The sequence below is a fragment of the Hahella sp. CCB-MM4 genome (assembly GCF_002260525.1).
Taxonomy (GTDB): domain Bacteria; phylum Pseudomonadota; class Gammaproteobacteria; order Pseudomonadales; family Oleiphilaceae; genus Hahella.
Map to the genome: position 1 here is coordinate 57,672 of NZ_MRYI01000015.1, position 57,671 is coordinate 115,342.

The window sequence follows — 57,671 nt, forward strand, 5'->3', positions numbered from 1 at the left end:
TAACCTCTTCGCTCAGAACGGTTTCGCCTTCACCTTTTAATATCTTTTCGATCACGCCGTCTGCCGGTGCGACCACTTCCAGTACTACTTTATCCGTTTCGATATCGACCAGCAGCTCATCCCGTGCTACTGCTTCGCCCGGCTGTTTGTGCCAAGTCGCAACAACACCGTCTGCGACAGATTCCGGGAAAGTGGGAGATTTAATTTCGATCGCCATCTTTTATCCTTAGTTTTCAGCGCCTATTCAACTGTGAAGGCATCATTAACGAGTTTAGATTGTTCCTCTGCATGTACATGACCGTATCCAGCAGCGGGAGATGCTGATCCCGGACGGCCGGAATAATGCAGATATACTTTGGGATGAGTCTTACCGATAACAGCTCTCATATGGTGCTGACTACAGTACCAGGCTCCCTGGTTCATTGGCTCTTCCTGACACCAGACGACAGCGTCCAGTTTCTTGTACTGAGACAAAACCTCTTCGAGGTCATCTTCCGGGAACGGATAGAGTTGTTCAATACGGATAATTGCGGTGTCAGTGATGCCATCGGTGCGGCGCTTATCGAGCAGATCATAATAGACCTTGCCGCTACACATGATCACCCGACGTACATTTTTCGGCTCAATCGCATCATCCACTTCCGGTATTACTGTCTGGAAATGTCCGTCTGCCAGTTCCTCAAGCGTAGAAATGGCCTCTTTGTGGCGCAGAAGACTTTTCGGACTCATGCACACCAACGGCTTACGCAAAGGTCTCTTCACCTGACGTCGCAGCATATGGAAAACCTGCGCCGGAGTGGTCGGCACACAGACCTGGATATTGTGCTCAGCCGCCAATTGCAGGAATCTTTCCAGTCGGGCAGATGAATGCTCCGGTCCCTGACCTTCATAGCCGTGAGGCAGAAGAAGAGTCAAGCCACACAGACGGCCCCATTTGTGCTCACCACTGGTGATGAACTGGTCGATAACCACTTGGGCACCGTTGGCAAAATCGCCGAACTGGGCTTCCCAGATAACCAGTGTTTTGGGGTTGGTCGTGGCATAGCCGTACTCAAACGCCAGCACCGCTTCTTCCGACAGGTAGGAATCATAGATGTCGAATACCGGCTGCTCGTCTGCCAGATGCTGCAACGGCACATAAGTAGAACCATCTTTCTGGTTATGCAGCACCGCATGACGGTGAGAAAAGGTACCGCGACCGACATCCTGACCGGTCAGACGGATTTCGTTGCCCTCGTGCAACAGTGTGGCATATGCCATCACTTCCGCGTAGCCCCAGTTAATCGGCATAGCACCCTGGGTCATCTTGTTCCGGTCGTCCATGATCTTCGAGACCTGACGCTGGGGAACAAAGCTTTCCGGGAAAGTATCCATTTTTTTGCCCAGACGCTGCAGGGTCTTCAACGAGATACCCGTCTTGCACTTGGCTGTCCACTTGTGCCCCAGATAAGGCGTCCAGTCGACAAACATTTCCTTGTTTGGCTCTTTGACAAGGCTCTTCACCACGTGTGAGCCGTTATCCAGAAGGTCCCGGTACTCATCTTCGATTTTCTTGGCGTCTTCTTCTGACAACACGCCATCCTCGACCAAACGCTTCGCGTAAAGAGTCTTGGTCGTAGGCAGACTACGGATCACCTGATACATCAGTGGTTGAGTCGCAGATGGCTCATCCGCTTCGTTATGGCCACGACGGCGATAGCACAGCAGATCGATAACCACATCCTTCTTGAAGGTATTGCGGTAATCCATGGCCACCTGAGTGACGAACAACACCGCTTCAGGATCATCACCGTTAACGTGGAAAATGGGTGCCTGTACCATCTTGGCGACGTCGGTACAGTATTCAGTAGAGCGGGCATCTTCGCGGCGGCTGGTGGTGAAACCAACCTGGTTGTTGATGATGATATGCACAGTACCACCAACACCATAGCCACGAGTCTGACTCATCTGGAACGTTTCCATGACAACGCCCTGACCGGCAAAGGCAGCGTCACCATGCATGATAATCGGCACGACCATATCGCCGACATTGTCTTCCCGACGATCCTGCCTGGCTCTGACCGATCCTTCAACCACCGGAGATACGATTTCCAGGTGAGACGGATTAAATGCCAATGCCAGATGCACTTCCCCACCGGCGGTCATGACGTTGGAGGAGAAGCCCTGGTGATACTTCACGTCACCGGAACCGTCATCCAGCAAGCGCTTGCCTTCAAATTCGTCGAAAAGTGCTTTTGGATTTTTGCCGAGGGTGTTAACCAACACGTTCAGACGCCCACGGTGCGCCATCCCGATGACAATTTCCTTGGCTCCGTAACTACCCGCTCTCTGAATCAGTTCATCCACCAGAGGAATCAGGCTCTCCCCTCCCTCAAGACCAAAACGCTTGGTCCCGGGGTAACGCGAGGACAGATATTTTTCCAGCCCTTCCGCAGCAGTCAGTCGTTCTAGCAAGTGAATTCGACGTTCTTTTTCGTATACGGGATGGCTTCTTACAGATTCCAAACGTTGCTGCAACCAACGCTTTTCATCTGTGTTGACGATATGCATGTATTCAGCGCCAACCGTATCGCAGTAGGTGTATTCAAGGCCTTTCTGAATTTCACCCAGGGTCATGGTTTCTACACCAAAGCACAGGGAACCGGTTTGGAACACGGTGTCCACATCTGCTTTGGTCAAGCCATGATAATCAAGCTCAAGATCCGCTACATACTCGCGTTCCATCAACCCCAAAGGATCAAGCTTGGCCTTCTGGTGGCCACGGAACCGGTAAGTGTTAATCAGCTGGAGAACTTTAACCTGTTTACGTTCATGCTCAGTGCTGACCAGCGATGCAGGGCTGGCTTCCACTACTGCAGAACGGCGTTTGGCTAATTTAAGGAATTGTTCGCGGATGACAGAATGAGGAACATCCTGGGAGGGCAAACCCTGATCGATAGGAAGCTTGTCGAAATAGTTCCGCCATTCCTCCGGTATCGCATTCGGATCTGTTAAATAGGTCTCATAGAGTTGCTCAACATAGGCAAAATTCCCTCCCGCCAAATGGGAAGTCTGCCATAGCTGCTCCATCGTGCTTTCGTGCATATCGCTCGCCTTGCTAGAAGTGGGGCGCTGATGGAGAGTGCAGATCTTGAACAGTCAGTCGTTTTTAATGTGCGCAAGAGCCACACCCATCAGGTTTGCGGGTGTTTCCCGAATCCCCATAGGTTTACACCAGTAGGCAGCTTCGCCATACCGCGAACCCACCTGACTACTTTATAGCTGCCACCCGCCTTTTGTGCGGGCGGCAGCATGCAATTAGCTACTTAGTATAGACAGCTAATTCAGCAACGACCGTAACAGAAATATTTATTTTAGTTATAGCTATTTTTTATAGCTTTTTTAGTAATAATTAAGTGGCGCGTTGTAGCAGCATATTCCGAATATGACCGATGGCGCGCGTCGGGTTTAACCCTTTTGGACACACGCTGACACAGTTCATGATTCCTCTGCAGCGGAAGACGCTGAACGGATCATCGAGTCCCGCCAAGCGATCTTCAGTCGCAGTATCACGACTATCAGCCAGGAAGCGGTATGCCTGCAACAAACCTGCTGGTCCAACGAACTTGTCTGGGTTCCACCAGAATGAAGGGCACGAAGTTGAACAGCATGCACAAAGAATACACTCGTACAGACCATCCAGCTTGGCGCGATCTTCAGGCGATTGCAGACGCTCAATTGCCGGAGCAGGTGAACTGTTTTGCAGATACGGTTTGATCTTCTCATATTGCTGATAGAACAGCGACATGTCGACGACCAGATCACGAATTACCGGAAGTCCAGGTAATGGACGCAATACCAGCTTGTTATCCTTGACTACCTGAGACATAGGAGTAATACAAGCCAGACCGTTTTTACCATTCATGTTCATACCATCAGATCCACACACGCCTTCGCGGCATGAACGACGATATGCAAGAGTCGGGTCCTTATCTTTCAACAAAGCCAGAACGTCCAACACCATCAAGTCTTTCCCTACTGGGATCTCCAACTCAACGTCCTGCATGTAGGGCGCTTTGTCGGATTCGGGATTATATCTATAAACACTTACCAACATACTCTTCTCTCCCCTATAACCTTAATAACTACGCGCTTTTGGTGGAAATGCTTCCATGGTTTTGGGAGCAAAGTTGACATCCCGCTTACCAACGCGTTTTTCCAGAGGGAAATAGATGGAGTGCTTCAGCCAGTTTTCATCATCACGCTCAGTAAAGTCATTACGTGCGTGAGCACCACGGCTTTCTTTACGTTCTTCAGCGGCTACAGCGGTGGCATATGCCACTTCATATAGATTTTCCAGTTCAAGAGCTTCAATACGGGCAGTGTTGAATGCCATGCTCTTGTCTTCCAGATGAGTATTCTTAATACGCTCACCCAGCTCGTCCAGAAGCTTCAGACCTTTCTGCATGCTTTCGCCGTCACGGAATACACCGAAATACAGCTGCATCGTATCCTGAAGTGCTTTGCGTACTTCTGAAACAGACTCGCCCTGAGTAGAAGAATCCAGCCTGTTCAGACGGGCAAGAGAATTTTCGATATCAGATTCTGCAGCGTCGTCAGTTCCGTACCCGTCCTTCAGCATTTTCTCAATATGCAATCCAGCCGCACGACCGAACACTACCAGGTCAAGCAGAGAGTTTCCGCCCAGGCGGTTTGCACCGTGTACAGATACACAGGCCGCCTCACCACAGGCAAACAGTCCGTCAATTGCCTGATCCTGACCGTTTGCATCCTGAGTCAGAGCCTGACCACCGATATTCGTCGGTATGCCGCCCATCATATAGTGACAGGTCGGAACCACAGGAATCGGCTCTTTAGCCGGATCCACGTGAGCAAAGGTTTTGGACAACTCCACGATACCCGGCAGACGCAGGTTCAGAGTTTCCTCACCCAGATGATCAAGTTTCAGCAATACATGATCTTTATTGGGGCCAACACCGCGGCCTTCAAGAATTTCCATCACCATGGACCGCGCAACAACATCGCGTCCTGCAAGGTCTTTGGCGTTCGGCGCGTAACGCTCCATAAAGCGCTCGCCTTCGCTATTGATCAGGTAACCACCTTCACCACGGCAACCTTCGGTGACCAATACACCCGCTCCAGCGATACCGGTTGGGTGGAACTGCCACATTTCGATATCCTGCACCGGGAAACCGGCACGCAGCGCCATACCGATACCATCACCGGTATTGATCAGAGCATTGGTCGTAGAGGAGTAGATCCTGCCTGCACCACCGGTCGCCAGAACAGTTGCCTTGGCTTTTACGTATACCACTTCACCGGTTTCGATACAGATTGCAGTGACGCCCACTACCGCGCCCTTCTGGTTTTTCACCAGATCCACGGCATACCATTCATTCAGGAACGTGGTACCGCCACGCAGGTTACCCTGATACAGGGTATGAAGAAGTGCATGACCAGTCCGGTCAGCAGCTGCACAGGTACGGGCAGCCTGACCGCCCTTACCGAAGTCTTTTGACTGTCCGCCGAATGGACGCTGATAAATACGTCCGGTTTCAGTACGGGAAAACGGCAGCCCCATGTGCTCAAGCTCAAACACCGCCTGAGGCCCGACAGAACACATATATTCAATTGCGTCCTGGTCACCGATGTAGTCCGACCCTTTGACAGTGTCGAACATGTGCCAACGCCAATCATCGTTAGGATCTGAACTGGCGATCGCACAAGTGATACCGCCCTGAGCGGAAACTGTGTGAGAACGGGTTGGAAATACTTTGGTGATACAGGCAGTATTTACACCGGATTCTGTCAATTGCAGAGCAGCACGCATTCCCGCTCCGCCGCCACCGATTACGATAGCATCGTATGAAAGAGTTCTAACTTTTGCCATGAATTACAGCCCCCAAAGCGTTTGCACGCCCCAAATCAGATAAATAAACATCACCAAACCACACAGCGCCTGAGACAGAAAACGCATCAGGCCGTCTTTAATATAGTCAGTAGTGATCGTCCAGAGACCAATCCAGGCATGAGCACCGAGAGCTACCAGTGCCAAAAGTGAAAAGATTCTGACCCAGGTTTTGGCAAACAACGCAGACCATACCTCATATGTCAGGTCCGGCGTAAACAGAACCAGACCGACCAAAAATGCGGTATACAGAGCCAGCACGACAGCTGAAACCCGTTGTACCATCCAATCGTAGGCACCGCTACGACCAAAATTAGTTACGCTGGTTACCATACCCATACTCCTGCCAGAACGATCAATACAACAGCTGCGGCGATTACCAGTTTGGCAAACAGTCGCGCGCTTTCGAGATCTTCACCAATACCCGCATCCATTACGAGATGCTTGATTCCGGCCACAAAGTGATATGCGAGTGCGGCCAGAATGCCCCAGAGAATCAGTTTGGCGAAAAAGCCATTCAACACAGCCAGCAAGCTGTTAAAGCTCTGCTCACTCTCAAGAGACATATCCAGTCCCCACAGCAAAAACGCCATGGAAACGAAAATGATCACACCGGAAATTCGATGAAGAATTGAGGTTATAGCAGGTAGAGGGAAATGGAACTTAGTTAAGTCTAGATTGACAGGTCTTTTGCTATTCACAGCCGCTTCACACTCGATTATTTATGCCGCAAGGGTTAAAACACCTCTTCCGGGCGTTATAAGAATGGACCTTCGTGATGGCAAGAACCTGAAGGGTTCAGGCTCCGCTTACGGGTTGCAGATTATAGGTTCACACATGCCAAATTACAAACACAACAAGCCTTTATCTAGCCCTAAGTATAAAGATGCCTGTTTTTTACCCTGCACGAACAAAACACTGTTTTATTTTTGTACAAAACACGAATTATTTTGGTGCAATTCAGCAAATAGCCAACAGGTAAATACGCAATTTTACGCGCGCCAGCCGTCAATTTTTGCCTAAAAAAATGAGTTTTTAATGACAAGGACTTAAAAATTCTGTGTCAGACCTTTATTATGAGGCGGCTTTACAAGGCAGAGACCGAGGAAATAACAAGAAAGAGTGCACCTTCCATCCGGCAGTTGCTCGCATAATGCTAAGGTCCAAATAATCAACAGCGCTTTGCTATGCATTCGCATTAAATCAAGTAGATATAGGAGAGCACCATGGCTGACAAGAAAGCGACGTTATCGGTCAATGGTAAGACAATTGAGCTACCTGTTTACTCGGGCACAGCTGGTCCAGACGTCATTGACGTTCGTGGCTTGGTACAAGAAGGTCTGTTTACTTACGATCCAGGTTTTGTTTCCACAGCAGCCTGCGAATCTCAAATCACTTATATAGATGGATCCAAAGGCATATTGCTGCACCGCGGCTACCCCATCGAACAGCTTGCTGAGAAGTCCGATTACCTCGAAGTCTGCTATTTGCTTATTTATGGTGAGCTGCCAACCGCAGCACAGGCCGAGAAGTTCCGCAACACTGTCAAGAACCACACCATGGTTCATGAGCAGCTGAACCACTTTTTCAACGGTTTCCGTCGTGACGCACACCCCATGGCCATTATGTGTGGTGTTGTTGGGGCACTGTCCGCCTTTTACCATGACACGATGGATTTCAGCGACGAACTGCACCGGGAAATCGCTGCATTCCGCCTGATAGCCAAAATGCCAACCCTGGCCGCCATGTGCTACAAGTACTCCATGGGCCAGCCATTCATGTATCCACGCAATGATCTGGACTATGCGTCAAACTTCCTTTATATGATGTTTGCCACGCCCTGCGAGAATTATCAGGTTAACCCTGTGCTGGCTCGCGCTATGGACAGAATCTTCACCCTGCATGCGGATCACGAGCAAAACGCCTCCACCTCCACCGTTCGCCTGGCCGGCTCTTCCGGCGCCAACCCGTTTGCCTGTATCGCTTCGGGCATTGCTGCTCTCTGGGGACCAGCACACGGCGGCGCAAACGAAGCCGTACTGAACATGCTGATGGAAATTGGCGACGAAGAGCGTATCCCTGAATTCATTGAGCGCGCCAAAGACAAGAACGACCCATTCCGTTTGATGGGCTTCGGACATCGCGTCTACAAAAACTTCGACCCTCGCGCCAAGGTAATGAAAAAGACCTGCGACGAAGTATTGAGCGAACTTGGCTGTGCCGACGATCCACTGTTCAGAATCGCCATGAAACTGGAACAGATCGCTCTGGAAGATCCATACTTCGCGGAGAAAAAGCTGTACCCGAACGTGGATTTCTACAGCGGCATCATTCTGAGAGCTGCTGGCATTCCTGTATCCATGTTTACAGTAATTTTCGCCATGGCAAGAACCATCGGCTGGTTCTCACACTGGCACGAAATGGTCAGCGGCCCTTATCGCATTGGCCGCCCAAGACAGCTTTACACCGGGCACACTTCAAGGGAATATCCTCAGAAGTAACCCCCTGAACCGGAGCCATGAGCTCCGGTTTTTTCTTCCCAATCACGATGAAGGCTTTCCTCGCCCCACATCGAGCACTATCCTTCCTCTACCGAACCAGTAATTTCAAGAAACAAATATTTCAGGTGACCCAATGGATACGGCACAACCCTCACCTTCTCAACGCATCTGCTTCATTGGCATGGGCGTCATGGGCTTTCCCATGGCCGGACATCTTGCCAAAAATGGCCACCAGGTAACGGTCTATAACCGATCACCGGAAAAGTCAGAGCGCTGGTTTAAACAACATAACGGCAAATTCATCAGGAAGCTCAGGGACGCAGCACAATCTGATGTTGTTATCTCATGCATAGGCAATGACGAAGACCTTCGTAAAACCTATCTGGGAGACGATGGCCTGATCCGCCTGCTTCCCAAAGGCGCACTCATCGTTGACCACACCACAGCTTCCGCAGGCGTGGCCCGAGAAATCAGCGAAGCAGCCGACGAAAAAGGCATCGATTTTCTTGATGCTCCGGTATCAGGAGGACAGCAAGGTGCAGAAAACGGATCTCTGACCATTATGTGCGGAGGAACAGAGAACGGATTCAACAGAGCCAAACCCATACTCGATGTTTACAGTAAAGCCTGCGCCCTCATGGGACCCGCCGGGAGCGGCCAGCTAACTAAAATGGTCAATCAGATAGCGATTGCCGGATTGGTGCAAGGCTTGTCTGAAGCACTTAACTTTGCCCAGATCTCCGGCCTGGACTGCCAACGGGTGATTGAAGTGATTTCAAAAGGTGCAGCCCAATCCTGGCAGATGGAAAACCGACACAAAACCATGCTGGAAGACCACTATGATCATGGATTTGCCGTAGACCACATGCGGAAGGATCTTGGCATCTGCCTGCATGAAGCCAATGAAAGAGGCGCAAGGCTACCAGTGACCGCCCTGGTTGATCAGTTCTATGGCGAAATTCAGGATATGGGCGGCGGTCGCTGGGATACCTCAAGCCTGCTGAAACGACTTCAATCCTTTAAGAAGCCCATAGAGCAAGACCCCCAAGCATCTTCCTGACCTCACACAAAAAAGGCTGACAGTAATTGTCAGCCTTTCATTTCCGCCTATCTAAAACTTGTGCGGAGAGCTATTTCGCTTTCTCTTCCCACTTCCCATCTTTATAGAAAGCAGACCATCCTGTGGGCTTACCTTCCTTTTCAGACATCACATATTGCTGCTTTGTCTTCCGACTGAAGCGAATAACTGATGGGTTACCCTCGGGATCTCTCACCGGAGCGGACAGCAAATAATGGTATTTGCTATCAATCTCTTTCTTGTGAGGAATCAATTCCTCCACCAAAGGCGCTCGGGTTTCTCGGTTACGAGGGAATTTACTGGCAGCCAGAAATAGACCTGACGCACCATCACGAAGAACAAAAGTGTCTTCCACATTAGCACAGGCAAGCTCAGGCATGGACACCGGATCCATTTTAGGAGGTGCCGGCTCGCCACTCTTCAAAAGCTTACGCGTATTCTTACAGGTTTCATTGGTGCACCCGAAGTATTTACCAAAACGGCCATTCTTCAGCTGCATTTCCGAGCCACATTTGTCGCATTCCAGCACCGGCCCGTCATACCCTTTCAGCTTGAACTGCCCCTTCTCTATCTCGAAGCCGCCACAGTCGGGGTTATTTCCGCACACATGGAGTTTGCGAGAGTCGTCGATCAGATAGCTATCCATCGCCGTACCACATTTGGAGCAACGATGTTTCACCCGAAGCGCATTGGCTTCAGCTTCATCATCATCCGCCCGAATCACTTCATCTCCAGGCACCAGATTAATGGTGGTTTTACAGCGCTCCTTAGGAGGCAAGGAATAACCTGAGCACCCTAAAAACACACCGGTACTGGCAGTTCGAATCTGCATTGGTCGACTACAGGTCGGGCATTCGATATCAGTCTCAACAGCCTGATTCGCTCTCATGCCATTGTCTGCGCCCTCTGCACGCTCAAGCCTGGAGCTGAAATCATGGTAAAACTCGTTTAGTACGCGTTTCCAATCCTCATCACCGCTGGCAATCTCATCCAGCTCCTCTTCCATTCTCGCAGTGAAGCCATAATCCATCAGATCGGAGAATGACTCATTCAGACGATCCGTCACGATATCGCCCATTTTTTCTGCGTAAAAACGGCGGTTAGCCAGTTTCACGTAACCGCGATCCTGAATGGTCGAAATAATCGCAGCATAGGTTGACGGGCGCCCGATTCCTCGCTTCTCCAGCTCTTTAACCAGCGTCGCTTCAGTGTAACGGGGTGCAGGCTTGGTGAAGTGCTGCGAAGGATCCAATTTGATCAAATCCAGCAGATCCTTCACTTCAAACGGAGGCAACTCGATCTCATCATCTTTTTTCGCCTGAGCAGGCAATACTTTTAGAAAACCGTCGAATTGAATCAAACGTCCCCTGGTTCTCAGCTCGAAATCACCTGCCTCAACAGTCACACTGGTGCTGATGAATCGGGCATTTTCCATCTGACAGGCTACAAACTGGCGCCAAATAAGGTCATAGAGTTTTTCAGCATCTTTCTCCAGACCGGAAATCTGGGAGGCATTGACTCCAATGTCAGACGGACGAATCGCTTCGTGCGCCTCCTGAGCCCGCTCCTTGCTGGTGTAAACCTTCGGCGAATCAGGCAGGTAGCTTTCCCCATACCGGTCCTTGATGAAGTCCCGGCAAGCATTGACGGCATCAGCCGAAAGGTTTGTGGAGTCAGTTCTCATGTAGGTGATATAGCCGGCTTCATACAAGCGCTGAGCCAGCATCATGGTCTTTTTAACACTAAAGCCCAGACGGTTACTGGCCGCCTGCTGCAATGTTGATGTGATAAAAGGTGCCGGAGTCTTGGTGACAGAGGGCTTGTCTTCCCTCTTGGACACCTGGAATGACTGCTTCTCAAGCAGCCCTACCAGTTTCTCTGTATCTTCCCGATTGGTTGGCCGGAAATTTTTGCCCTGATACTTGGAGACTTCAAACTTGGCCTGTTGCTTGGACTTGGCCAGGAATGCGTCAACCTGCCAGAATTCTTCTGGCGTAAATGCTCGGATCTCACGCTCACGCTCAACGATCAACTTGACCGCAACCGACTGTACACGCCCCGCCGACAAGCCTCTGGCAATTTTTGCCCATAGCAGCGGCGATACCATAAAGCCGACCACCCGGTCGAGGAAACGTCGTGCCTGCTGGGCATTAACACGATTTATATCCAGCTCTCCGGGAGTTTTGAATGCCTCGGATATGGCAGACTTGGTGATCTCATTAAAGACTACCCGGCGAAAACGATCTTCATCGCCGCCAATAGCCTCCTTAAGATGCCAGGCGATAGCCTCTCCTTCGCGGTCCAAATCCGTTGCGAGAAATATCTGGTCCGCATTTTTGGCCAGTCGCTTAAGCTCTTCTACAACCTTCTCTTTACCCGGCAGGATTTCATACCTGGCAACCCAGTCATTTTCCGGATCCACCCCCATGCGGGCGACAAGCTGATCCTGAGCCTTCTTGCGTTTGATTATCTCCCGCTCCTCAGCAGGGAGCTTGCGCATTTTTGCCGCTTCAGCAGCACGCTCCTTCGGGGTCGATTTTTCGCCACTCCCACTTGTCGGCAAATCACGAATGTGCCCGACACTGGACTTTACAATGTACTCAGCGCCGAGATATTTATTGATAGTTTTCGCTTTGGCGGGCGACTCTACAATTACGAGCGATTTAGCCATAACAAGTGGTTCTTTACTCCGGGTTTCAAATAGCGGTCATATATAAGTGCTTGAAGACAGCGGGTCAAGTGATTAGAACAGAAATCTCCCAAATTCATTAGGACATTTAAGCTATAACAGTCCGATATCGCCAGCTTTGAGACAATATCTAATACAATTCTTCCGAATCCCCCAACACTTACAATCACATATTAGTAACAAAACTCAATATTAAAACCTATACTGAATTGATAGTTCTAGCATTAACCTGAAAGTAACGACATAAAAGATAAATTGACTGACTCGAAATGACGGCTCTTATCATTGTTTTACTTCTTATTCTAATCGCCTCTATCGTCATTAGCGGTATCGTTTACTCGCGACAACAGGCGATTGCCTATAAACGGGGACAGATTAAACTTAGCAAGCAGAAGTACGCCGAAGTCAATGGATACCTCCAGTTCATCCTCAAAGTTGACGATCAGCTGGTGATTGCATTAATCCTTGCCCAAAACCTTGCCGATATCACCCAGTCCCTGGTCAAGCTGGAGAAGAAATCCGAAGATTTCAAATTATTGCACGACAACGACCTCGCCAAAATACAAGCAATCAGACAAGGCAATCTCGTTCCTCAGAATCAAAAGTCGATCACCAACGACAACCAGCTCAGCGCTCATATAAAAACACTGAATGAAATTGGTCATCTGCTTCAGAGATTCAAAATACGGGGAGTGATTTCACCCTCTGACTATGAGGCGCATCTCTATCATTTACAAAAACTGGCTTTTGAGATTGAGCTTGAGGGCTACCTTCAACTTGCTGAACGACTTGCCTCAAGCGACCCACGTAAAGCGATCAATCGCTATAAACAGGCCAGACAGGTGATTAAAAGAACCCGGGTTGAATTGCCGGACAAGAATGAAAAAATTCGCGAACTTACAGAAAAGATTGAAGCTTTGCAGAAACAGGGCTCTTCCAGCTCTCAAGCAGCCGAACAACCCTCGCAATCAATCGAACAGCAGAACCAGTAAGTTTTTTAAGACAAAAAAATCCCCGCAAATGCGGGGACTTTTCATCAGACTAGGATTAGAGGCGCTCCCAAACGGTCGCAATCCCCTGCCCCAGACCAATACACATGGTTGAAACACCAAGGGTACCGCCTTTTTCCGCCATAACATTCAACAGAGTGGTTGAAATTCTGGCACCGGAGCAACCCAGTGGGTGACCTAGAGCGATCGCACCACCTTTCAGGTTAACCTTCTCTTCCATCACATCCATCAGTTTCAGATCTTTGATGACTGGCAGAGACTGTGCAGCAAACGCTTCGTTCAGCTCCCAGAAATCGATGTCTTCAACTTTCAGACCTGCACGCTTGAGTGCTTTCTTCGTCGCTGGCACAGGACCGTAACCCATGATCGCGGGATCACATCCTGCAGTTGCCATAGAGCGAATGCGAGCAATCGGGGTCAGACCCAGTGCTTCAGCACGCTCAGCAGACATCAACAGCATGGCAGCAGCACCGTCAGTCAACTGCGAGGAAGTACCCGCAGTTACGGTACCACTCTTAGGATCGAAAGCAGGACGCAGCTGAGAAAGACTTTCCGCAGTGGTCTCCGGACGAATGGTTTCGTCATTTTCAATCAGTGCGGCAAAGCCGTTATCGTCATGACCGTAGATAGGCACGATCTCGTTTTTAAAGAGACCCTCAACCGTCGCGGCATGCGCCAAACGGTGAGAACGAGCACCGAACTCATCCTGCTGCTGACGGGAAATCCCGTGCATTTTTGCCAGCATTTCTGCCGTCAGCCCCATCATATTGGAGGCTTTAGCGGAATATTTACTCGCCGCAGGGTTGTGGTCAAAGCCCTGAGTCATGGGTACGTGCCCCATGTGCTCAACACCGCCCACCACAAACACGTCGCCATTATTGGTCATAATAGCCTGGGCCGCAGTATGGATCGCTGTCATGGCAGAACCACACAGACGGTTTACCGTTTGCGCTGAAGCGGTGTGAGGTATCTTGGTCAACAGGGAGATCTGACGAGCAACGTTAAAACCTTGCTCCAGGGTCTGGTTAACACAGCCCCATACGAGATCTTCCACTTCTGCCGGATTGGCATTGGGGTTACGTTCGAACAGTGCATCGATCAGTGCTGCTGACAGATTTTCAGCCCGCACGTTACGGAAACAGCCCGCTTTGGCGCGCCCCATCGGGGAGCGCACGCAATCGATGACGACGACGTCTCTTGGATTCAGACTCATATTCTATTCTCCGTCAATTCTCGATCAGCAATTAGCCGAAATACTTCTTGTCAGATTTGGCCATTTCACGCATTCCCTCAGTCGGATGATACAGAGGTCCAAGATCTGCGTACTTGTCAGCGATCTTACAGAACTCAGCAACACCGATGGAGTCGATGTAACGCAGTGCACCGCCACGGAATGGAGGGAACCCGATACCAAAGATCAGACCCATATCCGCTTCCGCCGGACTGTCTACGATACCGTCTTCCAGACAGCGAACAGTCTCAATGCACAAAGGCACCATCATGCGCTCGATAATTTCCTCATCGGAGAAATCTTTTGCTTCGCCTTGAACAGATTTAACCAGAGCTTCTACCGCAGGATCGATAACCTTCTTCTGCTTGCCCTTTCTATCCAGTTCATAGGCATAGAAACCTTTGTCGTTCTTCTGACCAAAGCGCTCAGCTTCAAACATGGCCTCAACAACGGTCTTCTCGCTGTACTTCATACGCTCCGGGAAGCCTTCAGCCATGACATCACCAGCGTGCTTCGCAGTGTCCATACCCACAACATCCAGCAGGTAAGCAGGACCCATAGGCCAGCCGAAACGCTCCATGATCTTGTCGACTTTCTGGAAGTCTGCGCCGTCACGAACCAGCAGACTGAAACCACCGAAGTATGGGAACAGGATACGGTTAACCAGGAAGCCCGGGCAGTCATTAACAACGATAGGTGTTTTGCCCATAGCTTTGGCGTAGGCAACTGTCGTCGCAATCGCTTTCTCGCTGGTCTTCTCGCCACGGATAACCTCTACCAGAGGCATCATATGGACCGGGTTGAAGAAGTGCATGCCACAGAAGTTTTCAGGACGCTTCAGGTTCTTCGCCAGCCGGTTGATAGAGATGGTAGAAGTGTTGGAAGTCAGAATGGTGTCTTCACGGACAACATCTTCCACTTCACACAAGACCATGTCTTTAACCTTTGGATTTTCAACGACTGCTTCAACGACCAGGTCGACATTTTTGAAATCGCCATAGCTCAACGCAGGAGTAATCGCATTCAATACATCAGCCATTTGATCAGGCTTCATGCGTCCTTTATCAACACGCTTGACCAGAAGCTTCTTGGCCTCTTTAAGACCCAGCTCGATACCTGCAGGAGCGATATCCTTCATGATGATCGGCGTGCCTTTCAGAGCAGACTGATAAGCAACACCGCCACCCATGATACCAGCCCCCAGAACCGCTGCCTGTTTTACCTGACCGGCAATAGATTCCAGATCCTTGGCCTTTTTCTTCAATTCCTGATCATTCAGGAACAGACCCACAAGGCTGGCTGCCACGGAGGTCTTGGCCATTTTTGCGAAGCCCTTGGCTTCAACTTCCAAAGCCTTGTCACGAGTCATACCCGCGTGCTTCTGCATGACCTTAATCGCTTCTACCGGAGCCGGATAGTTCTTTCCAGCCTGACCGGCAACGAACCCTTTGGCGGTTTCAAACGCCATCATGCTTTCCATGGGGTTCAGTTTCAGCTTGCCTGTCTTCTCTTCACGACGGGCCAGATAATCGAACTTGCCGTCGATCGCCTGGCTGAGGATAGCCAGTGAGGCATCCATCAACTGTTCTGGGCCAACAACAGCGTCAACAGCACCTTCTTTCAGTGCCTGCTCTGGCTTTTTCTCACCACCGGCGCAGATCCACTCGATCGCATAGTCAGCACCGATCAGGCGAGGCAGACGAACCGTGCCACCAAAACCAGGGAAGATACCCAGTTTCACTTCCGGCAAACCGACTTTTGCCTTGGTAGACATCACACGGTAGTCAGTGGACAGACACATTTCCATGCCACCGCCCAGCGCAATACCATTGATTGCCGTTACGGTTGGGTATGGCAGATCCTCAATATCGGAAAAGATCTGATTGGCGTACAGATTGTTAGCCACAAGTTCTTCTTCAGGACCAGCAAACAGACCCTGGAACTCGGTAATATCCGCACCGACAATGAAACAATCTTTATTACTTGTAACGACCAGACCTTTAAGGTCCTGTGTTTTCAATTTATCTGTTGCTTGACGCAGCTCTTCCAGCGTCAGACGATTGAATTTGTTTACAGACTCGCCTTGCAAATCGAAGGTCAGTACCGCGATACCATCTTCGATCTCTTTGACTGTGATGGCTTTACCTTCGTAAATCATCAAAGGATCTCCAAGCGTTGATTAGCACTGGTTTTTTTATATGCCACGAGGCTCTGAAACAGCTGTTTCCGGCCCGGGCTCCGATCAACAAATCCGCAGAAATCCTTCCCCTAAAAACCGCTTATGGAGAAAAATTCATACGCTCGTTTGAATTCGTATGCGACAACATGGATAAATTTGTTTCGTTTGTCAATTTTTTCTGATGAATCATATGAAAATAATTGCAATACCCCGTGTTTTTTCCGAACTGGATTTCGCGCCTTTAATTTTATTTTTCATAGGGTTGCAGAATACTCTTAAAACCCTCCGAAACTTAAAACGTGAATATGGTTCCCATTTTTGCCCTGATTCTCTATGATGAATTCCGCCTAGACTCTTTGACCGATGACGATTTTAGGCCTATTTTTCTTTTATAAACCGACGCTTGCGTTCACTTCACACCATTACGGTCTGTGACATTTCTGCTTCATCGCTGCTTCGCCATACAGCCAATGACAGCGTTAAGCCGACTTCGTCAACAGCCCCAAGTCGAAGTATCCGGCATCACAAATAAAACAACAGATCTGGAGTAGTCCCGGCTTCACCGGGATAGATTACGGGAGAGCGGATTTATGGATTATTCGGTGCACGACCGATACCTGAAGGTTGTCGGGCTCTTTCTGAGCCTGATGGTTATCGCCCCTTTATCACAGGCACTGACCAAAGAAGAAACAAAGCCAATTCTGGCCTATTTTCATAATGTACAAATACACGCCTATCAGGCAATAAACTCATACTACAATTTCAGCCTGAACCCGGGAGACAAAGAGCTGCACAGCCAGATCCTGACTGAAATGAGCAGCCTGGAGAGCACACTTTCTGCCTTGGAATCGAGTCCCGGTATAGTAGATATTCAAGGCGAACTCGCTGACATCAATGAGCAGTGGGTAAAGTACAGGGACTTGCTGAACACCAACATTGACGACGCCATCAAGCTTGGTTATCCGGACCTGCGCCTGCTTGCGGATATGGCGCAATCCAATATAGATGTCGTTGGAGCTGTGGAAAGAGCCTACGAACGTGCCCAGGATGTTTCCGGCTTCAAACCGACCAATATTGTTGCCACATTGAGAGACAGCAAATTGCTGCTTGCCAGTATGATGACCAAGTATTCAGCCAGAAGCGCTTCGACGGTTTCCCAAATATTCCAGGGGGCCAAAACAGAAGAAGCAATGGATGTACAGGCAGAACATTTTGATAAACGTCTGGCAGAGCTGATGAAAACAGAGCTTAACAAGGGCGACTCAGCCAAAGTTCTGGACTCCATCTCCACCAAATGGAACTTTATCCGAAATTCTTATAAAAACTACAACGAAAACAATGTGTCATATGTGGTGAACTTGTATTCCTACCGCATCATCGACGCACTGGACGATTTGCTGAAACAGAACTCCTAACCCCTTTCCATTCCAGCTTTACCCCATGCGGAAGGTCGAATCAGGCCTTCCCCTCGGCCAATGAGCCCAATTCATTCAGCATCAGCTCAACCTGATCAGGGGTACCCCGTTCATCCCACAGAAAACCTACTTCACTGCTCGACAATAATACGGCAACAAGCCCTGCATCCACGGGAAGCCCACTCAAATCAAAGTCACCCCGACCCTCACCGGCACAAACCCAGCTCTCATCTTTCCTGACCCAAATCTGCCTACCTCCCAGACCCGGAAACTTACCCAACCGGAAATAGTAATAGGTCGCATTTTCCGACTCTGCCTCCAGCGAGGAATGAAGCTCATTCAATGCCTGTTTCTTTACCCTGAAGCCCCTACTATAGGCAACCTGCCTTAGCTTCATACGTCGACGCTCCGCCGGACTCGGGAGTATCCAGAATATGGAACCGACAACAAAGCCGACAACAGCCAATACAATAATTAACGGCGTACTCACACGGAACTCCTTCAAATGGCGGGATCATACTTCAATACGTTATTTTATCCTATGATATAGAGAACGCATCGAGGCAATTATTTGCCTCAGATCACAACAAGCAAGACCAGAAAGTCGGACACTCTACTGACAAACATCATCTGCGAAGGAGGTTTAACCATGTATAGCCATATCCTTGTGGCACTGGATCTGGGCAAGGAAACCGAGACGGTTCTGAACAAAGCAATAGCACTGCAAAAAGCATCATCCGCCAAGCTCAGCCTGGTGCACATCATTGAACCTATAAGCTATGCCTACGGCGGCGATATACCAATGGACCTTGGCGAAATACAGCAACAGCTCGAAGAGCGCAGCTCTAACAAGCTGAAAGAGTTGAAAAACAGCCATCAGTTAAATGACGCAGAATGCACCGTCCTGGTTGGCAGACCAGAAAGCGAAATTCATCGCTATGCAGAAGAACAGAACGCAGACCTGATTGTCGTGGGAAGTCATGGTCGTCATGGACTTCAACTGCTATTGGGCTCCACTGCCAACGGCGTGCTTCACGGCGCAAAATGCGACGTTCTTGCGGTCAGAGTGCAGCAGTAGCCAATAAATCGACAGTGAGCTGGAAGCCTAGCCCTGATCTTCCAGCTTTCACTTGCCCTCGAGCTTTCATCTGTCCTCTAGCCTTCACTTACATTCCAGCGCTCAACTTGCCCATCGGCTTCAATCATTGAGTTTACTGTTTTGATAGATCCGGCCACGTACGTCTGACCCGCTAGAGCGGTGTATTCCACTCCCCCGCCTCAAAACTTTGACGCAGCTTTTGTAGTTGGCTTTCCAGAGAAAAAGTCACACTGGATGCCAGAGAAAAAAAGCTTAACAACGCCTTTAGATTGGAATCTCCCTCACAAGCGCCATGTATGCGCTGCCATAGCGCCTGATTCACCAATTGCAGACGCCGGTTTCGTTCCACCAGCCCCTTCAGATCCCAATCAGGCGGCTCCCTATCGTCCCGCATTTTAAAATACTGCTGAACCAGATAGATGGACACCGAACGCAGAATAAACTCTTCGTTCGTAGCAAAAGGCATGTGGTGCATGGCCATGGGGCGCAACTCACTAAGGATCGGACATTCACTGGTGGCCAGTATCAACCCCATCAGAGACCTTAGCGCTTCCTCTAGCCCGGTACGTTTCTGATAATTACGCTCCCTGGTAGATACAGTCACTTCCACTTTCTGAAACGCAGGCTCCTTCCTGAATGTATCTACCAGCGCCTGTATATCAATTGCCGCAGGGCAATATTGATATTCAGACGCCTTAAGAGGGCAATTACTACATTGGCAGTGCTTCAACTCAGCCCAATCGGCGGCAGCTTTGTTGGTTGGCGGCAGACTCTCGCGATCTGTTTCCACCACATGATCAATTAAGCGGCCGTCTTCAAGACGGAAATCATAACGAACCCGCATCTGTATATGTTACTCCAGTCGTGTTTTCTAATTTGTTATTATCGAGATCTAAATTCCATACAGTTAAGTTTAGCTTCCATCGCCAATCATTCGTTAAAAATTATTGACTACCCCTGCATATCTTCAAGCTCAAGCCAGCGCTCCATCAGTTGCTCAAGCTCCTTCTCCCTGCTCTCCAGTAGAGCCAGTTTTTCAGCCACCAACTCATGGGACTGCTCATAAAATTCCGGCGCAGAAACCTCTTCCTGCAACACCGCCAGAGCGTTTTCCAACTCCTCAACCTGGGAGGGCAATTCGTCCAGTTCCCGCTGATGTTTGTAGCTCAACTTTTTCTTTTGCCCGGAAACGGCTCCTTTTACTTCAGCAGAATCCCCTGGAGTTTTCTTCGCATCTGCCTTGGCTGTCTTGCCCTTGGAAGCTGCGTCCTTAGACACCTTCTCCTGGGAGAACGACGACTCTTCAGGGCGCTGAAGCAGCCAGTCACTATAGCCGCCGGCATATTCAACAACTTTTCCCTGCCCCTCAAATACCAGAGAACTGGTCACGACATTATCGATAAACGTACGATCGTGAGACACCAGGATAATTGACCCCTGAAAACTGCCCAGCAGCTCTTCCAGCAAATCAAGGGTATCCATATCCAGGTCATTGGTAGGTTCGTCCAACACCAGAATGTTGGCAGGCTGGGTAAACAGCTTGGCCAATAACAAACGATTAACTTCACCACCTGACAGTGCCTTTGCAGGCGTTCGCAATCGTTCGGGTGGAAACAGAAAATCCCTGAGGTAACCGGCGACATGAACCTCCCGATCATTCAGGGAAATAAAGTCTTTGCCTTTGGCAACGTTATCCCAAACGGTGGCCTCCAGATCAATCTGGCTACGCATCTGGTCGAAATAGGCAACCTGCTGCTTGGTTCCCCGCTTAATCTTGCCTTCATCAGCCTCAAGCTCACCCAACACCAGCTTGATAAACGTTGATTTACCACACCCATTGGGCCCTATCAGCCCTACCCGGTCCTGACGCAACATTGTCCAGGTAAGGTTATCGATAATTTTCTTGCTGCCGTAACTGAAGCTGACGTTGGCAAAATCCGCGATAATCTTGCCGGAAGACTGATCTTCCCCGATCCGTAGATTGACCTGTCCGACTCGCTCCCGCCGCTGCTTGCGTTCTTCCCTCAAAGATTTCAGCGCTCTGACGCGACCTTCATTACGTGTCCGCCGGGCTTTGATACCCTGACGGATCCAGACCTCTTCTTCCGCCAGCTTTTTATCAAAACGCTCCCACTCTTTTTCCTCGGCAGCCAACTGCTGCTCTTTCTTTTCAAGGTAAGCTTCATAGGGGGCCGGCCATGAACTCAGCTTTCCGCGGTCCAGCTCTATAATTCGAGTCGCAATCCGGTCAATGAACATGCGGTCGTGGGATATAAACAGCACCCCACCCCGAAATTGCAATAATTCATCTTCTAACCATTGGATCATCTCGATATCCAAATGGTTGGTAGGCTCATCCAACAGCAAGAGATTAGGATCCTGCACCAGAGCCCGAGCCAGAAACACACGACGCTTCCAACCACCGGACAATTCTCCCATGGTTGTATCCTGCGGAATATGCAGACGCTGAAGAGCAGATTCCACTTTTTGCCGCAAAAGCCATCCGTCGTTGGCCTCGATCTTGTGCTGCAGACGCTCAAGCTTTTCCAGATCCGCCTCTTCACCTGCGTGAATCAGCTTTTCATACTCTTTTAACCAGTCACCCACTTCACCGAGACCATCGGCCACCACATCAAACACGGTCTCAGCATCTTCGGAAGGTACTTCCTGAGGTAAGTATGCGACCTTCAACCCTGTCGCCCGCATCACCTCGCCTTCATCAGGCTGCAACATACCGCTGATGACTTTTAAAAGCGTTGATTTACCGGCTCCGTTTCTGCCAATCAACGATATCCGCTCCTGCGGCTCAATGACCAGCTCCGCCTTATCGAGCAGCGGAGCCAGCCCAAACGCCAGAGAAGCCTCTTTAATTCTGAGTAACGACATATATTAGAACTTCAAAAAGATATACAGAATTCAGCCAATGATTTCGACTGAATCACCTACTTTGATAACACCATGATTGAGCTGAACAAGGTTCTGTCCGAAAATTACGCCAAGCTCTTTCCGGCGATAGCCAGCCAACGTTCGAAGAGGCTCTTTCCCCTTTTCAGCCGTCATTGGATCCACCGTAGTGAAAACGCACCGGCTACATGGCTTAACCGCCCGGAATTCCACTTCTCCAATCCTGAGATGATTCCAATCATCCTCTTCCCAGGGAGAGGTTCCATTGACCACGATATTAGGCCTGAACCGCTTCATCACAATACTTTCTTCCAGCCGCCCGTTCAATTCTGCCAGGGACGACTCGTTAGTCACCAACACCGGATAACCATCAGAGAATGCGACTCGCTGATCTGCCGCATAGTATTCGCGATCCACCTGACGAAAACTGTCCTCCGGCATATGCACCAGCTTCAATTCCTGCCCGAGCAACCTGCTCAGCCAATCATTGATCTCTGACGAAGCCACAGCCGCAACCATCTTGTCTCTCCAGACCTCAACTTCGATACGCTGTGCATCTTCGGGGATTGTTGCCATGATTGAGTCACCTTTCGGGCTCGTAATCGATATTCCCTCAGGATGAATTTGCGTTTTAAGCAATACCATTTGGGGAAATTTTCTTCCCGTGACGAACTTACCGGCTGCATCTACCAGCATGTAACGACGATCCCCTTCCGGCCCCCACTCGGATATTCTCAGTTGATCCACTGAGACTCCGGCACAGGATTTTACGGGATATAAGTTCAATTCGGTAACGTGTAGCGACGTCATGCGGGACTCCTTGCTTCAATCAGATGTGCAGTCTAAGCAGGGATGCACGACAGGACAATAGCGAAAGCAACTTAGTATGACTTTATCAGGCCAGGAACTGGAGCAACGAAAATTTCGACTTACAGACAATCTCTGAAAGATCGCCTCAATCAAACTCCTTCAAGCGGGTTTCCACCACTCTGGCCAATTCATCCGGCTGGAATTTAGACAAGAAAGCATTGCACCCCACTTTTTCTACCATCGCTTTGTTAAAGTCACCACTTAAAGAGGTGTGCAGCACCACATACAAATCCTTCAACCTCGGATCATTGCGAATTTCCGTGGTTAAACGGTAGCCGTCCATTGCAGGCATTTCGGCATCGGTTATAACCATCAACAGCTTTTCCGGCACATTAAGGCCACTATCGGCCCAACTCTTGAGCAGGTTGTATGCCTCCAGACCATTTTTGGCAGTGGTTACCTTAATACCCAACTGAGACAAAGTACCAATCGCCTGCCCGATAGCTACCGGGGAGTCATCAACCAACAGAATTTCCTTACCTTGCGCCACTTCCACCAAATCCGAGGTCAAAACCTCGGAAGAAACCTGGATATTGTAGGGTTTAATATCCGCAAGAACCCGCTCCACATCGATAATCTCAACGATCTGATCGTTGTAATAGGTGATCGCAGTCACGTAGTGTGAGCGCCCGGCTCCCTGGGGCGGCGGCAGAATCTGTTCCCAGGTCATATTGACAATCCGATCGACGCTGCCGACCAAAAAGGCCTGCACCGTCCGATTATATTCCGTAACGATAATGGTTGAGTTTTCACTGACCTCAAGCGGCTTCAGTCCAATCGCCTGAGCCAGGTTGATAACCGGCACAGTGACATTCCGAATATGACTCACCCCCACCACCACCGGATGACGGTGAGGCATTCGGGTGAGATTAGGCAGACGCAACACTTCCTGAATTTTAAATACATTGATCGCAAATATCTGGCGAACACCAAACTTGAATAACAACAGCTCAAGCCGGTTCTCCCCCACCAGCTTGGTCCGCTGATCGACTGTTTCCAGCACCTTAGACATTCGCTACCTCAAGTATTTGTATCTGATACTTTATCTAGTTTAGACGATTACCGGTATTCTTCCTCCCTTCCCCAGGCGCAATGCACACCCAATAAAAAGAGGGGTTGCCTCGAAGAAGGCTCTGAATTCAAAACAATATGGGAGAAATTTGGAGCGGGAAACGTGACTCGTACCGGCCGGCACCCCGGGCACGACCCCAACCAGTAGAAAGAGGGTCGCCTCGAAGAAGACACTGAATTCAAAAACAATATGAGAGAAAATTTGGAGCGGGAAACGAGACTCGTACCGGCCGGCGCCCCGGGCGCGATCCCAACCCAATAAAAAGCGGGGTCGCCTCAACGAAGGCACCGAACTTATAAACAATATGGGAGAAAATTTGGAGCGGGAAACGAGACTCGAACCGGCCGGCGCCCCGGGCGCGATCCCAACCAATAAAAAGAGGGGTCGCCTCGACAAAGGCACAGGATTCAAAAACACTAAGAAAGAAAATTGGAGCGGGAAACGAGACTCGAACCGGCCGGCGTCCCGGGCGCGATCCCAACCATATAAAAAGAGGGGTCGCCTCGACAAAGGCACAGGATTCAAAAACACTAAGAAAGAAAATTGGAGCGGGAAACGAGACTCGAACTCGCGACCCCAACCTTGGCAAGGTTGTGCTCTACCAACTGAGCTATTCCCGCTTAAGGAAACTCTAACCACTCAAATCAAGCAGTTAGATATGTTTTCGATACGATCTCCGAAAACGAGGGCGCATTATAATGACTCTTTTGAGGTCGCGCAAGCGTCCACTGAAAATTTTTTATAGATTGGCAAAAAGTCCTGTCGCCTCAGCCATTCAGGCATTAAACGTATGCTGCGATTCTCCCAGAAAGGCATCTTCCTCTGGCCTGCTGGCTCGCTTAAGCACTTTGTTTCTATGAGGAAATCGACCAAATCGCTTAATTATTTCATAGCGCGAACGAGCATCCTGCATATATGGACTGACAAAATCTTTCTCCGCTCCCTGGCTCATTTCGTACAGAGCCTCATGCAACCTGACACTCTCCTTTTGGTCCTGAAGAATTTCCGAATGGGTTAAAGGAAGATAGAAGAATATTTTTTGCGCCACACTCATCCCCTTCTCGTTCCCATCATCCAATCCTTTGCGGACATACCGTCTCGCAGCCTTATCATTGTCATAGGTCAATGAGGTCCCTCTATATATATGCCGGGAAACCTGATCCAACAACAGGACAACTGCGACATACCCCTCCGGCTCATCCAGCCAGTGATCCAACGCCCCTTCCGATGCCATCACAACACTGGTCAAGAACCTCCTGCGCAATTCCCTATCATATTTTCTGTCCGCCACAAACCAGCGACGCTGTGCCTGCTCCGTTGGAATACCCTCTCCCAAGTCGGGACCAAACCAGTATTGCAGAAATTCCTTAGACGACCACATGACACCCCCTTTTAGTGATTCCTCCCCCTATTTTATCCTGAATAAAATCATAGGAGCTAAAATCTGCCCCAATTTGTCGAGTGGATCATTTGTAGTATCGGTAGTTTACAGAGTGGACACCCAACGACTATTTCGTTCAGGTACAGGTATAATGGAACATTCGATAAATTCCCTCCAAACCAGCTGACAATCATTCGCGTATAGAGAATTATTCAATTACAGACGTTAAGGAGACGTTTTGCGCTCACAACACTCCACCCACCAATACGACCACACCATTCTGCTGGCACATGGCAGTCGGGATGAACAATGGGCCGCCCCGTTTTTTGAACTGGAGAAGGCACTCATCGAAAAATACCCCTCTGTCTCAGTGGCATTTATGGAACTGACGTCACCAACGATCGAAGATTCCGTAAAAATGGCCAAGACTAAGGGAGCCAGACAAATTGCCATCCTCCCCCTGTTTTTTGCAACCGGAAAACATCTGAAGACCGATGTCCCAGCTATGCTGGAGCCTCTACGGTTACAATACGATGTAACGATAGATCTACTCCCTCCGGTTGGCGAACAGAATCGTTTTCGTCAAATGATGATGGAACTTGTCGGCAGCCTGCTCTCGGAACATTCATAACGTTATTGGCGATTTTCCCAAGCAGGAGTATCGTTAGGGTAGAACCCGCCAAACCAAGGAGCTAATCATGCATGTTCTTGTTACCGGAGGAACAGGGTTTATTGGCCGCATGGTCTGTCGCGCTTTGCTGTCCGATGGGCACGAAGTCACGGTGTTGAGCCGCAAAACGGACACCATAGCCTCCGTACTGGGCGATAAATTCAGAGGCGTGGAAACCCTGGATGTTAATCAGATCGGAACAAGCGTGGATGCTGCAGTCAATTTGGCGGGAGAACCCATTGCCAATGCTCGCTGGACACCACAGCGCAAGGATTTGCTGATCGAAAGCCGGCGCGGCATCACCCGTCAACTTAACGATTTCTTTGCCCAACTCCCCCAAACACCCTCCGTACTGGTATCTGCCTCAGCGGTGGGCTACTACGGAGACCAACAAGACGTTCTGGTAGACGAAAACACCCCGCCACATGAAGAATTTACTCATGAACTCTGTGCAAGCTGGGAAAGTGAAGCACTCAAAGCAGAATCCCTTGGGATCCGCGTTGCCACCCCCAGAATTGGCTTGGTTGTCGGCCGAGGAGGCTTCCTCAGCAAAATGCTGCCAGCATTCAAGATGGGGCTTGGGGGGAAGATGGGATCAGGAAGACAGTGGATGCCCTGGATACATATTCAGGACCTTGTCAGCATCATTCTCTATCTGCTGAACCACGCACACTGCAGCGGACCATATAATGCCGTGAGTCCGACTCCGGTCAGCAACCTGGAATTCGCCAAAACGCTGGGATCCGTTCTACACCGCCCCGCGCTGATTCCTATGCCGACATTTGCAATCAATATGATGTTCGGTGAAATGGGAAGACTTTTGACCACAGGACAAAAAGCCATACCCAAGCGTTTGCTCGAAGAAGAGCATTACACCTTTAAATTCGATTCCCTTGAGGAGGCCCTCAAGGATGTCGTCTGATCACAGAAGACATAAGAGCGGATACAACACCTATCCGCCCTTATCGATCTGATGCAGATTCCTGATCAAAACTCAGGATCAACAATCTGCCAGCCTTGCCTTCAGATAATGACGCACCATCATCTTGAGCTCGTTACGCATGATCTCCTCCTGCTGAGGCTCCATGGTCATGGCAAGTCTCATGATGCCTGAACAGGTGCGGGGGATCATAACGCACATCAACCAAAGACGCTCTTTATCCATCGTCGGACAAAGCGCCTGGACTTTTTCAGAAATAAGCTGGGCGTTGTCAAACAGTTCGCCCAAATCCAGTTCCTGAAGCTCAGGCATTGCCTCAACTCCTGACCAGATTTCCTTGTATCCCGGTTCAGACCGGTAAAATTCAGCATAGGCATCGATCAGCTGGTCGAAACCATCATCAAAATTGAGCTGATCAACAAATCCCTTAAGCACACTGGCAAGCTTTTCCATGTGTCGCTCGGCAAGCGCTTTAACAATGGAGGCTTTGTTGGGGAAGTAGCGATAGAGTGAGGCCAAGGAAATTTCAGCTCTCCGTGCTATCTCTGAGGTTTTTATTCCCTGAACCCCTACCTCGCTGATTAATTGTGATGCTTCATTCAGGATTAATTCGACTCTTTCGCGACTACGATCCTGTACCGGTGTGCGACGCTGTTCAAGATTTGACAGTGTCTCACCCGGATGACTGGCGGTATAATTCATAATATTGTCATCCATTGGCATTTATACTTTAAGGTTCCGGCAGCATTTATAAACATTGTCCGTAACGTCTTTAAGCCCTGTTCGGAGGTTTTGTTGGTTGCTGCTTCGCCGATATTATACGGTGCTTTCTGGCTTTGTCGCCAGATTCAGACTATTAGCTAAATTACAAATTCGTTATTTTTCCTCCCGTGCACTGACAAATCATCCCATCTCATTCCCCAATCCCTTACCTGGCAAGGCATAGCTGCCAGTGGCATGAGCCACCAGAGCCGGATCGGAACCCGTAAATAAATTGACCTCACAAAACGCCAAACGCTTACCTAGTCTCAATAAAGTCGCTTTGGCGTATAAATCTTCCGGTTTCGGCCTCTGCAGAAAATTAATATTGATGTTACTGGTGACGGCCATTTCTGCCGGGCCGAGTGTCGCCAGAATAATCGCATACATAGAGGCATCAGCCAACGCCATGATGACCGGTCCGGATATTGTTCCGCCAGGTCTTATCCAATTGGAATTAAAAGGAATTCGGGTGATTGTATATTCAGGGTGTACTTCAACTACCTGAAACCCGATTTGATGGGCCAGCGGTACTCCTTCACCGATCACACTTTCAATTTCCTTAGCTGTCAACTTCATCACAAGGGGGTCACCCTGCACAAATTATATTTTCTTGGTCCACTTACTGTACGTGCTTACCAATCATTCTTACAATAACGGCCTTGGATTTTTACGTCTGAGTACAGGTTCAAACTAAATGACAAAAAATCTCAGACGTCACCATTTTCGGACATTCGCGCCTTTATCGTTTATTTAACGACATATTGTTTAACGATGTATATCAGGCGCGCGGTCCCTGAACAGTCGGATTTAACCATACCTTTTTTTACCAGAAGGCCAGATTCTATGCGTGCAAGCCGTTATTTGATAGCCACCCTAAAGGAAACCCCTGCCGATGCAGAAGTCATCAGCCACCAGCTAATGCTTCGGGCCGGAATGATCCGTAAGCTGGCATCCGGCTTATACACCTGGCTTCCACTGGGTCTTAAAGTCCTGCGCAAGGTCGAAACCATTGTCCGTGAGGAAATGAATCGCTCTGGAGCCCAGGAAGTATTGATGCCAGCCGTACAACCAGCCGAACTCTGGCAGGAATCCGGCCGCTGGGAACAATACGGTAAAGAACTATTACGCATCCAGGACCGTCATGACCGGGATTTTTGCGTGGGCCCGACTCACGAGGAAGTCATTACCGACATGGTGCGCAATGAGTTGAAAAGCTACAAAGAGCTGCCCGCCAATTTCTATCAGATCCAAACCAAATTCCGCGACGAACGTCGTCCTCGCTTCGGTATCATGCGGGCTCGCGAGTTTCTGATGAAAGATGCCTATTCTTTCCATATTGATGCAGACTCTCTGGATGAAACCTACCAGGTGATGTATGACACCTATACCCGAATTTTCCAGCGTTTCGGCCTGGACTTTCGTCCGGTACAGGCAGACAGCGGCAGTATAGGCGGATCAGCGTCCCATGAATTTCATGTACTGGCCGATTCCGGTGAGGATTTCATTGCCTTCAGTACCGAAAGCGATTACGCCGCTAACATTGAAATGGCAGAAGCCATCTCTTCAGTACAGGAAGCGCCAGCTCCTACCGGCGAAATGACCAAGGTTGCCACTCCGGGCCAAAAGACCATTGAACAGCTCAGCCAATTCCTGCAATTACCTGCAGAAGTCAGCGTAAAGACCCTGATCGTGCTGGGCGAGGAAGAGGAAGGTAAACCTACCCCTCTGGTGGCTCTTGTACTAAGGGGTGATCATACCCTCAACGAAATCAAGGCGGAGAAGATCCCAGGGGTCGCCTCACCTTTGACAATGGCCGGCGAAGAAGACATCAAGAATGCACTGGGCTGCACTCTGGGCTCGATCGGTCCTGTAAACCTTCCAGTTCGTACAATCGTTGACCGCAGCGCCGCAGTATTGTCCGACTTCGTATGTGGAGCCAACGAGGACGACTACCATTTCACCCATGTTAACTGGGGACGTGATTGCGAAATCACTGAGACCGCGGATATCCGTAATGTCGTCGAAGGAGATCCCAGCCCGGATGGTAAAGGCCATCTGGTCATCAAAAAAGGCATTGAAGTGGGCCATGTATTCAAACTGGGAGACAAATACAGTAAAGCCCTTAATGCCACGGTGCTGAACGAAAACGGTAAAGCCACCGTTATGCAAATGGGTTGCTACGGCATCGGTGTCAGCCGCGTCGTCGCCGCAGCAATTGAACAGAACAATGACGAAAATGGCATTATTCTTCCCAAAGCCCTTGCTCCGTTTGAGGTGGTTCTGGTTCCACTGAATATGCAGAAGTCTGAGATTGTGCGCGAAAAAGCAGAAGCGCTCTATGCAGACCTTCAGAAGGCTGGCGTTGACGTGTTGCTGGATGACCGCAACGAACGCCCTGGTATCAAGTTCGCCGATATGGAACTGATTGGAATCCCACACCGGGTAGTGATCAGCGACCGTGGCCTGGGACAGGGTACCGTCGAGTATAAGGGCCGTCGTGATACCGACAGCACAGATATTGATGCTGATAATGTACTAGACTTTGTACTGAACAAGCTTCAATCACAGTAGTCAATTGTAGTAGTGCTCAGAATGACTGAAATATTTCGACGCCCGGGACGGCGTCAACCTACCCTACTGTCCCTGGTACTGACATGCGCCATGCTCTTTCCACTAACATCAGCATGGGCCACTCAGCAGCCGGATCCGGAAGTGAGGGAAGCTCTGATGAAAACGGTGAACGAATCGGAAAGTTTCGTTGATCGTTTTGATGCAGAAGTCTGGCTGGTGGACATGTCTGCCCGCATGGAGAGATACATCAAGGATCCCAAGATCCGGCTTAACTTCCTCAAAATGGTTCATATGGAGGCGACCCGCGCAGATTTAAGCCCTGAGCTGGTCCTTTCAGTGATCCATGTGGAAAGTCTGTTCAACCGCTACGCCATCAGTAGCGTCGGCGCTCAAGGATTCATGCAGATCATGCCCTTCTGGAAAGAGGAAATCGGGCGACCGGACGACAACCTGATGAATACCGGCACGAATTTGCGCTACGGTTGCACGATCCTCAAGCATTATCTGAACAAAGAGAAAGGCAACTTACTGCGGGCTTTAGCCCGTTATAACGGAAGCCTGGGCAAAACCTGGTATCCGGAAAAAGTCATGAATGCCTGGGAGCGCTACTGGTTTGTTAAATACTGAACAAAGCACCAGCACGCTCATATGACAGACTCCCAAAATCCCTGGCAGACTCTTTCATCAACCGAGGTATACGATAATCCCTGGATTCGGGTAGAACACCGTGAAGTGATCACCCCTACCGGAAACCGCGGCATATACGGCCTTATTCACATGAAAAACCGTGCCGTTGGCATCATCCCGATTGATGAACAGGACCATACCTGGCTCGTAGGTCAGTATCGGTACGCCACGCAAAGTTATAGCTGGGAAATTCCCATGGGAGGCGTACCAGCCGATGAATGGGCCCAAGAAGGTGCCCGCAGGGAATTAAGAGAAGAAACCGGATTGATTGCAGATGAACTGGAAGAGCTGTTGCAAGCCCATACCAGTAACTGCGTCACCGACGAACAAGGCATTGTTTATATCGCCCGAAAACTCACCCAGGTTGGGTGGGCACCGGATAACACGGAGTTACTGTCTATCAAACGGTTGCCTGTTGCCGAAGCCATTCGTATGGCCATAAGCGGAGAAATCACGGACGCGCTTAGCCTGGCGGCCCTGCTTAAATTAGCATATTTGCGTATCGCCTAACCGGCCGGTTGATTCTACTCTGACGAATAACCAACAACATCACACCTTACATACCCCCTTCTATTTATAGCCTTCCTGTGCAGAAGGGGTAAGGTTAAACCCTGGAAACATGAAGGTCACCCATTGGAACTCATACCCTGGTCCATTGCTGCCATCAGCCTGTTCTTTGGATGCTGGATACAGACGGCAGCAGGGTTTGGCATGGCGGTCATTGCAGCACCTGTGATAGTGCTGATCAATCCTTTCTGGGTTCCGGTAGCCATTACCATAACAGCCTTACTCCTTAGCATAATCAATACCTGGAACCAACGTCAGCATGTTGAGGCCAGGAAAATGATATCCCCCTTCATTACAAGACTACCAGGCACAGCATTCGGGGTCTGGCTCCTTCTTCAGCTGAATGTCACCTGGCTACAGGTCATGGTCTCAGCCTGTGTCATCGCAGCCGTCATCATCAGCCTTAAAGGCACTCACTTTGAAGCCACACCGGGAAGACTGGGGTTTGCAGGCTTTATCAGCGGCATAACAGGCACCACCACATCGATTGGCGGCCCTCCAATGGCGCTGATCATGCAACACGGCGCACCTCAGACAATCAGAGCCAACCTTTCCCTGTATTTCACCTATAGCTGTATCGTCAGTCTGATAAGTTATGGCCTCGCAGGTATACTGTCACGGCAATTATTGTTGGAAAGCCTGACATTTTTACCCTGCGCTTTCCTGGGATTTTACTTCGGCCAGCATTCCAGGAATTTCGTCGATGCAGGCAGATTTCGCCCAATTCTGCTGGCACTTTGCGGAATCTCCGGAATCACCGCCCTATCCGGTGCACTTTATCGACTGCTATAAAAAAACCAGCCTGAGGCTGGTTTAAAAGATGCTGCTTTTGCAAACAATTTGAATCTACGGGAGACACTTCTCAGCGGGACGCCGTCGCGTCAATAAACGGACAACTCATCCTGTTAATAATGAAAGCGACAATATTACCGGCATCCCGTCAGATTATGTCTGCAACTAGATATTGAGAATATTGATCGGCTCGAAGCTTCCCACCACTGCGGAGTCTTCCCGCGAATAGTGCTCCAGCTTGTTGAAATCGTATAAATGGGTGTCCGCGAGATGGGACGGTAGTACATTTTGCAGAGCCCGGAACATGTTCTCCAGGCGACCGGGAAATTTCTTGTCCCAATCCTGCAGCATCATTTTAATATTCTGCCGCTGCAAATCTTCCTGAGATCCGCAGAGATTGCATGGAATAATGGGAAATTCTCTAACCTGGGCATATCGTTCGATATCTTTCTCACGGCAGTATGCCATGGGGCGGATGACGATGTTACGGTCATCGTCGCTTTTCAGCTTGGGCGGCATGGCTTTCATTTTGCCCCCGTAGAACATATTCAGAAACAGGGTTTCCATGATGTCGTCACGATGGTGGCCCAAAGCGATTTTGGTACAACCATGCTCGACTGCAAAGTCATAGAGAATGCCACGGCGAAGGCGGGAACACAGACCACAGGTGGTTTTACCTTCCGGCACCTTGTCTTTCACAATGCTGTAGGTATCACGCTCAATAACGTAGAACTCAATCCCCAGGGAAGTCAGATAATCCGGCAGTATATGTTCTGGGAAACCCGGCTGCTTCTGATCAAGGTTCACTGCAATGATGTCAAACTTAATAGGGGCATGTTTCTGGAGGTTCATCAGAATATCCAGCATGGCGTAGGAGTCCTTGCCTCCCGACAGGCAGCACATCACCTTGTCGCCGTCTTCAATCATATTGAAATCAGCTATCGCACGCCCGACATTACGGCGTAGCAGTTTCTGAAGCTTGTTTCGCTCCAATCGTTCACGCTGACCAATTTCCGACTTCATTGCCGCTGTCATTCAACACACCTTGCACATTCGAGAACAAATAGTCAGGACGATTAAAGCTTTCCGCCCAGACAGGTTAAAAAGGCTGCGCATTATATCGTAAGAAACACCATACCACACTACCCTGATCAATTATCGCCCAGCCACCTTCCTGCGGCATTGAAACCCCCAGCCCCTTTAGGCTGATTGGATTTATATATAACAAGCCGTTACCCTGATACATGGTCGTTAACGTGATGACACTCGCTCGTTATCATCCCGATAAAAGGTCGCCCGGGCGCAGGATTTCCTGCTCCTGGCCTACAAACTTCAATATAAGCTTCTCACCAGACTATTTTTCATGACCAGCAATAACACATCTGACACCACCTTTGATGAAGCCTGGAAAATTCTGATAGCGCGGCTCATTTCCGCACTGGAAGACATCCTGATTGGTCAATCGATGTCACTGTCTGAGTACGAACTGATCAAAACGCTCAGCGATCCTCCCTACTCTCTCTTTGATGGCGAAGCGATGTCCGGCCAGCTAAATCTGTTTCAGACGCATTTCGTCCTATTCCACGCCCTTTATCTCATGAGGGAGCGTCATTGGCAGGAAAACAATACCTGGATAGATATATCTCCGCTCAAAATCTTCGCCCTCAGCCATTCGGATAAAGCCCCTCAGCAGAATACAAAGAGTCAAACTTCCATTGGCCAGGCCGATCCATTGCAGAGCTACTATTTAGATCTTAATCATCTCACGAACACTTCCGAGGGGGATGTTGCACGATTACTGAATCAGTTCTGGCAGGCATATCTGAACCCCAGCCAGCACAAGGAGGCGCTACAAACACTGGGTTGTGAATCCGACACAGATTGGCATACGATTAAGATTCAATATCGGAAACTGGCCATGGAACATCACCCGGACCGGGGCGGCAATGCCCAAACCTTCGCAGAGATCCGGGAGGCTTATGAGATTTTAAAGTTGTATCGAGCAGAATAACGCCTGGATGATATTCCTGTGAAAAAGAAAACAAACCGGTCATTTGCCCTATTTGGAGATAATGCAGGCATTCGATTCCTGCATATGCTTTCAGTCGCACTCATTATCCTGGGCAACAGCGATAGTCGGGCAGACTCCGATGTGCTTCATATACTCCAGTATCACCACATTGACACCCAGACCCCAAGATCCACCTCGACGTCACCTTTGTTATTTGAAAAACATCTGATATATCTTGAAACCGAAGGGTATACCGTCGTCCGGCTTAGTGAGGCAATCAACACCTTGCGACAAGGAGGCACACTACCGGATAAAGCCGTTGCCCTGACCTTCGATGACGGGTTTCTGAGCGTTTATAAGAACGCTTTTCCGATCATCAAACCTCACGGCTTTCCGTTCACCGTCTTTATCAATCCCGATGCCCTCGACATCGGCTCCACAGAGCATATGACCTGGCAGCAAGCAAAGGAACTCGTATCTGGAGGAGCTGAATTTGGCAATCATTCGATTGGGCATATTCACATGATCGAGAAAGGCGCAGACGAATCTGCAGAAGCGTGGAAACGAAGAATCAGCGACAATATCCAAAAAGCAGAAAACCGAATTCAGGAACAACTTGGACAGTCCCTGAAAATGTTGGCCTATCCCTATGGAGAGTTCGACCTGGAATTGGTTCAACTGGTTCGGACACTTGGCTTTGTCGGACTGGGGCAGCAATCCGGCCCGGTCGGTACAGAGTCTGACTGGCAGACAGTCCCCCGGTTCCCATTACCCAATGACTATGGTGACATGGCCAGTCTCAGGGAGAAGCTAAAGACCCTCCCCCTCTACCCTAAAGAGATCAACCCGGAGTCCATTATTATCCATGAGCAAAACCCTCCGGTACTGGAGTTTAGGCCCACTAAGGCATCTCCGGGATCCATTTCCTGTTATGGATCAGGACAGGGGAAAATCGAAACTACCGTGGATGGGAATAGAGTAACTGTATCAGGCAACGCCGCTTTTCAGTCCCGCCGTTTCAGATATAACTGCACAGCCCCAGCAGGCTCCGGCCATTTTTACTGGCACTCCTTTCCATGGATCAACCCAGAGATTTCGGACTAAGGTTTCAGGTACAGCCGATTATTCTGCTGTACCTGCCTTTGAAAGATGGACAATGCCCATACCGGCATGATTGAGGATAATCGGCTTGTCCTCAATCCCTTCAACCACGGTGCGCTTCCGCTCGTCTTCCTTTGTGGTAAAAATCACCAGATATCTGGAACTTGTCGGACTAACCTTGAAATACCCCTCCAGATATCCATATCTGAACCAGTTTTCTGGCTCGTAGACGTAAACAATGTCCTGGATAAGTCGTTGCGGCTTGAATTCACTATCCAACACCAATACCGAGGGATAAAAAACCTTGGGACCGGCATAGGTTCTGATCCCCAGAGTCAATTCTTCTTCTGTTTCAGGCAGCGTAATAATTCTCACCAGACTTGAACCAAGACCAAACTGGTGGGAGTAATCTTTTTCATTGATTTCAAGCAGATTGCCCTCAGACAAATCAAGCTCCACCCGATCAAAAGTCTTTAAGGCTTCGCAACAATGATCTGCCACAATATCGATCTCGCGCCTGTCTGATTCCAGTCCAAATAACTCAACGGCATAGGAATCCGCTTTCATTCCCGGAGTTACCCCTTCCAATAACTGCTCATTGGCCACGACCTGAAAACTCTCGGGTAAAACAGGTTGCAGATTGGGTTCCGCACTTATCTCTGCATCTTCAGGATAAGGGATATTCCTGTAACTGCCGTCTGAGTCTATAACGGTATAAAATCGTTGCGGTTTCGCTGGAGCAAAACCACCTGCAGCCAAATCTTCGGCATCCACGTAATCCTCACCTTCAAAGCGCCGTACGCTATGCGCAACACTGGATGGAGTGGAACCCTCTGGCTGAGAAGTGGCAGAAGAATTTACCCTTCCCTCACCTTCATTCTTGGCAACGTCATGATCAGCAATCTTTGCCTTCCCTACGTCATTCTCCGCTTCATCATTTCCCTTGCTCACCTCAGGCACTGAAACCGTTTCAGCACTGACCTCAGAATGGTTTGCCTCAGAACCGGGCTCCGTTGGGCTATTCAGGGCGTCGCTATTCTTCTGCAGGGTCTTGGAGGAAGAGTTATCCAACTCAGCAGCGTGCTCCTGGACGGTCGCGGGCTCAACCTTAGCAGTCGGCTCCGTTTTCCTGGTGACCGGTTCACGCTTTTTATCTGGCTCAGAAATCAGTGTATGGCGAACTTCTCCATTTTCATCAATCCAGGTGTAATAACGATCGGCATAGGCACAAATCGCAAAACTGGCGGAAATTAGGAGGAAAGTCAGGCGTGCAACTATTTTCATGAACGACTAATGTTTCATATCAGAACTGCGTGCGGAATGAAAAACCAAAGGTAATCACCTTTAGATTCGTTTCAACATCCACACCGGCGTATGGGTTGTAGGCAATATTCTGGATATCAGTGGAGTTTACGTTATCACTGGTTCCTGCAGGAATATACTCCCAACTTCTGAGATAACTCAGATGAAAATCCAACACCGTATCCCGATCCCACTGATAGCTTAAACCTGTTCCATAGCGAACGGTATCATTAAGAGGGTTCAGAGAGTCCCGACGTTCATCTCGAATTGGCGAGTTACGAAACTCGACACCAAGCCGCAGATCAAGACGGCTGGTAATATGCTGCTCCAGCCCCACTCCCCAGTTCCATACATCTTTATAATCCAGTGGAATTTTCAATGTATTGGTGGTGGCATTGGTGCTCAGCAACCGGGCAGCTCCAAGAAACTCCAGGTCCCGGTCAAATTTCAGCAGGAAGGCATCCCACTCACTATAGTCTGTCCACCCTACGTCCATATTAAGAGTGAGAAGGTGATTCAGCTTGACGCTGACACCAGTTTGGAAATGCTGCGGATGAGTCAGATCTATAGACAGATTTCCATATTCACGAGGCACACCGGATGGAAGACTGAAAATCCCAGAAGTAATAGCCCCAATAACGGACCCGTTAAAGCCCTGCCAGAACCCGGCCCAATCGTCGGTATACCTTAAATCGTAGGTGCCCTTCATGTGCATATCCGATTCACTCTGGTAACTCGCGCCCCATGCGAACCAATCTGTCGGCTCCCAAAGCACCCCCACGTGATACTTCGGTGAAATCGTCTCCTGAACCTGGATACTCAGACCACCAATATCGTCCCATGGACCAATGTTCCCGCCACACACGTTTAAGAAAGGACCAATGGACACCCCACCAGATTCACAGTCAAAAGCCTCCTGAACCTGCTCTGCAAAACCTAAAAGCAGGTTAGGTGCCCGAAGATAGGTGTCCATAGCCAATGCCTGATGGGAAAACATGATGCCTGCCCCGACTGACCATTCATCATTAATTTCATAGCCAAAGGAAGGCGAAAGATAGGTAAAGCGCTGCAACGCCAGTGACTTTCCAAGATAGCGCGCCGGGTCATCTTTCTTCCGGTAGTACCCCACCACGTCCGGACCGTAAATAAAATTACCAAAGGTAAACTTTGATCCGGGAGAGTTTATGGTAAATCCCACTGTGGGAAGCAAGCCTGGTCCCTTAGGCAATCTCTGCAGTCCATATCCCGGTACGTATATCGCCAGAGTACCGGTTCGACTGCGCGCCAGATTGTCGCCGTTAAAGATAGGATCATTCTCGATCCCATCGATGTTAAATACGGAATAATCATCAGGCGCGTGAAAATCAGTCTGAAAATTAAACACGATATTGGTAACACCCACTTCCAGCTGCCGACCTTTTAATTTGGCCAGTCCCGCAGGATTGTAGTGGATTGAGGCGACACCGGGAGGATCAGCGGTAACCGCATTGCCAAGAGCTGTGGCCTTGGAATCGATCACCAGGTTCTGTGACAGCTGTCCCCATGTCTGACTACTCGAAAGGGCTAGTGCGCACGCCCATCCCAGAAGCTTGAGTTGTCTGCTTACTGACGAAGTCATCATAACCCCATTGTTCTTCCAGGATGATCTTATTCTTCTTTAAGGCCGGCGATATTAATCGGTATTGAAACCCCCATGGTAACGTCGGGGGAATCTTCTGTGAGTCCAAAGCCGACAGATGTGTTAATGATCTTGGTATCACTCACCCTGATACCCAAGGCAAAGCTCATTAAACTGCTGACCTGATCCTGTACGACAGATTCGATCCCTCCCCTGAACCTCAGTATTGTTTCATCAGAATAACTGAACTGAGATGAAACACTTAATGACACGTCATACGAAAGTGCATAAGAGAAACCGGCAGAGAGAGACAGGGAATTTGCCGGTTCCACTTCCGTCAACACCGTCCCTCCCCTGACTTGATTGAGCTCTTCCTCTTTCAACGGGTAGCTGAGGCTGACAGAACTGAAAATGATGACCGGATCCAACACCTTGGAGAAACTGCCACCCACACTGAAAGAGTAATAGCCGCTCCCTGTAGAAAGCTGGCGGTTAACATCTATCTCGTATGGACTGACACCTGTCTTTGATTTGAAAGTGCCGAACACCGTATATGAAGGCTTTCCGGGAACGTAGGCAAAAGGCTGCCAACGGGTCGTCAGGGATATGTCACCAAACTCTGTGGCATTGAGTTCAGACTGAGTATCGTACTTGGCAACCAATGGCACACGAGTGGACAACGTCAGGTTATCCAACAGACCATAATCAAATGAAAACGAGTTGGTAAAAGTATGCTGAGCGGAAGGAGTAATATCGAAATTTCTGAAGCGCCCCTCAACCACGTCGATATCCAGACGCTGATCTCCGAAGTAACTGTAGTCGAAGCCATAGGTAAGCGACATTTTTCCCCTTTTTAGCAGGGAATAATTCTTTTCAGCTGCCTGGAAAACCTCTTCAAGCTGCTTAGCTGAATCGGCATCTTCATCCTGTTTGGTTAATGCTTCACGGGCTTTATCCACACTACTCTCGTCTGCGGCATTTGTGTGGAAGGCGCCTGATAATGTCAGCGCAAAACATATGCTGGATACAACCCAACGCTTCATCAGCTATCCCTTATTCTTCTTGATATCCGGTTAGTTGCGCTTGTAGTGCAACCTTTTTGTTGTATTGTTAACGCTACCGTCTGCGTTGTTTTTAAGAGCTTCAAGCGTATTCTGAATCCGAAACTCCAGCGCTTCGTGGAATACAGGAAATTCTCGGTACGCGTTCAGCGTGAACGTCTGCTCGTCCACAAACCTCATATCCTCTTCACGAAGCTCAAGACCATCGACAGGTTTGGTATTACCTGGAAATACAATAAAGAGAACGTTTTGGTCCCAATGCTCCTTAAACAGCTCAATAGTGAATGTGGTATTCCCCAACGACGGGTCAGCGATAAATACCCGTCCATCTCGAATAGCCCGCACAACCACAAAATGTTTAAAGCCCCCATACCTGATGGGAACAATGGCCGGATGATCGAGCTCCATCAAATCCTCAATTTCGGCGCGGAATCCGCCGGAGGGATACCCTAAAGCCGTCACCAGCCGCTTGAAGTCAAGCATTGAGAATCCCCGCCGCTCAACGATTCTTTCCGCATCCCCGTAGTGAAGCAGACCTTCCATTATCTGGCGCTCTTCAAACGTACGCCCGAGATAATGCTCCAGCACGGTAGTCAGTGCCGCTGATCCACAACTGTAGTCATATGCCTGATGGGTGATATTCCGGAATTTCTGCTCTTTGACGGGCTCCACAAGCGTGTCGTAGCGCACGAACGCACGTTGGTCCATGCCAGTGGACAGAGCTTCCTGATAAACCACGACCCCTTTCTTGAACGGTTCGGTGATCGTCGCCTCATTCGCCATGTGAAATGTCAGCAGAGAGCCGGCAAGGATTAATAACATACGTTATCGACTCGATTGTCCTACAAATAAATCAAAAGCCACGTAACTGTTTGTAAACTAAAGATACAGTATTTAAATAACAGGTAAAGATAACCAGTACACAATTCTTTGCAAGCTGACAGTCTCTTCAGCTCAGTCAAATACCTGAATGTGAGCCAGTGCAAATTTGCTGAAAATTACCTTGCCCACCAGGAGTCCGGTACATTTGGCTGCACCAATAAAAAAGGCCCAAACCGTAGTTCGAGCCTTTCTGTTTTCATGCAGGCATCAAGCTTTATAGCCGCTTGATATCTGCATTGTTCTGCAACATCGAATCAAAAGACTCAAAGTCTTTACTACCGAGGCGGTTTGCCAGGAAAGACATATAAGTCTTTTTCTCAGTATCTGTAAGCTCTTCCGTACCATTATCGACGGACTTCAGTGCCACCACGATGAAGCCGGCATCCGTTTCAAATTTCTGTACAACAGGCTCAGAACCATTTGGCACCGGCATTTTGAAAGCAAACGCCGTGGCTTCCCCGTACCCGGGATTACCCCTGCGCACATCCTCGGCGGTTGACCAGTCGTCACCGCTAGTCTCACCCTTAGAAGCCGCCTGAACAACCTGATCAACTTCTTCGTTCACCTGCTCCTTGGCTTTCTCCAGGGCAAGCTTATTCGCAATGCCTTTAGAAACATCTTCCAGCGGCCGAATCATTGATGGGATCAATTCGTTCTTACGAACAACCACCAGAGTATCACGACCTACCTCTACAACTTCACTGTTATGATCATTCTTCAGAACGTCATCAGAGAATACCTGCTGCAACACAGCCGGGTTGGAAAACACTCCTTCCCCGCCATCTTTTGAGAAAGGCTTGCTGGTTTTAACTTCCAGCCCGAGCTCATCTGCTGGCCCTTTCAGATCCAATGCACTGTATGTGATATCTGTCAGCTCAGTGGAAAGCTCAACAAAACGCGATTCTGATTTTTCGTTTTGCAACTTTGCCACGATACGATCTCTGGATTCTTCCAGAGTGGGCGGCTCCTGTTTGGTAACATCGACAAGCTTGATAATGTGATAACCGTAGTCTGTTTTAACAGGCGCTGAGACTTCACCTTTGTTCATTGAGAACAGTGCTTCTTCAAACTCCGGAACAAAAGCTCCTTTGCCTGCAAACCCCAGATCTCCACCTTCCTGGGCTGAACCGAGATCATCGGATACTTCTTTTGCCACGGTGGCAAAATCTTCACCGTCAGCCAGACGTTTAGCCACTGCATTAATTTTTTCCAGTGCCTGCTCGTCTGATACGGTATCGGAAGTCTCAACCAGGATATGAGCGCCCCGGCGCTGTTCCTCAGACTTGAAGCTGCTTACTTCTTCATCGTATGCCTGCTTAACTTCATCGTCAGTAACTTGAATATCCTTGGCCAGATCTTCTTTCTTAACCTCGATATAGTTAACGACAACCCGCTCAGGTAAACGGAATTCTTCCTGGTGATCATTGTAATAGGCTTCTGTCTCGGAAGCCGGGACCTCAATCCCTTCAGCAACTGCTGCTGCATCCATCACCTTATAATCGAAAGTTCTCTTCTGCCTTTCGATCTTCAACAGCCCTACCAGCTCTTGATCGATAACAAATGACGACTGGGCAATTGCCATTCGCATTTGATTAATCATCAGATCTTTCTTTAGCTGCTCCCTGAACTCCAACGGGTTCATACCGATGTTACGCAATACAGCCAGGAACTGATCCCGGTTGAATTTGCCTTCCACCTGTGCGGCTGGCCATTGAAGTATGAAATTCTCGACTGTGGAATCAGAAATTGCCATGTCCTTGTTGACGGCACTCTGAAGTCGTACTTCTCTTGAGATAAGGTCAGTCAGGGTTGCACTACGGATAGCATTTTCATCGATCAGACTGGGATCATAGTTCTCCCCCATCTGATTGATCACCTGGCGCCTTCTAAGCTCCAGTTGACGCTGAAAATTTGCTTCGGTAATAGATTCGCCGTTTACACTTGCAACTTCCGGCTCCCCGCTCAGTCCACCGACGATTGACTCAACTCCAAAGAGTGCAAAAGTCAGGACAATCAGTCCCACAATAATTTTTGCGATAGTTCCCTGAGCATTATCGCGAATGTTCTGAAGCATGCGCCCCTCTTAATTCCTGCACTACGATTCAATAATTATTATTTCTAATTAGCCAACACCCTGTCAGACAAATTTAATATTCGCCTAATAGCTTACTGCTGACCGATTGAGAAACCATTAAACAACATATGAAAAAAGGCGCTCAAAGGCGCCTTGGATCTTGGCGGAGCGGACGGGACTCGAACCCGCGACCCCCGGCGTGACAGGCCGGTATTCTAACCAGCTGAACTACCGCTCCCTAGTGCTCGATAGACCCTTGGGTCTACCTACTAGTTAACTGCATCTTTCAGAGCTTTACCTGCTTTAAAGCTGGGAACTTTAGCGGCAGCAATGTTAATGGTAGCGCCGGTTTGTGGGTTACGACCAGTACGGGCAGCGCGCTCTTTAACAGAAAACGTACCAAAACCGATCAAGGTAACCTGTTCACCTTTTTTTAATGCATCAGTAACTGATTCAACGACAGCATCAAGTGCGCGACCAGCAGCCGCTTTTGAGATGTCTGCAGATGCAGCAACAGCATCAATCAATTCCGATTTATTCACACTAAACCCCTTAAGATAATTATGAATTGATTAATTGACTGGTGATGAAGGAATACAGGTGTAACTTCACACTAATAATATATTAAATGTGAGTACATCCCTTTTTTCTTCTTCTATCTTATATGACCGGCAGCCCTTACGGGGCGCTGCCTGACAACGCGATCATTTATACCAACAGCGGTAAAACCGTGTCAAGCGCGATCTCGCGCTAGTGGGTATTAATCCGATCATTGTTGTCAGAAGATTCACCACCTTTTTTCACCGAACGTTTACCTTTACTGGGTAAACTATCTTTTGCACTTTCAGCCTGTAATCCTACCTCACCGGCGAGTGCATTTCTCCAAACCTCGTCTATCCATGTGACAGGCAAGATTTCAAGATCGTTTTTAATATTGTCGGGTATTTCTTTTAAATCCCTGACATTTTCCTGCGGGATGATCACACGTTTTATGCCACCCCGGTGCGCAGCCAGAAGCTTCTCTTTCAATCCTCCGATTGCCAGGACTTCTCCGCGCAACGTAATTTCACCGGTCATGGCTACATCAGCTCTGACAGGAACATTCGTCAGACTGGAAACCAGAGCCGTACACATGCCTATCCCGGCGCTAGGGCCATCCTTTGGCGTTGCACCTTCCGGTACATGCACGTGTATATCATTTTTTTCATGAAAATCGGGATTAATTCCCAGGTTCTGCGCCCGCCCCCTGACAACCGTCAAAGCTGCCTGAATAGATTCCTGCATGACGTCACCAAGAGATCCGGTCTTGACGACCTTACCCTTACCGGGAACAGAAGTACACTCAATTGTGAGCAATTCTCCGCCGACCTGAGTCCAGGCCAACCCAGTTACCTGCCCCACCCGATCCTGTTCAGAGGCCTTACCGTAACTGAACTTGCGTACTCCAAGGTAGTTCTCAAGACGCGAACTTTCAACCTCAATTGTGCCTTTTGAGGAATCTTTTTCCAAAATACTTTCTTTAACCACTTTACGGCAGACTTTGGCGATCTCTCTTTCCAGACCACGCACCCCAGCCTCTTTGGTGTAATACCGAATAATCGTGCGCGTTGCATCTTCGCTCAGTTTCATTTCACCCTTGCGCAAACCATTATTCTTCATTTGCTTGGGTATCAGATACTTCACCGCAATGTTCACTTTCTCGTCTTCGGTATATCCGGGTATACGAATGATCTCCATCCGATCCATCAATGCCGGCGGTATATTCATTGTATTCGAAGTACAAACGAACATAACCTCAGACAGGTCGTAATCCACTTCTAAATAGTGATCATTGAATGTGTGATTCTGCTCGGGATCCAACACCTCAAGAAGCGCTGAAGCCGGATCACCACGATGATCCATTCCCATCTTGTCGATCTCATCGAAAAGAAACAGAGGGTTCTTCACTTCGACTTTGGCGAGCTTCTGAATCAATTTGCCAGGCAGCGATCCAATATAGGTTCTGCGGTGCCCACGAATTTCAGCCTCATCCCGAACTCCACCCAGAGCCATTCGCACGTATTTACGATTGGTCGCCTTAGCAATTGACTGACCAAGAGATGTCTTACCGACCCCTGGAGGTCCAACGAGACACAAGACAGGGCCCTTCATCTTTTTCACACGACTTTGAACTGCCAGATACTCAAGAATGCGGTCTTTCACCTCTTCCAGACCATAATGATCTTCATTCAAAATTTTTCTCGCGGCCTGCAAGTCATGCTTAACCCTGCTGCGCTTCTTCCAGGGTATGCTGACCATCCAGTCGATATAACTCCGGACCACCGTCGCCTCTGCAGACATCGGAGACATCATTTTCAGCTTGGACAGCTCTGATTCAGACTTCTTGCGCGCTTCCTCAGGCATTCCCGCCTCTTTGATCTTGCGCTCAAGCATCTCGACTTCGTTGGCACCCTCTCCCAGGTCGCCCATTTCCTTCTGAATAGCTTTCATTTGCTCATTCAGATAGTACTCACGCTGACTCTTCTCCATCTGTTTTTTGACGCGCCCACGGATCCGCTGCTCTACCTGGAGAATATCGATTTCGTTCTCCAGACGCTGCATCAACGCTTCAACGCGATCCTTCACGTCAACGATTTCGAGCAATTCCTGCTTGGTCTCCAGCTTGAGTTCGAGATGCGCAGAAATTGTGTCCGCGAGCCGTCCCGCCTCAGCAATATTGGCTAACGACTCAGACAGCTCACTGGGAATTTTCTTACTTAGCTTGACGTACTGCTCAAATTGAGAGAGTAACGACCGTGCAAGCGCATCAGAAGAGCCTGTAGCTGTCTCATCTTCTCTGATCGGTGAAATCCGGGCACGATGACAGCCCTCTGTCTCAATATGTTCGATTTTAGCCCGGTAGTTGCCTTCCACGAGCACCTTGACGGTCCCATCAGGCAATTTCAGCATCTGCAGGATAGTGGACACTGTACCCACGGTATACATAGCATCCTGCTCAGGATCTTCATCAGCAGGGTCTTTCTGCGCCACCAGAAGAATTTCTTTACTTGACCCAGTCGCCTGCTCCAGAGCCTCAATTGACTTTGCCCGCCCCACGAACAACGGGATCACCATGTGTGGAAATACCACCACGTCCCGAAGCGGTAGCAAGGGGATTTCTGAAATCACAGAAGCTTCTGACATAAAACACCTCAGACTGAATCGACGCACCTAACGTAACGTCTTTTACCTATACATTCTACTAAACAGCAACATGGGGACAATGGCCACAAATTACAAATAAAAAATAAAAAAAAGAGGGGCTCAAAAACAAATAAAGGGGCATAAGCCCCTTTATTGATCAGAGATTGATTACAAGACGATCAGACTGATCAATCTTCAGCCGCAGCTTTCGCTTGATCATTATTCTTGTAAATTTTGATGGGATCGGACTCGCCGGAGATAACCCCGCCATCGATGACCACTTTACATACGTCACTCTCAGATGGAACATCGTACATGGTCGTCAACAAAACGGATTCCAGAATAGAGCGTAGACCTCGCGCACCGGTTTTTCGCTCCATAGCCTTTTTCGCGATAGCCAACAGGGCATCATCACGAAAATCCACTTCTACGCCTTCCATATCAAACAGCTTTTCATACTGCTTGGTCAGAGCGTTCTTCGGCTGAGTCAGGATCTGAATCAGTGCATCCTCATCCAACTCATCCAGAGTCGCAATCACAGGCAATCGACCAACGAACTCAGGAATCAGACCAAACCTGATCAAATCCTCAGTTTCCACGTCTTTCAGCGTCTCGCCTACTGATTTGGAACTGATCTGACTCTTCACCACCGCTGAGAAGCCAATACTGCCCTTCTCGGATCTGTCGCGAATAATCTTTTCCAGACCGGCAAAAGCACCGCCACAGATAAACAGGATATTACTGGTATCTACCTGCAAAAACTCCTGCTGTGGATGCTTCCGGCCACCTTGAGGCGGAACAGACGCAACCGTCCCTTCAATCAGCTTCAACAGCGCCTGCTGGACACCTTCACCAGAAACATCACGGGTGATGGATGGGTTGTCCGACTTGCGCGAAATCTTATCGATCTCATCGATATAGACAATACCACGCTGGGCTTTCTCTACATCGTAGTCACACTTCTGCAACAGTTTTTGAATAATATTCTCAACGTCCTCACCGACGTAACCGGCTTCAGTCAGCGTTGTTGCGTCAGCAATCGTGAACGGTACATTCAACAGCCTTGCAAGCGTTTCCGCCAGCAAAGTCTTACCACTACCTGTAGGACCAATAAGCAGGATATTACTTTTACCCAGCTCAACATCGCCCTTCTTGTCTTCATAACGAAGACGTTTGTAATGGTTATAAACAGCCACAGCCAACGCCAGTTTGGCCCTGGCCTGCCCGATTACATATTCGTCCAGCGTCTCTTTGATTTCGTGTGGCGTAGGTAGACGATCACTGCTGTCAGTCGTTGTTGCTTCCTGAATTTCCTCGCGAATGATGTCATTACACAAATCCACACACTCATCGCAGATAAAGACGGAAGGCCCTGCTATCAGCTTGCGAACTTCGTGTTGGCTTTTACCGCAAAAGGAGCAGTACAACAGCTTGCCGCCATCTTCCCCTTTTCCGTTTCTGTCATCAGCCATTAAATTACCCCTAAATTCGTTTCGTCAGGTCTGAAAAACCTCTCGGCTTATCTATACCACAACTCTCAAAACCTAACCAGTTACACGTTTATCCAACACGTCATCAATCAAGCCATACGCTTTTGCCGCGTTGGCGTCCATGAAGTTATCTCGATCAGTGTCTTTACCAATTTTTTCAATGGTTTGACCTGTATGATTCGCCAGAATCGTGTTCAGGCGCTCACGCAAGGTCAAAATTTCTTTGGCATGGATTTCGATATCAGAAGCCTGGCCCTGTAATCCACCAAGCAGCGGCTGGTGAATCATGACCCGGGAATGAGGCAGACAATAACGTTTGTTTGCTGCTCCACCGGCCAACAACAAAGCCCCCATACTTGCGGCCTGACCGATACACATAGTAGAAACGTCCGGCTTAATAAACTGCATGGTGTCATATATTGACAATCCAGCCGTCACAGAACCACCGGGCGAGTTGATATACAGATGAATATCCTTGTCCGGGTTCTCAGACTCAAGGAACAATAACTGCGCAACCACGAGGTTAGCCATATGGTCTTCCACAGGACCCACCAGAAAAATGATCCGTTCCTTTAACAAACGAGAGTAAATATCGTAAGAACGCTCACCTCGGGCAGTTTGCTCAACAACCATTGGAACTAGAGCATTTGCCACTTCCAAATTCTTTTTCATTTCAGTACTGGCATCACGGACCATAGTCTCAAACATTCTCCATCAACGGTATAAAAAGAAACAGCCGGTAATACCGGCTGTCTATCAGTCTAGCTTAGTTTTAAGCCCTTCTCAGCTTAAACCTGCGATTATTTATTCGCTATCTGACTCGTTTTCTTCAGCCGTTGAAGCTGCAGCCGGTTTTACCGCATCATCGTAAGATACGTTTTTGGCATCCACTTTGGCTTTGCCCAGAACATAGTCAACTACGACATCTTCCAGCACAACAGACTCAATCTGAGCTTTCTGTTCTGCATTATTCATATACCAGTTAACAACCTGCTCAGGCTCCTGGTAGCTGGCCGCCATTTCGCGAATCTTCTCTTCGATCTGCTCATCAGAGGCTTTCAGCTCCTGATCCTTCACGATTTGCGCAAAGATAAGACCTGTTTTTACACGCTTCTCAGCCTGATCTTTGAACAGCTCATCAGGCAGCTGGGATGGGTCCATCTGACCACCGCCAAAACGCTGAACTGCGTCCTGCTTCATTTTCTGCACTTCTGACTGAATCAAGGCAGAAGGCACACCCACTTCCTGCAGGCCGATCAACTGATCTACGATCTGCTGCTTAACCTTGTTGGCAACTGCGAATTTGGCCTCACGCTCCATGTTCTTCTTCAGCTCTGCACGGAAAGCATCCATTCCGCCTTCCTGCACGCCATATTGCGCGAAGAACTCTTCGTTAACTTCGGGAAGCTTTGGTGATTCCACTTTCTTCACGGTTACCGCAAATTCAGTAGCCTTTCCTTTCAGGTTTTCGGCATGGTAGTCCTCAGGGAAGGTCAATTGAAGAGTCTTCTCTTCACCAGCCTTAACTCCAGCCAGACCTTCTTCAAACCCAGGAATCATTCGTCCTGCGCCGATCTGAATGGAAGCGTCTTCAGCGCTACCACCTTCGAACGCTTCGCCGTCCAACATCCCTTTGTAGTCCACAGTCAGACGATCGCCTTCTTCAGCAGCACCGTCTTTTTCTTCCCAGGACTGGGACTGCTTGCGCAGCATTTCAATCATGTTGTCGATATCAGCATCAACAACTTCGGTTTCTTCCTTAGTCAGGGACAATGACCCCAGGTCACCTACACTGATTTCGGGATAAACCTCAAATACAGCAGTAAATTCAAGATCCTTACCGGATTCCAATTGCTGAGGCTCAAATTTCGGATAGCCCGCAGGGTTCAGTTTTTCCTGCTGCAGCGCATCAATATATGCGTCTCGCATGACTTCACCGATAACTTCCTGACGCACCCCTTCGCCATAGCGACGACGAACAACACTCAAAGGAACCTTACCTGGGCGGAATCCGTTCATACGCACAGTCTGAGCGGTTTTCTGCAAACGCTTTTCAACTTCAGAATCAACTTTTGAAGCTGGGACGCCGATAGTCATTCGACGTTCAATTGGGGAAGTGGTTTCAACAGAAACTTGCATGAATAATCCTCGGTTCTGACACGCAACTTAAAAAAAGAGGACGCAAATATTACGTAGCGTTGGCCTCGTGCGCAAGAGATGGGAACAAAAAAGGAAATTGAATCGATGAAAAGATGGTGCGAAAGGAGAGACTCGAACTCTCACACCTTTCGGTACTGGAACCTAAATCCAGCGCGTCTACCAGTTCCGCCACTTTCGCACTTTATTAAGACCTTAATATCCTCTTTAAGATATTTGTCTTATTTTTCAACTTACTAGACCAGCAAGTTGAAAATGGGGTGGACGAAGGGGATCGAACCCTCGACCGCAGGAATCACAATCCTGAGCTCTACCAACTGAGCTACGCCCACCACAATATTTATGCGACGACAGCTGCATATTATAGCTATATACTCTTAGGTCTCCACCTTAGAAATCAGCATCACCTTACAGCAACACTCATACAGCTCTACAACTTATCAATCACACACTTTCACCAGAAGACCCAAAAGATCAAATGGCGCGCCCGGCAGGACTCGAACCTGCAACCCTCGGCTTAGAAGGCCGATGCTCTATCCGGTTGAGCTACGAGCGCTCTTCAGACTTCTGCGACATCGACCACCACTTCTCCATCTTCTCATAACTCAAAAAGACAACAAAAGTGGTCGGGGTAGAGAGATTCGAACTCCCGACATCCTGCTCCCAAAGCAGGCGCGCTACCAGACTGCGCTATACCCCGCCTTATCGAAACCAGGAGTCTCTAGCGAAAGCTGGCGCGAATAATACCCGCGGTTTTTGGAGGCGTCAACCACATTTCTGGAAATTGTTTAGTTAACCGTTCCACACCGTTTATCAGCTATAGATTGAGACTTACTTCAATTTAAGTAAAATATGCGCCCTCGTTTTCAATTGTTATTAACGGGACAGGTTTCAGCCTGATATCAGCGACCACATTTTTATCTGGAGATGCCGGTCAACGCATAACAGGCACCAACGGGAACAACACCAAACTGTTCCCGACAAAAGGGACTTAAGGCCTTCCCCCTTCCACATACAGGCTTCTACTATTATGACGACCGCAAAGATCATTGACGGCAAACAAGTCGCAGCAGATGTCCGCAAACATGTCTCCCTGGGCGTACAAAAACGAATTCAGCAAGGACTCAGACCTCCCGGACTGGCAGTGATTCTGGTTGGCAACGATCCCGCATCAGAGGTTTATGTAAAGAACAAAACCAAGGCCTGTGAAGAAGTAGGCTTTCATTCGGTTAAACACAATCTCAGCAGCAGCACATCCCAGGACGAACTACTGGCACTCATAGAGGAACTCAACCAAGACGACAGTGTTGATGGCATCCTGGTACAGCTCCCCTTACCCTCCCATATAGATGCAGAGTCAATTCTGGAGGAAATTCGTCCGGATAAGGATGTTGATGGCTTTCACCCATACAACATTGGACGCTTGGTTCAGAGAATGCCTCTTCTTAGGCCATGCACTCCCAAAGGCATCATGACCCTTTTGAACACAACAGGCATTGAGCTTCGCGGAAAAGAGGCGGTCGTTGTAGGCGCTTCCAATATCGTGGGCAGGCCCATGGCCATGGAGCTACTACTGGCCGGATGCACTGTCACCATCACCCATCGCTTCACTCTTAACCTGCCTGAAAAAGTCAAAAATGCAGATATAGTCGTCGTAGCTGCCGGCAAGCCGGCCCTGGTTAAGGGCGAGTGGATAAAGTCCGGCGCTGTAGTCATTGATGTCGGCATCAACCGCCTTCAGAGCGGTAACCTGGTGGGAGATGTGGAATTTGAAGAGGCGGCAAAAAGAGCCGGCTGGATAACTCCCGTACCAGGAGGAGTTGGCCCAATGACTGTTGCCACCTTAATGGAAAATACGCTTTACGCAGCTAATCACTTACACAAGAGCTAATATCAGGCTTCCATGCCAACTATCCCTGGCAGAGGATTAGCCTCTCTGCCAGGTCGTCCCTTCTCTGGAGTCATTTAAAACCACGCCTTTGGACTTGAGCTCATCCCTGATACGATCTGATTCTGCCCAATCCTTATCCTGCCGCGCCTGATTTCTGAGAGCGATCATTGCCTCAATGTCGGCAACAGATAACTCACCTTCAACCTCGCCCTGCAGAAAAGCATCCGGGTTTTCCTGCAATATTCCCAGAACACTGCCCAGCTCGACTAGAGCACTCGCCAAGACCGTTTCTTTTTTCCCAGAAGCTTCGGACCCGCTGCGCTTAGCCAGATTAATTTCCCTGGCCAGCTCGAACAATACGGCAACAGCGCCCGCTGTATTGAAGTCATCATCCATCGCCTCATTGAAGCGTGCAAAATATTCCTGCACATCAGGCAACTCAGCCACAGACCCACCCGACAACTCCACACCTCTCAGCGAGGTATAAAGCCTTTCGAGCGCTTTTTCAGCTTCAGCCAATGCATCAGTAGAGTAATCGATAGCACTGCGATAGTGACTGGAAACGATAAAATAACGCACCACCTCGGCCGGATACTTTTCGAGTATTTCCCGAATGGTGAAAAAATTACCCAAAGACTTGGACATCTTTTCCTTATTTACCCTTACAGCCCCAGCGTGCATCCAGTAATTCACATACTGGCATCCGGTTGCAGCCTCAGACTGGGCAATCTCGTTCTCGTGATGGGGGAACTTGAGATCCGGCCCCCCACCATGAATATCAAATGAATCCCCAAGGCAGTTGGTAGACATAGCCGAACATTCTATATGCCAACCCGGACGTCCAGCCCCCCATGGAGAGTCCCAGCTCAATTCCCCTGGTTTGGCAGATTTCCACAACACAAAGTCGAAGGGGTTACGCTTATTTTCGTCAACCTCGACCCGAGCCCCCTCCTGCTGCTCATCGAGCTTTCTTTTGCTCAACTTGCCGTAGTCCGCAAACTTGTCCACCGCATAGTAAACATCACCATTCGGCGCATGATAGGCATAACCCTTGTCACACAGAGTCGCCGTCATATCAATAATTTCTTTGATATGCCCCGTAGCTCTCGGCTCAATATCAGGGCGCAGAACCGAAAGTGCAGCCTCATCTTCATGCATTGCCTTGATGAAACGCTCGGTCAGCTCTTCAACCGGCTCGCCATTTTCAGCAGCCCTGGCAATGATCTTGTCATCCACATCAGTAATGTTGCGCACATAGGTCACTTCATACCCCTGTGCACGCAAATAGCGGGTAATAACATCGAAGGCCACCAATACTCTGGCATGCCCGAGATGACAGTAATCATATACAGTCATACCACAGACATACATTTTCACCTTCTTTTCCTCTTTGGGGACAAACGTCTCTTTCTGCCCACTCAAAGAGTTAAACACTTTCAAAGCCATATTATTGCCCTTTTCCGGCAGCCTTTATCCAAGACTATCAAAGACTGCCCTTAACTTAGTTCTTACTCGCCCAGGTTTCTTTCAAACCAATGGTCATATTAAACACCGGTGATTCCGGCGAATGATCATGACGATCAGTCACAAAATAACCTTCACGCTCAAACTGAAAATGAGTCTCCGGATCAGCCTGAGCAGCCCCCGGCTCCAGATACCCCTTAACAACCTTCAGACTTTCAGGATTGATTTGATCGCTGAACTCACCTTCCACTCGATCCGGCGCTTCATTCACAAACAAGCGATCATACAGTCTGACTTGCGCTTCAACACATTGACTGGCGGATACCCAGTGGATAACCCCGCGAGGACGAACACCCTCCGGCGCATCTTCCCCCACCGTCCCAGGCACCAGAGAGGCAATGATTTCGACAATCTCACCCTGATCATCTTTCACCACATCATTCGCCTGAATGATGTAGGCACTGCGCAGTCTTACCCACTCTCCCAGCACGAGCCGCTTGAATTTCTTACGAGACAATGAGCTATCCTCATTAAAATCATCCCGCTCAATGTATAGCTCTCTGGTAAATGGTAACTCCCGCTCCCCCATCTCCGGCTTATTCGGGTGACAGGCAGCTTTCATCACCTCAGTTTCCCCTTCCGGGAAATTAGTGATAGTCACTTTGAGAGGATTCATGACACACATCGCCCGCGCAGCATTCTCATTAAGATCATCCCGGACCGCACGCTCCAGAATAGCCAAGTCAACATCACTGTTGTTCTTGTCACTAACCGGCACCATTTCACAGAACTTACGCAATGACGAAGGTGTATAGCCGCGACGACGCATCCCGGATATCGTCGGCATACGTGGATCATCCCAACCGTCGACAATCTTCTCATCCACCAATAACTTTAACTTACGCTTACTAGTCACTGTATAGCTGAGATTCAAACGCCCCATTTCATATTGGCGCGGACGACTGGGCACCGGCAGGTTCTCAATAAACCAGTCATATAAAGGCCGGTGATCGCGAAACTCCAAGGTACAGATAGAATGCGTTACGCTCTCAATAGCATCTTCCTGTCCATGGGCAAAATCATAGCTGGGATAGATACACCATTTATCACCAGTCTGATGGTGTGACGCCTTGCGAATCCGATAAAGAATAGGGTCCCGCAGATTCATATTGGGAGAAGCCATATCGATCTTGACCCGCAAGACGCACTCCCCTTCTGCGAAAGCGCCTACGCGCATTTTCTCGAATAATTCCAGATTTTCTTCAACCGTGCGCTGTCTGTATGGACTTTCTTTGCCCGGCTTGGTCGCCCAACCTCTGTATTCACTAGCCTGCTCTGCACTGAGGTGACAGACGTAGGCCTTACCGGCCTTGATCAGATGAAGCGCCCACTCGTAAAACTTATCGAAGTAGTCGGACGCATAACGAACCTCCCCGGCCCATTTGTACCCCAGCCAGAGGACATCTGCTTTGATTGCATCAACATATTCCTGCTCCTCCTTTTCCGGATTGGTATCGTCAAAGCGGAGATTACATTCGCCACCGAACATTTCAGCAATGCCGAAATTCAGCCAGATCGATCTGGCATGCCCGATATGCAGATATCCGTTAGGCTCTGGAGGAAAACGGGTAATCACTTTTCCACCATGAACGTTGCCGGCGATATCGTCCTGAACTATTTGCGTAATAAAGCTTGAAGGCAGTTTTGTGTCTGACACAGTCATATAAGCCCTTAGGGAATAAGCGGTAAAGATCCAAAAACCCGCTATTATAGGCATTGCCTTTTTCTTTAGCCAACCTCAGAACAGATCAATTCCCGCTTTCGGCAAACACCGGTATTGCATTAAAATCCAGGTTTATCACAAAGAATAAGACAGCTTATTCACAGGCGCCCTCCAATAATCGACACAGGAAACCCGATGATTCTTCTTAAAACCAATTTCGGCGACATCAAGATCGAACTGGATCACGACAACGCCCCGAACACCGCCCAGAACTTCGAACAGTATGTCAAAGATGGCTTCTATGACGGCACTATCTTCCACCGGGTCATCTCTAATTTCATGGTTCAGGGCGGCGGATTCGAGCCAGGACTGCTCCCCAAACAGACCAGGGATCCTATTAAAAATGAAGCGGACAACGGCCTGAGCAATATGACCGGCACAGTTGCCATGGCTCGCACCATGGACCCACATTCCGCCTCCGCTCAGTTCTTTATCAATGTGGCTGACAACGGCTTCCTTGACTACACAGCCAAAACCACCGAAGGCTGGGGCTACGCTGTTTTCGGTAAAGTTGTCGAAGGTATGGACGTTGTTAACAAGATCAAGCAAGTACGCACGACCTTCAAGGGCATGCACCAGGATGTTCCTGAAGATGACGTCATCATTGAATCCGCCACACTGATTGAAGAGTAGCGGCTAAAGCCAGCCAACTGGCGGCAAATTTGCGGGAAGCATCGCACCTCAATGTACGGCGCTTTCCCGCACGCCCCAATAGACTTATCCTTTATTCATGAAACAATTATTCATATCCGACCTCCACCTGGACGAAAGCGCTCCGGCAATCACCGAGTTTTTCTTCCTGTTTTTGAAACACATTGCGCCTGAAGCGGATCGCCTGTTTGTTCTTGGAGACTTCTTCGAAGCCTGGATTGGCGATGACGAACAGACCCCCCTGCAGATAGAAGTGGCAAATAGACTGGCTGCTCTGGCAAATCAGGGCACTGAGATTTTTCTAATGCACGGCAACAGGGATTTCCTGATAGGCCATCAGTTCGCCGAACAATGCGGCGCGAAGTTGCTGGATGACCCGATAGTCATTGATATCAATGGCCGAAAAGCACTGATCTCTCACGGCGACTATTTGTGTATAGACGACAAGGAGTACATGAAATTCCGAGGCTTTGCCCGCAGCTCTGCGTGGCAAGAGCAAGTACTCAGCCGCCCACTGGCAGACCGAAAGAAAATGGCCGAGCAGATGCGACAATTGAGCATGGCCAAAAACCAGCAGAAGGCTGCCGAGATCATGGATGTCAATCAGGAAGAAGTGAAGAAGGCTTTATGCGAGCACGGAGTGGACTTGATGATTCATGGCCACACTCACCGTCCGATGGTACATACAGTTGAATTGGATGATAAAAGCGCTCAGCGAATAGTGCTAGGTGACTGGCATGATTCCACCAATTACATTCTGGCTGAAGACTCCTCAATCGACTTGATCCATCTGAACAAGTCAGATTTGAATTAAGCAGCGCCTGCAAAAAATTTGCATGGCGGCCATTCCGCCCGGTTATACCGGGCAGCCACTGTGAAAGCGGAACTCTTCATCCGGCGATGCGATTAGCTCTGCTTCCACCTGCCGAAAGAACTCAATCCTTTCAGAAAACACTTGTTCACGGCCGGATTGTGCACTCCCTCCACCGACACGCTGCTCAGCCAGCTTAAGATAGTTCTGGTAATGCCGCCCCTCGGATTCAAGCAGACCACGATAAAACTGGGCCAATTCCGTATCCAGTTCATGCAAATAAGGTATCAGAGCCGCAAAGCGTTCACAGGATCTGGCTTCAATAAAGGCACCGATAATCAGCATATCCACTAATCGGTCCGGCTCACCTTTCCTGACATGCTCGCGCAACCCTGCGGCATAGCGGGCGGCGGTCTGCTTGCGATCCGCGACACCCCGAGCCTGCATCAATTTCAGCACCTGCTCAAAATGACGCAACTCTTCCCTGGCGAGCTTGGACATCCGCTTGGCCATCTCTTCATCATCCGGATAACGAAACATCAACTGTAACGCAGACGATGCGGCCTTTTTCTCGCACTGGGCATGATCCACCAACAGTTCAGGCACACGGGATGCAGCCAACTGCAACCACGCCTCCGGCGTTTTACAACCAAGAAATTGTTCAATATCCAAGGGAATATCTACCGTCATTCCAGCTCCGGCCATTAGTGCTCGCTAGTTTCAAGGGGCGCGGAGTATAGCAAACTTTTACTCAGCACATATCCGCAATCGTACGAAAAACACCCTTTATAGATCCTGCTTATTCCACCCATTTATGTCATTTATTTGCTTTATATACCCGCCTGCGGCTAAATTCCCACCATCCGGTTATCATCGGCCGTAGTTCGACGTTAGTGTAAATACTTATCGCAGTTCTCAACTTAACTTTAACTGCCTGATGCCGTAGAATACGGTTCCCGATTTCTGGTGTGCATGTAGGGGTTACTGCAAAGCCTATGTCACTGAAATTCAGAGAAAAACTAGAATTTACAACAAGATCAGCTCGCCAAAAGCGCTCATGTGCTGTGCAGTGACTCCTTAGTGGTCATCCTTCTTACAACATCGTCCCAAAAGGACGGCTATAGTAACTGATGAGGGTTTAATTGTGCTTGAAGCATATCGTAAACATGTAGAAGAACGCGCCGCAGAAGGCGTACCTCCCAAACCCCTAAACGCAGAACAGGCCGCCGGTCTCGTTGAACTGCTGAAAAATCCTCCTGCCGGTGAAGAGCAGACTCTTCTGGATCTCTTGGAAAACCGTGTTCCACCGGGTGTTGATGAAGCCGCTTACGTTAAGGCAGGCTTTCTGTCAGCAATCGTTAAAGACGAAGCCTCATCTCCGTTAATCTCCAAAGAAAAAGCCGTTCAATTGCTGGGCATGATGCAGGGTGGGTACAACATCGCCACTTTGGTTGAGCTTCTGGACAACAGCGAACTATCTTCACTGGCGGCAGAAGAACTTAAACACACCCTGCTGGTGTTTGACGCTTTTCATGACATTAAAGAAAAAGCGGACGCCGGTAACGCCAATGCCAAAGCTGTTCTGGACTCCTGGGCAAATGCCGAATGGTTCACCAAACGCAAGACCGTTCAGGAAAGCATTAAGGTAGCCGTATTCAAAGTATCCGGTGAAACCAACACGGACGATCTGTCGCCAGCTCCAGATGCCTGGTCCCGCCCGGATATTCCGCTACATGCACGCGCAGCCTACAAAATGGCTCGTGAAGGTCTAACCCCGGACGAACCCGGTACCGTCGGACCAATGAAACAAATTGAAGAGCTGAAAGCCAAAGGCCTTCCAGTGGCCTTTGTCGGTGATGTGGTAGG

At 49.1% G+C, this 57,671-nt stretch carries 48 protein-coding genes and 6 tRNA genes (2 of these 54 cut by a window edge); 17 read left to right on the forward strand and 37 right to left on the reverse strand.

Translation table 11 applies throughout. The features are described from left to right. The 6 genes from odhB to sdhC all read right to left on the reverse strand — a co-directional run. On the reverse strand, positions 1 to 217 hold the start of the coding sequence (gene odhB / locus BTA51_RS21590; protein WP_094711133.1) for a 2-oxoglutarate dehydrogenase complex dihydrolipoyllysine-residue succinyltransferase. The gene continues 1,025 nt to the left of window position 1, outside the view; only the first 217 of its 1,242 coding nucleotides appear in the window; it begins with the start codon at positions 215 to 217; its stop codon lies off the left edge, out of view. Between the two features lie 23 nt (positions 218 to 240). Next, on the reverse strand, positions 241 to 3,084 hold the full coding sequence (locus BTA51_RS21595) for a 2-oxoglutarate dehydrogenase E1 component (protein ID WP_094711135.1): 2,844 nt from the start codon (positions 3,082 to 3,084) through the stop codon (positions 241 to 243). Positions 3,085 to 3,391: 307 nt separating this feature from the next. After that, positions 3,392 to 4,096, reverse strand: coding sequence for a succinate dehydrogenase iron-sulfur subunit (locus BTA51_RS21600; RefSeq protein WP_094711137.1), 705 nt, complete (start codon positions 4,094 to 4,096; stop codon positions 3,392 to 3,394). A gap of 21 nt (positions 4,097 to 4,117) precedes the next feature. Further along, a complete protein-coding gene (gene sdhA / locus BTA51_RS21605; protein ID WP_094711139.1) occupies positions 4,118 to 5,890 on the reverse strand; it encodes a succinate dehydrogenase flavoprotein subunit in 1,773 nt (590 codons plus the stop codon). Between the two features lie 3 nt (positions 5,891 to 5,893). Then, positions 5,894 to 6,241, reverse strand: coding sequence for a succinate dehydrogenase, hydrophobic membrane anchor protein (gene sdhD, locus BTA51_RS21610; RefSeq protein WP_094711141.1), 348 nt, complete (start codon positions 6,239 to 6,241; stop codon positions 5,894 to 5,896). Next, positions 6,235 to 6,609: a succinate dehydrogenase, cytochrome b556 subunit gene (gene sdhC / locus BTA51_RS21615; protein WP_094711143.1), complete on the reverse strand. Its 375-nt coding sequence runs from the start codon at positions 6,607 to 6,609 to the stop codon at positions 6,235 to 6,237. Before sdhC ends, sdhD begins: the two co-directional genes overlap by 7 nt. A 525-nt stretch (positions 6,610 to 7,134) precedes the next feature. Between sdhC and gltA the strand changes: the two genes are divergently transcribed. Next, entirely contained in the window at positions 7,135 to 8,409 is a 1,275-nt protein-coding gene (gene gltA / locus BTA51_RS21620) for a citrate synthase (protein ID WP_094711145.1), read from the forward strand. A 133-nt stretch (positions 8,410 to 8,542) separates the two neighbouring features. After that, positions 8,543 to 9,469, forward strand: a complete 927-nt coding sequence (locus BTA51_RS21625) for an NAD(P)-dependent oxidoreductase (RefSeq protein WP_094711147.1) — start codon at positions 8,543 to 8,545, stop codon at positions 9,467 to 9,469. Positions 9,470 to 9,539: 70 nt separating this feature from the next. On the opposite strand, the gene topA is transcribed toward BTA51_RS21625, so the two are convergent. Beyond that, on the reverse strand, positions 9,540 to 12,158 hold the full coding sequence (gene topA, locus BTA51_RS21630; protein ID WP_094711149.1) for a type I DNA topoisomerase: 2,619 nt from the start codon (positions 12,156 to 12,158) through the stop codon (positions 9,540 to 9,542). Between the two features lie 287 nt (positions 12,159 to 12,445). Here topA and BTA51_RS21635 point away from each other — a divergent pair, with 287 nt between their 5' ends. After that, positions 12,446 to 13,168 (forward strand): hypothetical protein, encoded by a 723-nt coding sequence (locus BTA51_RS21635; protein WP_094711151.1) that lies wholly within the window; start codon positions 12,446 to 12,448, stop codon positions 13,166 to 13,168. 55 nt (positions 13,169 to 13,223) lie between these two features. Here BTA51_RS21635 and fadA read toward each other — a convergent pair whose 3' ends face one another. Then, positions 13,224 to 14,399 carry an acetyl-CoA C-acyltransferase FadA gene (gene fadA, locus BTA51_RS21640; protein WP_094711153.1) on the reverse strand — a complete coding sequence of 392 codons (1,176 nt, stop codon included), beginning with the start codon at positions 14,397 to 14,399 and terminating at the stop codon, positions 13,224 to 13,226. Positions 14,400 to 14,430: 31 nt separating this feature from the next. Then, positions 14,431 to 16,575, reverse strand: a complete 2,145-nt coding sequence (gene fadB / locus BTA51_RS21645; protein WP_094711155.1) for a fatty acid oxidation complex subunit alpha FadB — start codon at positions 16,573 to 16,575, stop codon at positions 14,431 to 14,433. Between the two features lie 611 nt (positions 16,576 to 17,186). Here fadB and BTA51_RS21655 point away from each other — a divergent pair. Continuing rightward, the gene (locus tag BTA51_RS21655) at positions 17,187 to 18,011 is read left to right on the forward strand and encodes a hypothetical protein (protein ID WP_094711159.1); all 825 of its coding nucleotides are present in this window, start codon (positions 17,187 to 17,189) and stop codon (positions 18,009 to 18,011) included. Between the two features lie 40 nt (positions 18,012 to 18,051). On the opposite strand, the gene BTA51_RS21660 is transcribed toward BTA51_RS21655, so the two are convergent. Beyond that, a complete protein-coding gene (locus BTA51_RS21660) occupies positions 18,052 to 18,501 on the reverse strand; it encodes a hypothetical protein (protein ID WP_094711161.1) in 450 nt (149 codons plus the stop codon). A 159-nt stretch (positions 18,502 to 18,660) separates the two neighbouring features. On the opposite strand from BTA51_RS21660, the gene BTA51_RS21665 reads away from it, so the two are divergent. Then, complete coding sequence (locus tag BTA51_RS21665) at positions 18,661 to 19,089, forward strand: universal stress protein (protein ID WP_094711163.1); 429 nt, start codon at positions 18,661 to 18,663, stop codon at positions 19,087 to 19,089. Positions 19,090 to 19,261: 172 nt separating this feature from the next. Here BTA51_RS21665 and BTA51_RS21670 read toward each other — a convergent pair whose 3' ends face one another. The 6 genes from BTA51_RS21670 to BTA51_RS21695 form a co-directional block, all read right to left on the reverse strand. Next, complete coding sequence (locus tag BTA51_RS21670; protein ID WP_094711165.1) at positions 19,262 to 19,954, reverse strand: hypothetical protein; 693 nt, start codon at positions 19,952 to 19,954, stop codon at positions 19,262 to 19,264. A gap of 107 nt (positions 19,955 to 20,061) precedes the next feature. Continuing rightward, positions 20,062 to 21,996 (reverse strand): ATP-binding cassette domain-containing protein, encoded by a 1,935-nt coding sequence (locus BTA51_RS21675; protein WP_094711167.1) that lies wholly within the window; start codon positions 21,994 to 21,996, stop codon positions 20,062 to 20,064. A gap of 30 nt (positions 21,997 to 22,026) precedes the next feature. Beyond that, on the reverse strand, positions 22,027 to 22,824 hold the full coding sequence (locus tag BTA51_RS21680; RefSeq protein WP_094711169.1) for an MOSC domain-containing protein: 798 nt from the start codon (positions 22,822 to 22,824) through the stop codon (positions 22,027 to 22,029). Positions 22,825 to 22,969: 145 nt separating this feature from the next. Further along, positions 22,970 to 23,896, reverse strand: a complete 927-nt coding sequence (locus BTA51_RS21685) for a chemotaxis protein CheV (protein WP_094711171.1) — start codon at positions 23,894 to 23,896, stop codon at positions 22,970 to 22,972. 604 nt (positions 23,897 to 24,500) lie between these two features. Continuing rightward, positions 24,501 to 24,576, reverse strand: a tRNA-Gly gene (locus BTA51_RS21690). Positions 24,577 to 24,731: 155 nt separating this feature from the next. Continuing rightward, positions 24,732 to 25,337, reverse strand: coding sequence for a DUF924 family protein (locus tag BTA51_RS21695; RefSeq protein ID WP_094711173.1), 606 nt, complete (start codon positions 25,335 to 25,337; stop codon positions 24,732 to 24,734). Positions 25,338 to 25,575: 238 nt separating this feature from the next. Between BTA51_RS21695 and BTA51_RS21700 the strand changes: the two genes are divergently transcribed. Together BTA51_RS21700 and BTA51_RS21705 are read left to right on the forward strand one after the other, a co-directional pair. Continuing rightward, a complete protein-coding gene (locus BTA51_RS21700; protein WP_094711175.1) occupies positions 25,576 to 25,968 on the forward strand; it encodes a sirohydrochlorin chelatase in 393 nt (130 codons plus the stop codon). Between the two features lie 67 nt (positions 25,969 to 26,035). After that, a complete protein-coding gene (locus BTA51_RS21705) occupies positions 26,036 to 26,929 on the forward strand; it encodes a TIGR01777 family oxidoreductase (RefSeq protein WP_094711177.1) in 894 nt (297 codons plus the stop codon). A gap of 78 nt (positions 26,930 to 27,007) precedes the next feature. Here the strand turns inward: BTA51_RS21705 and BTA51_RS21710 are convergent, their stop codons facing one another. Together BTA51_RS21710 and BTA51_RS21715 are read right to left on the reverse strand one after the other, a co-directional pair. Further along, on the reverse strand, positions 27,008 to 27,649 hold the full coding sequence (locus BTA51_RS21710) for a TetR/AcrR family transcriptional regulator (protein WP_246841125.1): 642 nt from the start codon (positions 27,647 to 27,649) through the stop codon (positions 27,008 to 27,010). Between the two features lie 201 nt (positions 27,650 to 27,850). Continuing rightward, positions 27,851 to 28,285, reverse strand: coding sequence for a PaaI family thioesterase (locus tag BTA51_RS21715; protein ID WP_094711248.1), 435 nt, complete (start codon positions 28,283 to 28,285; stop codon positions 27,851 to 27,853). Positions 28,286 to 28,552: 267 nt separating this feature from the next. On the opposite strand from BTA51_RS21715, the gene BTA51_RS21720 reads away from it, so the two are divergent. The 4 genes from BTA51_RS21720 to BTA51_RS21735 all read left to right on the forward strand — a co-directional run bounded on the left by BTA51_RS21720 (position 28,553) and on the right by BTA51_RS21735 (position 32,326). Then, on the forward strand, positions 28,553 to 30,280 hold the full coding sequence (locus tag BTA51_RS21720; protein ID WP_094711181.1) for a proline--tRNA ligase: 1,728 nt from the start codon (positions 28,553 to 28,555) through the stop codon (positions 30,278 to 30,280). 21 nt (positions 30,281 to 30,301) lie between these two features. Beyond that, positions 30,302 to 30,907, forward strand: coding sequence for a lytic transglycosylase domain-containing protein (locus BTA51_RS21725; RefSeq protein ID WP_094711183.1), 606 nt, complete (start codon positions 30,302 to 30,304; stop codon positions 30,905 to 30,907). A 21-nt stretch (positions 30,908 to 30,928) separates the two neighbouring features. Next, positions 30,929 to 31,477: an NUDIX hydrolase gene (locus BTA51_RS21730; RefSeq protein WP_094711185.1), complete on the forward strand. Its 549-nt coding sequence runs from the start codon at positions 30,929 to 30,931 to the stop codon at positions 31,475 to 31,477. Positions 31,478 to 31,600: 123 nt separating this feature from the next. After that, positions 31,601 to 32,326, forward strand: coding sequence for a sulfite exporter TauE/SafE family protein (locus BTA51_RS21735; RefSeq protein ID WP_094711187.1), 726 nt, complete (start codon positions 31,601 to 31,603; stop codon positions 32,324 to 32,326). 165 nt (positions 32,327 to 32,491) lie between these two features. On the opposite strand, the gene ttcA is transcribed toward BTA51_RS21735, so the two are convergent. Continuing rightward, positions 32,492 to 33,361 carry a tRNA 2-thiocytidine(32) synthetase TtcA gene (gene ttcA / locus BTA51_RS21740; RefSeq protein ID WP_094711189.1) on the reverse strand — a complete coding sequence of 290 codons (870 nt, stop codon included), beginning with the start codon at positions 33,359 to 33,361 and terminating at the stop codon, positions 32,492 to 32,494. Positions 33,362 to 33,689: 328 nt separating this feature from the next. On the opposite strand from ttcA, the gene BTA51_RS21745 reads away from it, so the two are divergent. Both BTA51_RS21745 and BTA51_RS21750 read left to right on the forward strand, forming a co-directional pair. Then, positions 33,690 to 34,337, forward strand: a complete 648-nt coding sequence (locus BTA51_RS21745; RefSeq protein WP_094711191.1) for a DNA-J related domain-containing protein — start codon at positions 33,690 to 33,692, stop codon at positions 34,335 to 34,337. A gap of 18 nt (positions 34,338 to 34,355) precedes the next feature. After that, complete coding sequence (locus BTA51_RS21750) at positions 34,356 to 35,441, forward strand: polysaccharide deacetylase family protein (protein WP_094711193.1); 1,086 nt, start codon at positions 34,356 to 34,358, stop codon at positions 35,439 to 35,441. A gap of 18 nt (positions 35,442 to 35,459) precedes the next feature. Here BTA51_RS21750 and BTA51_RS21755 read toward each other — a convergent pair whose 3' ends face one another. From BTA51_RS21755 to BTA51_RS21825, 15 genes are all read right to left on the reverse strand, one after another. Continuing rightward, on the reverse strand, positions 35,460 to 36,722 hold the full coding sequence (locus BTA51_RS21755; RefSeq protein WP_094711195.1) for a MalM family protein: 1,263 nt from the start codon (positions 36,720 to 36,722) through the stop codon (positions 35,460 to 35,462). 19 nt (positions 36,723 to 36,741) lie between these two features. Further along, entirely contained in the window at positions 36,742 to 38,361 is a 1,620-nt protein-coding gene (locus tag BTA51_RS21760; RefSeq protein WP_094711197.1) for an OmpP1/FadL family transporter, read from the reverse strand. 26 nt (positions 38,362 to 38,387) lie between these two features. Further along, the gene (locus tag BTA51_RS21765; RefSeq protein ID WP_094711198.1) at positions 38,388 to 39,401 is read right to left on the reverse strand and encodes a flagellar protein FilC; all 1,014 of its coding nucleotides are present in this window, start codon (positions 39,399 to 39,401) and stop codon (positions 38,388 to 38,390) included. A gap of 30 nt (positions 39,402 to 39,431) precedes the next feature. Continuing rightward, a complete protein-coding gene (locus BTA51_RS21770; protein WP_094711199.1) occupies positions 39,432 to 40,241 on the reverse strand; it encodes a C39 family peptidase in 810 nt (269 codons plus the stop codon). Positions 40,242 to 40,515: 274 nt separating this feature from the next. Beyond that, on the reverse strand, positions 40,516 to 42,375 hold the full coding sequence (locus BTA51_RS21775) for a SurA N-terminal domain-containing protein (protein ID WP_094711200.1): 1,860 nt from the start codon (positions 42,373 to 42,375) through the stop codon (positions 40,516 to 40,518). Positions 42,376 to 42,536: 161 nt separating this feature from the next. Continuing rightward, positions 42,537 to 42,613, reverse strand: a tRNA-Asp gene (locus tag BTA51_RS21780). A 31-nt stretch (positions 42,614 to 42,644) separates the two neighbouring features. Next, positions 42,645 to 42,917 (reverse strand): nucleoid-associated protein HU-beta, encoded by a 273-nt coding sequence (gene hupB / locus BTA51_RS21785; protein ID WP_094711201.1) that lies wholly within the window; start codon positions 42,915 to 42,917, stop codon positions 42,645 to 42,647. 208 nt (positions 42,918 to 43,125) lie between these two features. Continuing rightward, on the reverse strand, positions 43,126 to 45,558 hold the full coding sequence (gene lon / locus BTA51_RS21790) for an endopeptidase La (protein ID WP_094711203.1): 2,433 nt from the start codon (positions 45,556 to 45,558) through the stop codon (positions 43,126 to 43,128). A gap of 188 nt (positions 45,559 to 45,746) precedes the next feature. Further along, positions 45,747 to 47,030 (reverse strand): ATP-dependent Clp protease ATP-binding subunit ClpX, encoded by a 1,284-nt coding sequence (clpX, locus tag BTA51_RS21795; protein WP_094711204.1) that lies wholly within the window; start codon positions 47,028 to 47,030, stop codon positions 45,747 to 45,749. 72 nt (positions 47,031 to 47,102) lie between these two features. Further along, positions 47,103 to 47,744: an ATP-dependent Clp endopeptidase proteolytic subunit ClpP gene (gene clpP / locus BTA51_RS21800; RefSeq protein WP_305794069.1), complete on the reverse strand. Its 642-nt coding sequence runs from the start codon at positions 47,742 to 47,744 to the stop codon at positions 47,103 to 47,105. A 108-nt stretch (positions 47,745 to 47,852) separates the two neighbouring features. Then, positions 47,853 to 49,187, reverse strand: coding sequence for a trigger factor (tig, locus tag BTA51_RS21805; RefSeq protein WP_094711205.1), 1,335 nt, complete (start codon positions 49,185 to 49,187; stop codon positions 47,853 to 47,855). A gap of 114 nt (positions 49,188 to 49,301) precedes the next feature. Next, positions 49,302 to 49,386, reverse strand: a tRNA-Leu gene (locus tag BTA51_RS21810). A 75-nt stretch (positions 49,387 to 49,461) separates the two neighbouring features. After that, positions 49,462 to 49,537: transfer RNA gene (locus BTA51_RS21815), tRNA-His, on the reverse strand. A 147-nt stretch (positions 49,538 to 49,684) separates the two neighbouring features. Then, positions 49,685 to 49,761 (reverse strand) — tRNA-Arg (locus BTA51_RS21820). Between the two features lie 67 nt (positions 49,762 to 49,828). Beyond that, a tRNA-Pro gene (locus tag BTA51_RS21825) sits at positions 49,829 to 49,905 on the reverse strand. 330 nt (positions 49,906 to 50,235) lie between these two features. Here BTA51_RS21825 and folD point away from each other — a divergent pair. Further along, on the forward strand, positions 50,236 to 51,096 hold the full coding sequence (folD, locus tag BTA51_RS21830; RefSeq protein ID WP_094711207.1) for a bifunctional methylenetetrahydrofolate dehydrogenase/methenyltetrahydrofolate cyclohydrolase FolD: 861 nt from the start codon (positions 50,236 to 50,238) through the stop codon (positions 51,094 to 51,096). Positions 51,097 to 51,132: 36 nt separating this feature from the next. On the opposite strand, the gene cysS is transcribed toward folD, so the two are convergent. After that, positions 51,133 to 52,542, reverse strand: coding sequence for a cysteine--tRNA ligase (cysS, locus tag BTA51_RS21835; protein ID WP_094711208.1), 1,410 nt, complete (start codon positions 52,540 to 52,542; stop codon positions 51,133 to 51,135). Between the two features lie 55 nt (positions 52,543 to 52,597). Beyond that, positions 52,598 to 54,283, reverse strand: coding sequence for a glutamine--tRNA ligase/YqeY domain fusion protein (locus BTA51_RS21840; protein ID WP_210404891.1), 1,686 nt, complete (start codon positions 54,281 to 54,283; stop codon positions 52,598 to 52,600). A 195-nt stretch (positions 54,284 to 54,478) separates the two neighbouring features. Between BTA51_RS21840 and BTA51_RS21845 the strand changes: the two genes are divergently transcribed. Next, positions 54,479 to 54,976 carry a peptidylprolyl isomerase gene (locus BTA51_RS21845; protein WP_094711209.1) on the forward strand — a complete coding sequence of 166 codons (498 nt, stop codon included), beginning with the start codon at positions 54,479 to 54,481 and terminating at the stop codon, positions 54,974 to 54,976. Between the two features lie 97 nt (positions 54,977 to 55,073). Then, entirely contained in the window at positions 55,074 to 55,808 is a 735-nt protein-coding gene (locus BTA51_RS21850) for a UDP-2,3-diacylglucosamine diphosphatase (protein WP_094711210.1), read from the forward strand. Between the two features lie 42 nt (positions 55,809 to 55,850). Here BTA51_RS21850 and BTA51_RS21855 read toward each other — a convergent pair whose 3' ends face one another. Further along, positions 55,851 to 56,495 carry a tRNA-(ms[2]io[6]A)-hydroxylase gene (locus BTA51_RS21855; RefSeq protein WP_094711211.1) on the reverse strand — a complete coding sequence of 215 codons (645 nt, stop codon included), beginning with the start codon at positions 56,493 to 56,495 and terminating at the stop codon, positions 55,851 to 55,853. 454 nt (positions 56,496 to 56,949) lie between these two features. Here BTA51_RS21855 and acnB point away from each other — a divergent pair, with 454 nt between their 5' ends. Further along, positions 56,950 to 57,671, forward strand: partial view of a bifunctional aconitate hydratase 2/2-methylisocitrate dehydratase gene (gene acnB, locus BTA51_RS21860; RefSeq protein ID WP_094711212.1) — the 5' end (the start) only. The gene runs 1,867 nt beyond the window's last position; only the first 722 of its 2,589 coding nucleotides appear in the window; it begins with the start codon at positions 56,950 to 56,952; the stop codon falls past the right edge of the window.

Excerpts from the sequence above, each read along its gene's own strand:
- fadB (WP_094711155.1), bottom strand. The coding sequence starts at position 16,575 with ATGATTTACGAAGGTAAAGCCATCACAGTCAAAGAGATCGAAGATGGT.
- folD (WP_094711207.1), top strand. The coding sequence starts at position 50,236 with ATGACGACCGCAAAGATCATTGACGGCAAACAAGTCGCAGCAGATGTC.
- BTA51_RS21655 (WP_094711159.1), top strand. The coding sequence starts at position 17,187 with ATGGATTATTCGGTGCACGACCGATACCTGAAGGTTGTCGGGCTCTTT.
- BTA51_RS21850 (WP_094711210.1), top strand. The coding sequence starts at position 55,074 with ATGAAACAATTATTCATATCCGACCTCCACCTGGACGAAAGCGCTCCG.
- clpP (WP_305794069.1), bottom strand. The coding sequence starts at position 47,744 with ATGGTCCGTGATGCCAGTACTGAAATGAAAAAGAATTTGGAAGTGGCA.
- BTA51_RS21775 (WP_094711200.1), bottom strand. The coding sequence starts at position 42,375 with ATGCTTCAGAACATTCGCGATAATGCTCAGGGAACTATCGCAAAAATT.
- BTA51_RS21635 (WP_094711151.1), top strand. The coding sequence starts at position 12,446 with ATGACGGCTCTTATCATTGTTTTACTTCTTATTCTAATCGCCTCTATC.
- topA (WP_094711149.1), bottom strand. The coding sequence starts at position 12,158 with ATGGCTAAATCGCTCGTAATTGTAGAGTCGCCCGCCAAAGCGAAAACT.
- BTA51_RS21730 (WP_094711185.1), top strand. The coding sequence starts at position 30,929 with ATGACAGACTCCCAAAATCCCTGGCAGACTCTTTCATCAACCGAGGTA.
- BTA51_RS21745 (WP_094711191.1), top strand. The coding sequence starts at position 33,690 with ATGACCAGCAATAACACATCTGACACCACCTTTGATGAAGCCTGGAAA.
- BTA51_RS21670 (WP_094711165.1), bottom strand. The coding sequence starts at position 19,954 with ATGCGGGTTCGTTATGATTTCCGTCTTGAAGACGGCCGCTTAATTGAT.
- BTA51_RS21685 (WP_094711171.1), bottom strand. The coding sequence starts at position 23,896 with ATGTCTAAGGTGCTGGAAACAGTCGATCAGCGGACCAAGCTGGTGGGG.
- ttcA (WP_094711189.1), bottom strand. The coding sequence starts at position 33,361 with ATGACAGCGGCAATGAAGTCGGAAATTGGTCAGCGTGAACGATTGGAG.
- BTA51_RS21715 (WP_094711248.1), bottom strand. The coding sequence starts at position 28,285 with ATGAAGTTGACAGCTAAGGAAATTGAAAGTGTGATCGGTGAAGGAGTA.
- lon (WP_094711203.1), bottom strand. The coding sequence starts at position 45,558 with ATGTCAGAAGCTTCTGTGATTTCAGAAATCCCCTTGCTACCGCTTCGG.
- sdhD (WP_094711141.1), bottom strand. The coding sequence starts at position 6,241 with ATGGTAACCAGCGTAACTAATTTTGGTCGTAGCGGTGCCTACGATTGG.
- cysS (WP_094711208.1), bottom strand. The coding sequence starts at position 52,542 with ATGGCTTTGAAAGTGTTTAACTCTTTGAGTGGGCAGAAAGAGACGTTT.
- BTA51_RS21765 (WP_094711198.1), bottom strand. The coding sequence starts at position 39,401 with ATGAAGCGTTGGGTTGTATCCAGCATATGTTTTGCGCTGACATTATCA.
- BTA51_RS21725 (WP_094711183.1), top strand. The coding sequence starts at position 30,302 with ATGACTGAAATATTTCGACGCCCGGGACGGCGTCAACCTACCCTACTG.
- BTA51_RS21705 (WP_094711177.1), top strand. The coding sequence starts at position 26,036 with ATGCATGTTCTTGTTACCGGAGGAACAGGGTTTATTGGCCGCATGGTC.
- BTA51_RS21625 (WP_094711147.1), top strand. The coding sequence starts at position 8,543 with ATGGATACGGCACAACCCTCACCTTCTCAACGCATCTGCTTCATTGGC.
- BTA51_RS21675 (WP_094711167.1), bottom strand. The coding sequence starts at position 21,996 with ATGTCGTTACTCAGAATTAAAGAGGCTTCTCTGGCGTTTGGGCTGGCT.
- BTA51_RS21840 (WP_210404891.1), bottom strand. The coding sequence starts at position 54,283 with ATGACTGTGTCAGACACAAAACTGCCTTCAAGCTTTATTACGCAAATA.
- BTA51_RS21755 (WP_094711195.1), bottom strand. The coding sequence starts at position 36,722 with ATGAAAATAGTTGCACGCCTGACTTTCCTCCTAATTTCCGCCAGTTTT.
- BTA51_RS21600 (WP_094711137.1), bottom strand. The coding sequence starts at position 4,096 with ATGTTGGTAAGTGTTTATAGATATAATCCCGAATCCGACAAAGCGCCC.
- BTA51_RS21695 (WP_094711173.1), bottom strand. The coding sequence starts at position 25,337 with ATGTGGTCGTCTAAGGAATTTCTGCAATACTGGTTTGGTCCCGACTTG.
- BTA51_RS21845 (WP_094711209.1), top strand. The coding sequence starts at position 54,479 with ATGATTCTTCTTAAAACCAATTTCGGCGACATCAAGATCGAACTGGAT.
- clpX (WP_094711204.1), bottom strand. The coding sequence starts at position 47,030 with ATGGCTGATGACAGAAACGGAAAAGGGGAAGATGGCGGCAAGCTGTTG.
- BTA51_RS21760 (WP_094711197.1), bottom strand. The coding sequence starts at position 38,361 with ATGATGACTTCGTCAGTAAGCAGACAACTCAAGCTTCTGGGATGGGCG.
- fadA (WP_094711153.1), bottom strand. The coding sequence starts at position 14,399 with ATGAGTCTGAATCCAAGAGACGTCGTCGTCATCGATTGCGTGCGCTCC.
- tig (WP_094711205.1), bottom strand. The coding sequence starts at position 49,187 with ATGCAAGTTTCTGTTGAAACCACTTCCCCAATTGAACGTCGAATGACT.
- BTA51_RS21665 (WP_094711163.1), top strand. The coding sequence starts at position 18,661 with ATGTATAGCCATATCCTTGTGGCACTGGATCTGGGCAAGGAAACCGAG.
- BTA51_RS21595 (WP_094711135.1), bottom strand. The coding sequence starts at position 3,084 with ATGCACGAAAGCACGATGGAGCAGCTATGGCAGACTTCCCATTTGGCG.
- BTA51_RS21680 (WP_094711169.1), bottom strand. The coding sequence starts at position 22,824 with ATGACGTCGCTACACGTTACCGAATTGAACTTATATCCCGTAAAATCC.
- BTA51_RS21855 (WP_094711211.1), bottom strand. The coding sequence starts at position 56,495 with ATGACGGTAGATATTCCCTTGGATATTGAACAATTTCTTGGTTGTAAA.
- sdhA (WP_094711139.1), bottom strand. The coding sequence starts at position 5,890 with ATGGCAAAAGTTAGAACTCTTTCATACGATGCTATCGTAATCGGTGGC.
- BTA51_RS21710 (WP_246841125.1), bottom strand. The coding sequence starts at position 27,649 with ATGAATTATACCGCCAGTCATCCGGGTGAGACACTGTCAAATCTTGAA.
- BTA51_RS21770 (WP_094711199.1), bottom strand. The coding sequence starts at position 40,241 with ATGTTATTAATCCTTGCCGGCTCTCTGCTGACATTTCACATGGCGAAT.
- BTA51_RS21720 (WP_094711181.1), top strand. The coding sequence starts at position 28,553 with ATGCGTGCAAGCCGTTATTTGATAGCCACCCTAAAGGAAACCCCTGCC.
- gltA (WP_094711145.1), top strand. The coding sequence starts at position 7,135 with ATGGCTGACAAGAAAGCGACGTTATCGGTCAATGGTAAGACAATTGAG.